At 69.6% G+C, this 56,397-nt stretch carries 53 protein-coding genes (2 of these 53 cut by a window edge); 12 read left to right on the top strand and 41 right to left on the bottom strand.

Annotated elements, in window-relative coordinates; all coding sequences use genetic code 11:
• The 5 genes from ESP57_RS11255 to ESP57_RS11235 all read right to left on the bottom strand — a co-directional run.
• Positions 1–1,153: the 5' portion of a DUF2252 domain-containing protein gene (locus ESP57_RS11255; RefSeq protein ID WP_129231587.1), read on the bottom strand. The gene continues 323 nt to the left of window position 1, outside the view; only the first 1,153 of its 1,476 coding nucleotides appear in the window; its start codon is at positions 1,151–1,153; its stop codon lies off the left edge, out of view.
• Between the two features lie 32 nt (positions 1,154–1,185).
• Entirely contained in the window at positions 1,186–2,808 is a 1,623-nt protein-coding gene (locus tag ESP57_RS11250) for an MFS transporter (RefSeq protein WP_129231586.1), read from the bottom strand.
• Positions 2,809–2,912: 104 nt separating this feature from the next.
• A complete protein-coding gene (locus tag ESP57_RS11245; protein WP_056007317.1) occupies positions 2,913–3,761 on the bottom strand; it encodes a class II glutamine amidotransferase in 849 nt (282 codons plus the stop codon).
• Between the two features lie 115 nt (positions 3,762–3,876).
• On the bottom strand, positions 3,877–5,196 hold the full coding sequence (locus ESP57_RS11240) for a serine hydrolase domain-containing protein (protein ID WP_115959629.1): 1,320 nt from the start codon (positions 5,194–5,196) through the stop codon (positions 3,877–3,879).
• A 150-nt stretch (positions 5,197–5,346) separates the two neighbouring features.
• Complete coding sequence (locus tag ESP57_RS11235) at positions 5,347–6,654, bottom strand: ATP-dependent DNA helicase (RefSeq protein ID WP_056007311.1); 1,308 nt, start codon at positions 6,652–6,654, stop codon at positions 5,347–5,349.
• Positions 6,655–6,807: 153 nt separating this feature from the next.
• Here ESP57_RS11235 and ESP57_RS11230 point away from each other — a divergent pair, with 153 nt between their 5' ends.
• Complete coding sequence (locus tag ESP57_RS11230; RefSeq protein WP_147305657.1) at positions 6,808–7,854, top strand: hypothetical protein; 1,047 nt, start codon at positions 6,808–6,810, stop codon at positions 7,852–7,854.
• A 58-nt stretch (positions 7,855–7,912) separates the two neighbouring features.
• On the opposite strand, the gene ESP57_RS11225 is transcribed toward ESP57_RS11230, so the two are convergent.
• From ESP57_RS11225 to ESP57_RS11195, 7 genes are all read right to left on the bottom strand, one after another.
• Positions 7,913–9,883, bottom strand: coding sequence for a bifunctional copper resistance protein CopD/cytochrome c oxidase assembly protein (locus ESP57_RS11225; protein WP_207904531.1), 1,971 nt, complete (start codon positions 9,881–9,883; stop codon positions 7,913–7,915).
• A gap of 123 nt (positions 9,884–10,006) precedes the next feature.
• Complete coding sequence (locus ESP57_RS11220) at positions 10,007–10,294, bottom strand: HU family DNA-binding protein (protein WP_056007305.1); 288 nt, start codon at positions 10,292–10,294, stop codon at positions 10,007–10,009.
• 209 nt (positions 10,295–10,503) lie between these two features.
• A complete protein-coding gene (locus tag ESP57_RS11215; protein WP_165877447.1) occupies positions 10,504–13,014 on the bottom strand; it encodes a carboxypeptidase regulatory-like domain-containing protein in 2,511 nt (836 codons plus the stop codon).
• A gap of 151 nt (positions 13,015–13,165) precedes the next feature.
• A complete protein-coding gene (gene rpsN / locus ESP57_RS11210; RefSeq protein ID WP_056007299.1) occupies positions 13,166–13,471 on the bottom strand; it encodes a 30S ribosomal protein S14 in 306 nt (101 codons plus the stop codon).
• 3 nt (positions 13,472–13,474) lie between these two features.
• Entirely contained in the window at positions 13,475–13,642 is a 168-nt protein-coding gene (rpmG, locus tag ESP57_RS11205; RefSeq protein WP_022892462.1) for a 50S ribosomal protein L33, read from the bottom strand.
• The gene (gene rpmB / locus ESP57_RS11200) at positions 13,642–13,878 is read right to left on the bottom strand and encodes a 50S ribosomal protein L28 (RefSeq protein ID WP_056007296.1); all 237 of its coding nucleotides are present in this window, start codon (positions 13,876–13,878) and stop codon (positions 13,642–13,644) included. Before rpmB ends, rpmG begins: the two co-directional genes overlap by 1 nt.
• A gap of 233 nt (positions 13,879–14,111) precedes the next feature.
• Positions 14,112–14,816: a hypothetical protein gene (locus tag ESP57_RS11195; RefSeq protein ID WP_243648484.1), complete on the bottom strand. Its 705-nt coding sequence runs from the start codon at positions 14,814–14,816 to the stop codon at positions 14,112–14,114.
• Positions 14,817–15,074: 258 nt separating this feature from the next.
• Here ESP57_RS11195 and gad point away from each other — a divergent pair, with 258 nt between their 5' ends.
• Positions 15,075–16,529 carry a glutamate decarboxylase gene (gene gad, locus ESP57_RS11190; RefSeq protein WP_129231584.1) on the top strand — a complete coding sequence of 485 codons (1,455 nt, stop codon included), beginning with the start codon at positions 15,075–15,077 and terminating at the stop codon, positions 16,527–16,529.
• A 9-nt stretch (positions 16,530–16,538) separates the two neighbouring features.
• The gene (gadC, locus tag ESP57_RS11185) at positions 16,539–18,185 is read left to right on the top strand and encodes a glutamate/gamma-aminobutyrate antiporter GadC (RefSeq protein WP_129231583.1); all 1,647 of its coding nucleotides are present in this window, start codon (positions 16,539–16,541) and stop codon (positions 18,183–18,185) included.
• A gap of 99 nt (positions 18,186–18,284) precedes the next feature.
• Here the strand turns inward: gadC and ESP57_RS11180 are convergent, their stop codons facing one another.
• The 8 genes from ESP57_RS11180 to ESP57_RS11145 all read right to left on the bottom strand — a co-directional run bounded on the left by ESP57_RS11180 (position 18,285) and on the right by ESP57_RS11145 (position 26,103).
• Positions 18,285–19,181 (bottom strand): glycine betaine ABC transporter substrate-binding protein, encoded by an 897-nt coding sequence (locus tag ESP57_RS11180; RefSeq protein WP_129231582.1) that lies wholly within the window; start codon positions 19,179–19,181, stop codon positions 18,285–18,287.
• 112 nt (positions 19,182–19,293) lie between these two features.
• Positions 19,294–20,217: an ABC transporter permease gene (locus ESP57_RS11175; RefSeq protein ID WP_129231581.1), complete on the bottom strand. Its 924-nt coding sequence runs from the start codon at positions 20,215–20,217 to the stop codon at positions 19,294–19,296.
• On the bottom strand, positions 20,214–21,626 hold the full coding sequence (locus ESP57_RS11170; RefSeq protein WP_056007940.1) for a quaternary amine ABC transporter ATP-binding protein: 1,413 nt from the start codon (positions 21,624–21,626) through the stop codon (positions 20,214–20,216). The genes ESP57_RS11175 and ESP57_RS11170 overlap by 4 nt, the downstream gene beginning before the upstream one ends.
• A gap of 350 nt (positions 21,627–21,976) precedes the next feature.
• The gene (locus ESP57_RS11165) at positions 21,977–22,378 is read right to left on the bottom strand and encodes a Fur family transcriptional regulator (protein ID WP_056007279.1); all 402 of its coding nucleotides are present in this window, start codon (positions 22,376–22,378) and stop codon (positions 21,977–21,979) included.
• The gene (locus ESP57_RS11160) at positions 22,375–23,217 is read right to left on the bottom strand and encodes a metal ABC transporter permease (RefSeq protein WP_115959620.1); all 843 of its coding nucleotides are present in this window, start codon (positions 23,215–23,217) and stop codon (positions 22,375–22,377) included. The genes ESP57_RS11165 and ESP57_RS11160 overlap by 4 nt, the downstream gene beginning before the upstream one ends.
• Complete coding sequence (locus ESP57_RS11155; RefSeq protein WP_056007273.1) at positions 23,217–24,134, bottom strand: metal ABC transporter permease; 918 nt, start codon at positions 24,132–24,134, stop codon at positions 23,217–23,219. The genes ESP57_RS11160 and ESP57_RS11155 overlap by 1 nt, the downstream gene beginning before the upstream one ends.
• Positions 24,135–24,181: 47 nt before the next feature.
• Complete coding sequence (locus ESP57_RS11150) at positions 24,182–24,979, bottom strand: metal ABC transporter ATP-binding protein (RefSeq protein WP_129231580.1); 798 nt, start codon at positions 24,977–24,979, stop codon at positions 24,182–24,184.
• Between the two features lie 5 nt (positions 24,980–24,984).
• Complete coding sequence (locus ESP57_RS11145; protein WP_129231579.1) at positions 24,985–26,103, bottom strand: metal ABC transporter substrate-binding protein; 1,119 nt, start codon at positions 26,101–26,103, stop codon at positions 24,985–24,987.
• 155 nt (positions 26,104–26,258) lie between these two features.
• Here ESP57_RS11145 and ESP57_RS11140 point away from each other — a divergent pair, with 155 nt between their 5' ends.
• Positions 26,259–26,744 (top strand): GNAT family N-acetyltransferase, encoded by a 486-nt coding sequence (locus ESP57_RS11140; protein WP_162248731.1) that lies wholly within the window; start codon positions 26,259–26,261, stop codon positions 26,742–26,744.
• 95 nt (positions 26,745–26,839) lie between these two features.
• Here ESP57_RS11140 and ESP57_RS11135 read toward each other — a convergent pair whose 3' ends face one another.
• The 4 genes from ESP57_RS11135 to ESP57_RS11120 all read right to left on the bottom strand — a co-directional run bounded on the left by ESP57_RS11135 (position 26,840) and on the right by ESP57_RS11120 (position 31,719).
• Positions 26,840–28,288 (bottom strand): dihydrolipoamide acetyltransferase family protein, encoded by a 1,449-nt coding sequence (locus ESP57_RS11135; protein ID WP_056007260.1) that lies wholly within the window; start codon positions 28,286–28,288, stop codon positions 26,840–26,842.
• 65 nt (positions 28,289–28,353) lie between these two features.
• Complete coding sequence (locus ESP57_RS11130; protein ID WP_056007937.1) at positions 28,354–29,313, bottom strand: alpha-ketoacid dehydrogenase subunit beta; 960 nt, start codon at positions 29,311–29,313, stop codon at positions 28,354–28,356.
• Between the two features lie 122 nt (positions 29,314–29,435).
• On the bottom strand, positions 29,436–30,578 hold the full coding sequence (locus ESP57_RS11125; protein WP_129231576.1) for a thiamine pyrophosphate-dependent dehydrogenase E1 component subunit alpha: 1,143 nt from the start codon (positions 30,576–30,578) through the stop codon (positions 29,436–29,438).
• A 16-nt stretch (positions 30,579–30,594) separates the two neighbouring features.
• A complete protein-coding gene (locus tag ESP57_RS11120; protein ID WP_424219771.1) occupies positions 30,595–31,719 on the bottom strand; it encodes a histidinol-phosphate transaminase in 1,125 nt (374 codons plus the stop codon).
• A gap of 50 nt (positions 31,720–31,769) precedes the next feature.
• On the opposite strand from ESP57_RS11120, the gene ESP57_RS11115 reads away from it, so the two are divergent.
• Positions 31,770–32,156, top strand: a complete 387-nt coding sequence (locus ESP57_RS11115) for a phage holin family protein (RefSeq protein ID WP_056007254.1) — start codon at positions 31,770–31,772, stop codon at positions 32,154–32,156.
• Here ESP57_RS11115 and ESP57_RS11110 read toward each other — a convergent pair.
• The 3 genes from ESP57_RS11110 to ESP57_RS11100 form a co-directional block, all read right to left on the bottom strand.
• The gene (locus tag ESP57_RS11110; protein ID WP_165877446.1) at positions 32,119–33,651 is read right to left on the bottom strand and encodes an alpha/beta fold hydrolase; all 1,533 of its coding nucleotides are present in this window, start codon (positions 33,649–33,651) and stop codon (positions 32,119–32,121) included. The two genes, ESP57_RS11115 and ESP57_RS11110, sit on opposite strands and share 38 nt — an antisense overlap.
• Positions 33,636–34,001: a hypothetical protein gene (locus ESP57_RS11105; RefSeq protein WP_115959603.1), complete on the bottom strand. Its 366-nt coding sequence runs from the start codon at positions 33,999–34,001 to the stop codon at positions 33,636–33,638. The genes ESP57_RS11110 and ESP57_RS11105 overlap by 16 nt, the downstream gene beginning before the upstream one ends.
• Before the next feature lie 97 nt (positions 34,002–34,098).
• Positions 34,099–35,001, bottom strand: a complete 903-nt coding sequence (locus ESP57_RS11100; protein ID WP_165877445.1) for an aminoglycoside phosphotransferase family protein — start codon at positions 34,999–35,001, stop codon at positions 34,099–34,101.
• Between the two features lie 100 nt (positions 35,002–35,101).
• On the opposite strand from ESP57_RS11100, the gene ESP57_RS11095 reads away from it, so the two are divergent.
• Together ESP57_RS11095 and purB are read left to right on the top strand one after the other, a co-directional pair.
• A complete protein-coding gene (locus ESP57_RS11095; protein WP_165877444.1) occupies positions 35,102–35,629 on the top strand; it encodes a low molecular weight protein-tyrosine-phosphatase in 528 nt (175 codons plus the stop codon).
• Complete coding sequence (gene purB, locus ESP57_RS11090) at positions 35,626–37,008, top strand: adenylosuccinate lyase (protein ID WP_129231572.1); 1,383 nt, start codon at positions 35,626–35,628, stop codon at positions 37,006–37,008. Before ESP57_RS11095 ends, purB begins: the two co-directional genes overlap by 4 nt.
• 136 nt (positions 37,009–37,144) lie before the next feature.
• Here purB and ESP57_RS11085 read toward each other — a convergent pair whose 3' ends face one another.
• The 3 genes from ESP57_RS11085 to ESP57_RS11075 are packed head-to-tail and all read right to left on the bottom strand — an operon-like array spanning position 37,145 to position 39,040.
• Positions 37,145–37,426, bottom strand: a complete 282-nt coding sequence (locus ESP57_RS11085; RefSeq protein WP_129231571.1) for a hypothetical protein — start codon at positions 37,424–37,426, stop codon at positions 37,145–37,147.
• Positions 37,423–38,010: an HdeD family acid-resistance protein gene (locus tag ESP57_RS11080; RefSeq protein ID WP_115959589.1), complete on the bottom strand. Its 588-nt coding sequence runs from the start codon at positions 38,008–38,010 to the stop codon at positions 37,423–37,425. The genes ESP57_RS11085 and ESP57_RS11080 overlap by 4 nt, the downstream gene beginning before the upstream one ends.
• A 37-nt stretch (positions 38,011–38,047) precedes the next feature.
• Positions 38,048–39,040 carry a helix-turn-helix transcriptional regulator gene (locus ESP57_RS11075; protein ID WP_129231570.1) on the bottom strand — a complete coding sequence of 331 codons (993 nt, stop codon included), beginning with the start codon at positions 39,038–39,040 and terminating at the stop codon, positions 38,048–38,050.
• A gap of 93 nt (positions 39,041–39,133) precedes the next feature.
• Here ESP57_RS11075 and ESP57_RS11070 point away from each other — a divergent pair, with 93 nt between their 5' ends.
• Positions 39,134–39,523 (top strand): VOC family protein, encoded by a 390-nt coding sequence (locus ESP57_RS11070; RefSeq protein WP_129231569.1) that lies wholly within the window; start codon positions 39,134–39,136, stop codon positions 39,521–39,523.
• A gap of 44 nt (positions 39,524–39,567) precedes the next feature.
• On the opposite strand, the gene pntB is transcribed toward ESP57_RS11070, so the two are convergent.
• Positions 39,568–41,016 carry a Re/Si-specific NAD(P)(+) transhydrogenase subunit beta gene (gene pntB, locus ESP57_RS11065; RefSeq protein WP_129231568.1) on the bottom strand — a complete coding sequence of 483 codons (1,449 nt, stop codon included), beginning with the start codon at positions 41,014–41,016 and terminating at the stop codon, positions 39,568–39,570.
• Between the two features lie 4 nt (positions 41,017–41,020).
• Complete coding sequence (locus tag ESP57_RS11060) at positions 41,021–42,607, bottom strand: Re/Si-specific NAD(P)(+) transhydrogenase subunit alpha (protein ID WP_129231567.1); 1,587 nt, start codon at positions 42,605–42,607, stop codon at positions 41,021–41,023.
• A 226-nt stretch (positions 42,608–42,833) separates the two neighbouring features.
• Here ESP57_RS11060 and ESP57_RS11055 point away from each other — a divergent pair, with 226 nt between their 5' ends.
• Entirely contained in the window at positions 42,834–43,547 is a 714-nt protein-coding gene (locus ESP57_RS11055; RefSeq protein WP_115959583.1) for an IclR family transcriptional regulator, read from the top strand.
• Between the two features lie 18 nt (positions 43,548–43,565).
• Here the strand turns inward: ESP57_RS11055 and ESP57_RS11050 are convergent, their stop codons facing one another.
• From ESP57_RS11050 to ESP57_RS11035, 4 genes are all read right to left on the bottom strand, one after another.
• Positions 43,566–45,473 (bottom strand): FAD-dependent monooxygenase, encoded by a 1,908-nt coding sequence (locus ESP57_RS11050; protein WP_129231566.1) that lies wholly within the window; start codon positions 45,471–45,473, stop codon positions 43,566–43,568.
• A gap of 81 nt (positions 45,474–45,554) precedes the next feature.
• The gene (locus ESP57_RS11045; protein ID WP_129231565.1) at positions 45,555–46,472 is read right to left on the bottom strand and encodes a methyltransferase family protein; all 918 of its coding nucleotides are present in this window, start codon (positions 46,470–46,472) and stop codon (positions 45,555–45,557) included.
• Between the two features lie 77 nt (positions 46,473–46,549).
• Positions 46,550–48,097 (bottom strand): HAAS signaling domain-containing protein, encoded by a 1,548-nt coding sequence (locus ESP57_RS11040; RefSeq protein ID WP_129231564.1) that lies wholly within the window; start codon positions 48,095–48,097, stop codon positions 46,550–46,552.
• On the bottom strand, positions 48,094–48,483 hold the full coding sequence (locus ESP57_RS11035; RefSeq protein WP_056007206.1) for a PadR family transcriptional regulator: 390 nt from the start codon (positions 48,481–48,483) through the stop codon (positions 48,094–48,096). The genes ESP57_RS11040 and ESP57_RS11035 overlap by 4 nt, the downstream gene beginning before the upstream one ends.
• A gap of 134 nt (positions 48,484–48,617) precedes the next feature.
• Between ESP57_RS11035 and ESP57_RS11030 the strand changes: the two genes are divergently transcribed.
• Positions 48,618–49,067, top strand: coding sequence for a hypothetical protein (locus tag ESP57_RS11030; protein ID WP_129231563.1), 450 nt, complete (start codon positions 48,618–48,620; stop codon positions 49,065–49,067).
• Positions 49,068–49,086: 19 nt separating this feature from the next.
• On the opposite strand, the gene ESP57_RS11025 is transcribed toward ESP57_RS11030, so the two are convergent.
• From ESP57_RS11025 to ESP57_RS11010, 4 genes are all read right to left on the bottom strand, one after another.
• Positions 49,087–50,370 (bottom strand): Gfo/Idh/MocA family protein, encoded by a 1,284-nt coding sequence (locus tag ESP57_RS11025; RefSeq protein ID WP_129231562.1) that lies wholly within the window; start codon positions 50,368–50,370, stop codon positions 49,087–49,089.
• Positions 50,371–50,399: 29 nt separating this feature from the next.
• Entirely contained in the window at positions 50,400–51,218 is an 819-nt protein-coding gene (locus tag ESP57_RS11020) for a carbohydrate ABC transporter permease (RefSeq protein ID WP_056007197.1), read from the bottom strand.
• Complete coding sequence (locus ESP57_RS11015; protein ID WP_243648483.1) at positions 51,215–52,012, bottom strand: carbohydrate ABC transporter permease; 798 nt, start codon at positions 52,010–52,012, stop codon at positions 51,215–51,217. The genes ESP57_RS11020 and ESP57_RS11015 overlap by 4 nt, the downstream gene beginning before the upstream one ends.
• 235 nt (positions 52,013–52,247) lie before the next feature.
• A complete protein-coding gene (locus ESP57_RS11010) occupies positions 52,248–53,564 on the bottom strand; it encodes an ABC transporter substrate-binding protein (protein WP_129231560.1) in 1,317 nt (438 codons plus the stop codon).
• A 157-nt stretch (positions 53,565–53,721) separates the two neighbouring features.
• Here ESP57_RS11010 and ESP57_RS11005 point away from each other — a divergent pair, with 157 nt between their 5' ends.
• The gene (locus ESP57_RS11005; RefSeq protein ID WP_165877443.1) at positions 53,722–54,861 is read left to right on the top strand and encodes an ROK family transcriptional regulator; all 1,140 of its coding nucleotides are present in this window, start codon (positions 53,722–53,724) and stop codon (positions 54,859–54,861) included.
• 15 nt (positions 54,862–54,876) lie between these two features.
• Here ESP57_RS11005 and ESP57_RS11000 read toward each other — a convergent pair whose 3' ends face one another.
• Positions 54,877–55,854 carry a sugar-binding transcriptional regulator gene (locus ESP57_RS11000; protein WP_165877442.1) on the bottom strand — a complete coding sequence of 326 codons (978 nt, stop codon included), beginning with the start codon at positions 55,852–55,854 and terminating at the stop codon, positions 54,877–54,879.
• A 79-nt stretch (positions 55,855–55,933) separates the two neighbouring features.
• On the opposite strand from ESP57_RS11000, the gene xylB reads away from it, so the two are divergent.
• Positions 55,934–56,397, top strand: partial view of a xylulokinase gene (gene xylB, locus ESP57_RS10995; RefSeq protein ID WP_165877441.1) — the start only. 1,060 nt of this gene lie beyond the right edge of the window; the window shows 464 of its 1,524 coding nt (coding positions 1–464); its start codon is at positions 55,934–55,936; the stop codon falls past the right edge of the window.

Below are 56,397 nucleotides of genomic sequence, written 5' to 3'. Positions count from 1 at the left end.
CGAGGAACAGGTCGCTTGCCGCCTGCATCACCCGCTGGCCCCGCACGACGCGTTCGCCGTGGTGGTCGAACGCGCTCGGCCCGAGGAAGCGCTCGAGCACCGACGTCTGCGCCTCCTTCGCCTGGAGCAACAGCGGGTCCTCGTCGTCGCGGCCGCGCAGCAGCACGATCCACGCGCGGGTGCCGACGCTGCCGACGCCGACGACCTTGCGCGCCATGTGCAGGTAGGAGAACTCATCGAGCGGATGCCTCGCGAGCGGCAGCGTCGTGCGGTAGTCGCGCAGCAGCTCGCGCATGGCCTCCTCGTCATCGGCATGCGTACGGCCGACGGGCGCGAGGTCCTCGACCGGCACGATGAGGGGCGGGTCCGCGGCGATGCGCAGCTTCCCGTCGATGACCCGCACGAGCTTCGAGAAGGCCTTCATGCTGTCGCGGGTCTTCGCCTTCGCGATGATCGAATCGGTGCGCTTCACCTGCTCCTTCTCGGCGTGGCCCGCTTCGCGCTCCGCGCGCACCCATTCGGCGAGCGTGTCGGCGTCGAGTCGGTCGTACCAGGCATCGAGCACCCGGGACTCGGCGGCCCGATGCATCCGCTCGCGATAGCCGCGGACCGCCGCGACGGTCGTGTCGCGCCGCTCGGCCTCGCTGAAGCCACGCGACCGGCCGGCGATCTCGAAGCTCGCTGCGAGCCGCTTGAGGTCCCACTCCCACGGGCCCGGCAGCGTCTCGTCGAAGTCGTTGATGTCGAAGGCGAGCTTGCGCTCAGGCGTGCCGAAGACGCCGAAGTTCGAGAGGTGCGCGTCACCGCAGACCTGCACGGTGATGCCCGAGTCGGCCGTGTGCGCGAGGTCGGCGGCCATGATGAGGGCCGCACCCCGGTAGAACGTGAACGGCGAGACCATCATGCGCGCGTGGCGGATCGGGATCAGCTCGGGCACACGGGTCGCGGCCTGCTCCTCGAGCAGTGCCACCGGGTCGGGCCGGTCGGCCGCGGGCGCCCAGTCGGCATGCTCGGTGCGCGGTGAGCGCCGGCGCGCCGCCCGCCCCCACTCGGCCCTGGCCGCGAAGTCGGTGGGATCGGGGAGCGGTTCGGGCGGCGCGACGGCCCCATCGCGCGATCGGCCCGCTTCGGATGCCCCGTGGTGCGTCGTCATGGTGCTCCCCCGTTCCTCGTCTCCCCGCCCGGTCACGTCACCGGCGGGACATCCGCTTTCTCGCGCTTTCGGCCCATGACCTCGGTCGGGATCCCGCGCGAGAAGAAGAGGGCGAAGAACGCGATCACGATGAGCGCGAAGAACGCGGTGTGCAGCGACGAGATCTGGGAGTCGGTGTAGATGCGGGTGAGCTCGGCGCTCTCGGACTCGTCGAGGCCGGCCTCCTTCGCGATGTCGGCGACGTCGGCTGCGGGGAGGATCGCGACGCCGGCCTCGGTCTGCTCGGCGACGAGCGCTTTCGTCTCGGGCGAGAGTTCGCTCGAGGCGACGCCGAGCGCGAAGCTCGAGGCGAGCGCGCCGATCAGCACCGAGCCGATGAGCGCGGTGCCGAGCGAGGAGCCGAGGTTCTGGAAGACGCCCTGCAGTCCCCCGACCTCGCTCGTCTGCGACTCGGAGACGCTCGACATGTTGACGTTGCCGAGCTGCGAGGCGAGGAGGCCGAGCGCGGCGCCCGCGACGAACATGCCGAAGCCGAAGGCGAAGCTCTGCAGTTCGAGGTCGACCGAGGCGAGCAGCAGGATCGAGCTCAGCACGAGGGCGATCTGGCCGATGCGCACGATGCGCCGCGGCGACCAGAGCCGCGAGAGGCGTGTGCCGACGATCGAGAAGAGGATGAGCGAGATCGAGAGCGGGAAGATCTTCAGGCCCGTCTCGAGCGCGTCGAGGCCGAGGGTCATCTGCAGGTAGACCGGCACCATGAAGAAGAGGCCGGCCGTGATCGCGTACTGCGCGCCGAGCACCGAGAGGCCGCTGCGGAGCCGCGCGATCCTGAAGAGTTCGACGTCGACGAGCGGCTGGCGCCCCGTTGCTGAGAGGTGGCGCTGGCGACGCACGAAGAGCGCGAGCAGCCCCGCGCCGGCGACGATCAGCCACGCGCAGAGCGAGATGCCGAGCGGGGCGATCTCGACGCCGCCGATCTCGGGCGAGTTCAGCGGCGTGATCCAGCCCCACGTCTTGCTCTGCAGCATGCCGAGCACCACGAAGATGAGCCCGACGGCCGAGAGCAGCACGCTCCAGACGTCGATGTGCGCGGTCTGCCGAGCCGTGCGATCGGCGATGACCCTCGTGAAGAGCACGACGACGATCATGATGACCACTTCGCCGACGAACACGTAGCGCCAGCTCGCGTACGTCGTGAGGAACCCGCCGATCAGCGGGCCGGCCGCGACCGCAGCACCCGAGACGGCGCCGATGACCGCGAACGCGGTGATGCGGTCGGTGCCCTCGTAGTTGTCGGCGATGAGCGCGGCGACCGCCGGGATCACGAGCACGGCGCCGACGCCCTCGATGATCGACCAGCCGAGGAAGAGCACCTGCACGTTCGGGCTGAGCGCGGTCATGAGCGAGCCGAGCGCGTAGATGCACGAGCCGATGACGAACGCCCGGCGCCGCCCCCACACGTCACCGAGTTTCGCGCCGAGCAGCATGAGCGCCGCCATGGTGAGCGTGTAGAACGTGATCGCGGCCTGCATCGCCGTGACCGTGGTGTCGAGGTCGACGACGACGGTCGAGATCGACACGTTCATGACGGTGCCGTCGAGCACCATGACGAACTGCGCGGCCCCGAGGATCGCGACGACGGACCACTTCTTCATCTGATCCCCGTTTCCGACGCGCGATGTGGAGTCGAGGTCAGTATGGCACCGGATGCCCCGGCGGCGCCTCAGGCCGGCACGGCGAGATCAGGCCGGCACGGCGATCAGGCACGCACGGCGCTCGACATGAACGGCTCGTAGCTGTAGCCCTCGGAACCGAGGATCGCGACCGACGACTCGGGCACCTCGAGGAAGGCGCCGGGCAGGTTGTTGAGCGGTTCGGAGACCACGACGCGCGCCCGCTGGCCGAAGAGCTTCAGCCGCGGGACATCCGGGTACATCTCGTGCAGCGTGGGGATGTCGACGGAGTGGAAGAGCGTGCGCGACTTGCCCTCCGAGGAGTACCGGAAGGCCCAGATGGTCGCGCCGTCGGCGAGAGCGATCGTGCCCTGCATCGGGTAGTCGATGCCGTGCTTGCGGCCGGTCTCCTCGACGAACTGCACGGCCCTCGTCATGCCGCCGACCGGATCGCCCTGCAGGCCGAAGGTGAGCGCGAGGTGGAACAGCACCTCGGAGTCCGTCGTGCCCAGGATGTGCGGGTAGAGCTCGGGGTCGACCGCGAAGGTGAGGTCGCGCTTCATCTCGTGGAAGCCGTGGATCACCCCGTTGTGCATGAAGAGCCAGTTCAGGTACCGGTACGGATGGCAGTTGGTGCGCTGGATCGGCGGCCCGGCCGCCGCGCGGACGTGGCTGAAGAACAGCGGGCTCTCGACCGCGTCGGTGATCTCGCGCAGGTTCTCGTCGTTCCACGCAGGTTCGACGCTGTGGTAGATCGACGGGATGCTCCCCTCCGTCGAGCCGACGGGATACCAGCCGAACCCGAAGCCGTCGCCGTTCACGGTCTCAGCGCCGAGCGGCGAATCGAGCGCCTGGGCGACGAGCGAATGCTGCGCGTCGAGGATCACGAGCGATGGTTGGAGCGGTTCTCCCGCGTAGGCAAGCCAGCGGCACATGGGCTCAGCTCCTTCGTCCTGCATCGGAGCGCGTCCGGCATCGGAGCGCGGATGCGGTCAGCCTAGCGCCGCCGCGATGAATCCTCACCTCCTCGCGGGTGAACGGCTTGGCACTTCAGCCCGCGGGCGCCGCCTCCGGTGCCGGCTCGGCAGCGGCATCGGGCTTCGGGCACTTCGCCAGCTCGCGCATCTTGGTCGTCGCCTGTTCGAACGACCACGGCAGCTCGACGAGCGGCTTCTCGTGCTCAGGAGCGGGAGCGGCCTTCGACGCGAGCGAGGCGAGGGCGAATGCCGCTTCCCTCGCGAAGTCCCCGCCGGAGGTCGAGTTGTTCAGGGCGATGACCACCGTGAGCCCGCTCTCGGGATCGGTGAACGCGGCCGTCAGGGCACCGGTCGACTCGCCGGCGAGGCCGCGCATCGGGCCGAACTCGGCGCCCCCGAGTCCCCAGCTCTGCCAGGCCGGCGTATCGCCGCCGAGCGGGATCGGAGTCCACTGCTTTCGCGCCGTGCCCTCGTCGAGCAGGGCGCCGGTCGCGAACGCGGCGCTGAGCCGACGGGCGTCGTCGAGGCTCGAGACGGCTCCCGCCGCGGCACCGCCCATCGAACTCGACTGGCGGCTGTCGTCGCGGATGACGGCGCAGTCTGCGGTTCCGTCGGCGGCGAGCGCGGCCGAGTACGCGCCGAGGCCGTCCTCGAGCTCGGTGTCGTTCGGCGCGGGGAGCTTCGTGTCCTCGAGCCCCAGCGGGTCGAGGACGTACTGCTCGGCGAGATCGTTCCAGGCGCGGCCGGTGCGTCGCTCGAGCGCCATCGAGAGCAGCAGCACACCGGTGCGCGAGAGCGTCCACTGCTCGCCCGGAGCGCCGGTGCGCGGCAGCGCGAGGCCGCTCGAGAGCAGTTCGTTGGGCGGCCAGATGCGCTCGGGGTTCGCCACGAAGTGGCTCTTCAGCCCCGGGTAGTAGTCGGCGACGCCCGAGGTGTGCGCGCAGAGCTGGCCGAGCGTGATGCCGTCGAGGCCCGGCACCCAGTCGACGTAGTCGTCGACGTGGTCGTCGAGCGCCACTCTGCCCTCGTCGACGAGGCGCAGCAGCACCGTGCACGTCACCTCGCTCGTGAGCGTGCCGAGGCGGAACTCGGTGTCGGTGGTGACGGGCTCGGATTTCTCGGCGAAGTCGACGGTGCCCGAGGCGCCGGTCCACTCCCCCGACCACGGCGACCAGGCTCCTGCGACGCCGCCGCTCGATCCGCTGAGCGCGACGGCTTCGTCGAGCACGGCCTGCAACTGCCCGGCGAGGTCGTCGCCGAATGCGGCTCCGACGGGGTCGAGTTCGGCCATCGGGTCCACTGAACCGCCGGTGCACCCGGAGAGTCCGAGCACGCCGACGAGGAAGACGGCGATGACGGCCCGCCTCCGTGCGACCTTGATCTGGCCAGCCACCTAGCTCCCCTCAGCCGTGTGTCCGGTGAAATTGTAACCCGGCGAGGGGGCGAAGCCCGTCCCCTCGCGCTTTCGGGGCGGGTCGTGGTACTCCGCGGCGGGTCGTGACGGCGGCCAGCGATCGGCGCGCCGCCACGGCGCGGCCTCGGCTCAGGGTCGCAGCGCCGTGATCTCGCGATCGGCCCCCGACATGAAGCGCTCCACGTTGCGGTCGACGATGATGTCGCTCGGCCGCAGCGGTCGCTCGAGGTAGAGCCCGTCGAGGGAGGTGAGCCGGCTCAGGGCGACATAGGTCTGCCCGGGGCTGAAGACGCGCTGCCCGAGGTCGACGATCGCCGTGTCGTAACTCGCACCCTGCGACTTGTGGATCGTAACCGCCCACGCCAGTTTCAGCGGGAACTGCGTGAACTCGGCGACGATCTGCTTCTCGAGCTTCTTGCGGATCGGGTCCCACGTGTACTTGTACTTCTCCCACGTGACCTGCTCGACCTCGTGCTCCTCACCGCCCACGTCGACGCGCACGACGCGGTCGAGCGAGGTCACCGTGCCGATCGTGCCGTTCACCCAGCGCTGGCCCTCGGGGCCGATCGCGGTGTCGTTGCGGAGGAACATCACCTGAGCGCCGAGCTTCAGCTCGAGGTTCTCGTCAGCGGGGAACGCCCGGCCGCCGAAGTCGCCGTTCACCTCGGCCTCGTTGCCCTGCGACTGCCCCGGAAGGCGGTGCAGCTGCGTGCGGTTGATGCGATTGACGGTGTCGTTGCGCGTCGCGAGGGTGATCGCACCCTGCTCGGGCAGCGGTCGCCGCGCCCCGACGCTGTTGAGCACGCCCGCGATCTCGGCGGTCACCATGCCGTGCCGCACCGCGTTCAACATGTGCTTGAACTCGTCGTCGTGCTGGCGGTGGATCTCGCCGAGCTCGAAGATGCGCAGGTCGGTCTCGCGCCACACCTTGGCGTCGAAGAACCACATCGAGTCGTAGGTGTCGGCGAAGTAGGCGCGCTCGTCGGCGTCGCCCGGCACCGGTGCGAGTTGGTACGGGTCGCCGAACAACACGACCTGCGCACCCCCGAACGGCTCGAGCGGGCGCTGCCTCGCCTGGCGGAGCGATCGGTCCATCGCGTCGAGCAGGTCGGCGTTGACCATCGAGACCTCGTCGATGACGAGGGTGTCCATCGCGTTCAGGATCTTGCGGACGGTGTCGTTCTGCTCGATGTCGTGGTCGGCGATGACGCCGATCGGCAGCCGGAACAGCGAGTGGATCGTCTGGCCGCCGACGTTCAGTGCGGCCACGCCCGTCGGCGCGCAGATCACGATCTGCTTCTGCGTGTTCCAGTTCAGGTGGTTCAGCAGCGTCGACTTGCCGGTGCCGGCGCGACCCGTGACGAACACGTGCTCGCGCGTGCCCTCGATGGCCTGGAACACCGCGGCCTGTTCGCGGCTGAGGGTGACGTTCTGCACTGGGGCGCTTTCGACTCGGCGAGCGGATGCCGCGGGGCGGAGGTCGCGGCGATCCCACTGTAACCGGCTCGCGCGGGCGCCGAGGCGTGCCGGGGCCCCGCGTTCACAGCTCGGGGCCCGGTTCCGCGGCCCGGTCCCGGTACAGTGTTGCGGGTGGGGAGCTCCGGAGTGCGCGGCAGTCGAGTTTCGCCGTTGTCCGTCGCCGGGTGGCTCGGGCTCGCGGTGCTCCTCGCCGGCGCCTTCATCGCCGCCCTCGGCGCGCTGAACCAGACGATCTACGGCTCGTCGAGCTTCATCGAGCGCTACCTCACGGCCATCGCGAACGACGACATCGCCGAGGCATCCACGACCCCCGGCGTCGCCCTCGACGAGGCCGAGCTCGCGGAGCTCGGCCTGGCCCCCGACGTCTCGACCGCGATGCTGCGCACCGGTGTCATCGAGTCGGGTCCCGAAGACGTGAGCATCATGGGCGACGTCGCCCACCCCGACGGCACGCACACCGTGACCGCGAGCTACCGGCTCGCCGACGCGATCGTGCAGTCATCGTTCGACGTCCGCCCCATCGAGCCGCTCTACGGCGTGCTGAACCGCTGGGAGTTCGCGGTGAGTCCGCTCGCCGTGATCGACGTCACGGCCGCGCACAACCCGACGTTCACGGTCGGCTCCCTCACCCTCGACACGCGAGCGCTGAAGTCGGGCGAAGAGCTCGCGGCCTTCACCCAGGTCGCGCCGTACATCGCGATCGCCCCGGCCGTCTACGAGTTCTCGTACAGCTCGGAGCTGCTCGAGGCCGTGCCGGTCGCGGTCCAGGCCGATGCCTCGGAGCGGCCCGCCGTGACCGTCGACGCGCAGCCGACCGCCGCGTTCGTCGACCGCGTGCAGGTCACCCTCGACGAGTTCCTGGGCGAGTGCGCCGCGCAGCCCGTGCTGCAACCGGCCGAGTGCCCGTTCGGCATCGAGATCGACGACCGCGTCACCGGCGACCCGCAGTGGACGATCGTCGCGTCGCCCCAGGTCACCCTGACCCCGGGGGAATCGTCGTTCGACATGCCGCCCACCGAGGGCGTGGCGCACATCTCGGTCGAGGTGCAGTCGCTCTTCGACGGGCACCGCTTCACGCTTGAAGAGGACCGCCCGTTCACCGTCGCGCTCGGTGCGACCATTCAGCCCGACGAGAGCATCTCGATCCAGCTGAAGTAGCGCTGCGGGTTGAGCCTGCCGAGACCCCCGGCCTCCACGAACTCGACCCGCAGAACCGCTATCGCGGGCGGTCGTGCTCGGCGATGGCGGCGAGCTGCGCGTTGTACGCCTCGAGCTCGGCATCGCCGGTGCGGTCGGCGTGACGATCGCGGCGCTTCGACTCCTTCTCGTCGCTGCGCGCCCACTGCACGGCGACCGTGATCGCGAGCGCCACCGTCGGGATCTCGCCGATCGACCACGCGATGCCGCCGCCGAGCTGCTGGTCGACGAGGGCGTCGGTGCCCCACCCCATCGCGCCGTACCAGTCGGCGAGGAGCAGTCCGGTGCTCGACATGATCGTGAGGCCGAAGAACGCGTGGAACGCCATCGTGCCGAGCAGCAGCACCAGGCGGAACGGGTACGGCAGGCGGTACGGCACCGGGTCGATGCCGATGAGGGACTGCACGAACAGGTAGCCCGTGATGAGGAAGTGCACGATCATCCACTCGTGCCCGATGTGGTCGAGCATCGTCCAGCGGAAGAGCGGCGAGTAGTAGAAGATCCAGAGCGACCCGACGAAGAGCAGGGCGGCGACGATCGGGTTCGCGATGAATCCGGCGAACCGCGAGTGCACGGCGAGCAGGATCCACTCGCGGCCACCGCGACTGCCGTCCTTGCGGGCACGGATGGCGCGGGCCGCGAGCGTGACCGGCGCGCCGGGCACGAGCAGCACCGGCACGGCCATCGTGAGCACCATGTGCGCAAGCATGTGCGCCGAGAAGAGGTACTGCTCGTAGACGTTGACGCCGCCGTTGGTGATGTAGGCGAGCAGCAGGAGACCCGAGACCCAGAGCACCGTGCGGTAGATCGGCCAGCGGTCGCCGCGCTTGCGGAGTCGACGCACGCCCGCGATGTAGAAGAAGATGCCGAAGCCGCATGCGAGCAGCCAGATGAGATCGGGGTTCCACTCGGTGAAGAAGCGGGTCCACTCGGGCCACGGCGGCAACGGCTCGCCGGTGAGGATCTCCGCCGGCGTGCGCGCGAGCGAGCCCGCCTCCTCCTCGGAGACCGGGGTGGCCGTGCGGGCGAGTGCCGCGGCGGCGCCCGACGCGAGCCCCATGAAGGCGAGCTCGGCCACCACGAGCCACCAGAAGGAGCCCCGAGGACGGTCGCCACGCGACATCCGCCCGATCAGGAACCGGCGCTGCGCGGCGCCGAACAGGCCGAGCACGATGAAGGCGACGACCTTGACGACCACGAGCATGCCGTAGGGAGTGAGGAGCTGGTCCCAGTCGCCGATGCGGAGCGCGGCGCTCGCGTATCCCGAGAGCGCCACGACGATGAAGCTGATGAGCGCGACGGTCGAGTAGCGCGCGAGCACGACCGGCAGGCGCTTCTCGCCGAGCTCGCCCTTCAGCAGCACGATCGTGAGCAGCCCGCCGAGCCACACCGAGGCGAAGACGAGGTGCAGGCCGAGCCCGGTGACGGCCGCGGCATGGCCGGCGGCGCCCGCCGCATGGCCCTGCTGGGCGAGGGGCACGAGCGAGGCGACTGCGAGCACGGTCACGAAGACGAGGGCGGTGTGATTGCGCACCGCGAAGCACAGCACGGTGACGGCGGCGGCCACGAGCATCGTCGTGAGCCACGCCTGGCCGAGCGGGATGGTCGTCACGAACTGGCCGAGCTTCTGCCCGAACGCGTCGCTCAGGTCGAACGGCACGCCCGTGACGAGCAGGAAGGTGAAGAGGCCGGTCGCGCCGCTCGCGACCGTCAGCACGGCAGCGGATGCCGCAGCCACGTCGAGTGCCAGGTCGAACTCGCGTCGCTTCGGGCTGAGCGCCCAGACCGCGAGCACGAGCGCGCCGATCATGCCGGCGGCGCCGAGGTTCACGAAGAGCTTCGCGACGGGCACGCCGTAGCGGGCGACGGGGCCCGGGTCCTGGATCAGCTGTTCGGCCGCTCCCCCGCCGTAGGCGAGGCCGGCGAACGTCGCGGCGAGGGCGACGACGATGAGTGCGGCGGGGCCGAGCACTCGCACGGAGCGGGGCACCGAACCAGCCTAGACGTCAGATTCCGTGAACCAGCCCGGAGCGGGCTCGAGAACCGCAGGAACCAGCTCGGAACGGCGAAGGGGCGCACGGCTCGCGCCGTACGCCCCTTCGGGAAGTCGCAGTTACTTCGCAGCAGCCTTGAGCTTCGAACCAGCCGAGACCTTGACCGAGTAGCCGGCCGGAATCTGGATCTCGGCGCCCGTCTGCGGGTTGCGGCCGGTGCGCGCAGCGCGGTGCGTGCGCTCGACGGCGAGCCAGCCCGGGATGGAGACCTTCGTGCCCGAGCCGACGGACTCGGCGAGCGCCTCGAAGAGGCCGCCGAGAACGGCGTCGACGGTAGCCTGGCTCTGTCCGGTCGACGCTGCGACCTTCGCGACGAGCTCGGTCTTGTTGAGCGACTTGTCAGCCATTGAATGTCCTCCTCGGACGTTCGCTGTTCGGTACAGCAGTTGTGAGTTCTCGGGAACGATCGTTCAACCGCCCCCGTGGCCGATCAGGCCGCCTCGAATGTAACAGAGTTCCGCGGAATCCCGCGGATTTCCGGCCCTTTCGAGCACCTTCGCCTCGGCGTGTCGCGTCCGCTGGGAGCGAATTCGCACCAGCGGACGCGAAGAACGCCTCAGTCCTCGAGCGCCGACCAGCGCTTCAGGAACGTCGAGAGCTCTTCCCGCGACACGGTCGCCGCGGGCCGGAACACGCCGCTGACGGAGGTGATGCGCTCGGCGGCGAGCCACTCGATCGACCTGAAGTACGTCGACCCGACCGCGACGTCGCTGAACGTCGCGGTGGTGGGCGCCGTGAACGACGGCGCCGACGCGCGGAACAGGAACGCGGCGACCTGCTGGCGCGTCAGCACGTCGCCGGGGCCGAAGTTGCTCTTGACGGCGGTGATGCCGGCGCTCGCGAGGTACTCGACCGCGGTGAACGCGTCGTGATCGGCCGGAACGTCGGCGAACGTCGGCACTGCAGGTACCTCGAACTCGGGCGAGCCCAGGAGCCGGTACAGCGCGATCGCGGTCACGCCGCGCGTCGCGGGAGCCTTCGGATCGAACCGCACGATGCCGTCGTCGCCGCGGATCCCGCCGATGATGCCCTGGCTCCCGGCCCAGCGCGCATTGTCGGCGTGACCGCCGGTCGTGAGGTCGGCGAACCGGGGCATCAGGGCGGCCGTCGCCTCGGAGGTGGCCGCGACGGGCTCGGCTCCGGGGCGGGTTCCGGTGACGGTGACCGCGAGCGTGACGCCCTCGAGGGCATCGCCCGGCACCAGCTCGGTGCCCGTCGCCTCAGCGAGCGGCTCACCGTCCGCGAGCCACTGGTAGGCGAGGACGGCGCCGTCGCCCCAGTCCCCCGCGTCGACCGTGAACGCCTGGCCGACCTGCGCGACGCCGTTCACCGTCGGGATCGGCGCCGGCTCGGGCTCGGGAGCCGTGCGGGTCATGACGGCGTCGATGCCCGTGAACGAGCCGCCGTTCGGCGCCTCGAGCACGGTGGCCGCGTCGCGGGTCGCCGCGTTCTCCCAGTACTGAGTGGCATAGGGCACTGCGGCGTCGCTCCGGTCGGCGAACTCGACGACATAGTTGCCAGGCGGCAGTCCGCCCATGCGGAACGAGATGTCGTCGCCGGCACCGCTGATCTGCTCTGGCTGGGCCCACACACCCGGTGCACGCTCGTGCAGCAGGCGCAGGCTCGCCCCCGTCGCCGGACCGCCGTGCTCGTCGATGATGCTGCCCGAGATCTGCACGCCCGGCGCCGCCTCGACGTCGACGTCGGGGGTCACCGCCTGCGCCGTGACCGGGGCCACCGCCGCCTCGTCCTGATAGAAGGCACCGCCGTAGTAGGTCTTCGCCCAGTTCGCGCTCCAGGAGCCGTACGACATCACGGTGTACTCGCCGGGCGCCAGGCCCGACACCTCGTACGCCCCGGCGGCGTCCGCCCGTTCGAAGGCGACCGTCTCCCACGCGCCGCTCGAGTTCTTGCGGAGCACGTCGAAGTAGGCCTGTGCCGACGGCACGCTGCCCGCCTCGGCGCGCTCGGTGAGGGTGCCGGTGAGGGTGCCGCCGGCAGTGAGGTTCGCGTCGATGGTCTCGACGACATCGCCGGGGCTCAGCTCGAGGTGGGTCGACGATGCTCGATCGACCGCGCCCTGCCAGTACTGGTGCGCCCACTCGCCGTCGAAGTCCGAGAAGCCGACGACGTACTCGCCCGCTTGGAGGCCCGCCAGGCGGTAGGTTCCGTCGGCGGCCGTGACGGCCTTCACGGTCGCGATGTAGGCGTCGGAGGAGCCGGCGTACGAAGCTGCGACCTCGACGCCTTCGACCGGTGCGCCCCCGGCGGAGACGGTGCCCTCGATGACGGCGCCGGCGTTCAGCTCGAAGTCGGCCGCGAACGACTGGCCCGCCACGAGGTCGACGCGAGCCGCGGCATCCTCGTCGTAGACGTCCTGCCAGTACTCGTCGACGAGCTCGGACTCGCTCCCCCAGCCGGGCCCGGCCTTCAAGACGTACTCACCCGACGGCAGACCCGGGATCGAGTAGCTGCCGTCGGAGGCGACGGATGCCCCGCCCCGGGTCCCCGTCATGTCCGACGAGAGGTAGGCGTAGACGTACCCGCCGGAGACTGGCTGTCCGGCCTCGTCGACCACCCGGCCCGACACGGTCGCGCCGACCTCGAGGGTGGGCTCGATGGCCACCGTCGCTCCGGCGGTCACGGTGATGTCGGTCGCGGACTCGAAGTCGGCGGCGTCCTCCCAGTACTCGTACACGTACTGGGCAGTCTGCACCTGCGGGTTGATCGAGGCCCGATACGTGCCAGGGGTGAGGTTCTCGATCGAGAAGCTGCCGTCGGCCGCCGTGGCGCCTTCCGTGCCGTCGCCCCAGAGCAGGGTCCAGCAGTCGCGCTGCTCCAGCGGGTCGAAGTCCTCATCGCAGCGGAAGAGCTGCACGCGCACACCCTCGAGCGGTGCGCCGGCCTCGCCGGTCACGACTCCCGCGATGGAGCCGGTCTCGGTCTCTGCGGCGTATGCGGGCGACGCGACGCCGGCGAGGCCGACGAGCATGGCGAGCGCGCCGAGGATTCCGGCGAGCCGCCGCCGGCGCGAGACCGGTGGGGAGTCGGGAGTGAGCGAGGGCATCGGACGTCCTTCCGTGAGCGCCGGGAACGGCATGGTGCTCACGCTACGAAACGGAGGACGGTGTCCGCCATGGGCAGGACTCCCCGTCGATCCCCCGGGGACGACGAAAGGGGCGCCCCTTGCGGGACGCCCCTTTCGGTGAAGCTCGTGCTTACCAGCTCGACTTGGTGATGCCGGGCAGCTCGCCACGGTGCGCCATGTCACGGAAGCGGACGCGCGAGACGCCGAACTTCGTGAGGACACCGCGGGGGCGGCCGTCGATCGCGTCACGCGAACGCAGGCGAACCGGCGACGCGTTGCGGGGAAGCTTCTGCAGGCCCTTGCGAGCAGCCTCGCGGCTCTCGTCGGTGCCGTTCGGGTCGACGAGCGCCTTCTTCAGCTCGAGACGCTTCGCGGCGTACCGCTCGACGATGACCTTGCGCTGGTCGTTGCGTGCGATCTTGCTCTTCTTCGCCATGTCTTAGCGCTCCTCTCGGAAGTCGACGTGCTTGCGCACTACAGGGTCGTACTTCTTGAGCACGAGGCGGTCGGGGTTGTTGCGGCGGTTCTTGCGGGTCACGTAGGTGTACCCGGTGCCGGCGGTCGACCGAAGCTTGATGATCGGCCGGATGTCCTGTGCCTTTGCCATTAGAGCTTCACCCCACGTGCCTGCATGTCCTTGACCACTGCTTCAATGCCACGAGCGTCGATCACCTTGATGCCCTTGGCGGACACGTTGATGGTGATGTTCCGACGAAGCGACGGCACGAAATAGGTCTTCTTCTGCACGTTCGGGTCGAAGCGGCGCTTCGTCCGGCGGTGCGAGTGCGAGATGTTGTGCCCGAAGCCGGGAACGGCTCCAGTCACCTGGCACACTGCTGCCATTGTTTCCTCCAATACCGAGGGGCGGATGCCCCTCCCAAGGTCTCTTGTCTGCTGACCCTCCCCACGCTGAAGCCCGCGATTTCTCGCACGGTTTCGATGGGGATTGTCGCGGCATGGGCAGTGGAAGTGCCCAGCCAACGAGCCAGCTTACCAGACGTGCCACTGGCGACCGAACCGAACAGGTGCCGCGCTGCCGACCGACCTCCAGGGCCACCGAGCAGATGCCGCCTCCGTCAGCGATCGAAGACCGGCCCCACGACGCCTTCACGTCGCGCGCGTGGCCGGCGCGACAGCACCGCTGCGAAGAAGAAGCAGAGGGCACCGAGCAGCGTTCCGAAATTCGCCCAGAACTGACTCACGAAGTCGCCCGTGACCGGGGACACGTAGGCACCGACCGCCGACACCGCGAACGCCACCGAGCCGATCATGTTCAGCCAGGTGCCGTGCCAGGTGCGGGCGTGCGCATCCCAGAGCGCGAGTCGGTGCCGGGTCGCTACGACCGCGAGCGCACTCGACACGAGGAAGGCGATCGACCCGAACGCGTCGGGGCGCCAGCCCGCGCCGAGCACCTCGGGAGCGGCGATGGCGGCGGCGAGCGCGACGCCGGTGCTGACGTTGAAGCAGAGGGTTCCGGCGAACTGCACGGCCGCCGCCCACCAGTCGGCGCGATCGGCCAGGTTCGTGTGGCTCCGCGGCGGCCGACGTCCGCTGAGGCTCAGCTGGATGAAACCCGCCGCGGTGAAGAACAGCGAGCCGACGAAGAACGTGACGCCGACCAGCACGGCGCCGACCCAGTCGCCGTAGGCGGGGATCGCACCCGCCATGAAGCAGAGCGAACCGATGCCGAAGCCCCAAGCCTCGCGCCGCAGGCGAAGAGGACGACGGTCGACGGTCGCAGCGGGATCGTGCGATCCACGCCCATCGGTGTCGTGATTCATGCCGGTGCCCTCTCGCCGCGTGCGAAGCCCGCCCGTCAACCGTAGCCAGCCGGATCGGGCGTGGGAAGGTGCGCCGCGCCGCGTGCGAGCCGCCGCCGATGTCGCCCGAGACTTCACGCGATCTGGACTATTGACCGTGCGCCGACATGGGGCCACACTCGGGGTTTGGGCCGTCATTTCGGGGGGCGACGCCCTGCGCAGCCGTCTCCGACGCGCCCATGTTCATGCACGACGAAGCAGAACACGGGGGAATGCACCATGACCGACAACAAGCCTCGATCGCACTCCGGGGGCGGGAGCACCGCACCGATCACGCCCGACCACTCGAGCCACGCGTTCGCGGGGATCAGTGAGACCACCCAACTGAACCCGATCTTCGCGCGAGCCGGAGAGGCCACCGACTTCCCGGTGGACCGGCTCCCCGACGGTGAGTCCCTGCCCGAGACCGCGTACCAGATCGTGCACGACGAAGCCATGCTCGACGGCAATGCACGCCTCAACCTGGCGACGTTCGTCGGCACGTGGATGGATCCGTTCGCCTCCAAGCTGTACGCCGAGTCGGCCGACAAGAACATGATCGACAAGGACGAGTACCCGCAGACGGCGGCGATCGAGACGCGCTGCTGGAAGATGATCGCGAGCCTCTGGAACGCGCCGAGCGCCGAGGACGCCATCGGCACCTCGACCATCGGCTCGTCCGAGGCCTGCATGCTCGGCGGCCTCGCACTGAAGCGCCGTTGGCAGGTCGCACGTCGCGCCGAGGGCAAGTCCACGGAACGGCCGAACCTCATCCTCTCGAGCGCCGTGCAGGTGTGCTGGGAGAAATTCTGCAACTACTGGGACGTCGAGGCGCGCTACGTGCCGATCAGCGACGAGCACAAGGTGCTCGACGGCCACGACCTCGACAAGTACGTCGACGAGAACACGATCGGCGTCGTCGCGATCATGGGCGTCACGTACACCGGCATGTACGAGCCGGTGAAGGAGATCGCGGCAGCCCTCGACAAGATCCAGGCCGAGACCGGGCTCGACGTGAAGATCCACGTCGACGGGGCATCCGGCGGCATGATCGCGCCGTTCCTCCAGCCCGACCTCGAGTGGGACTTCCGGGTCGACCGGGTCGTCTCGATCAGCACGTCCGCCCACAAGTACGGCCTCGTGTACCCGGGCCTCGGCTGGGTCGTCTGGCGCACCGTCGGCGACCTGCCGAAGGACCTCGTCTTCGACGTCACCTACCTCGGCGGCCACATGCCGACGTTCGCACTGAACTTCTCGCGGCCGGGCGCGCAGGTGCTGCTGCAGTACTACCTGTTCCTCCGTCTCGGATGGGACGGCTACCGAAAGGTGCAGCAGGCGTCGCAGGATGTCGCGGTGTACCTGTCGGGCGAGATCGGGAAGATGGACGCCTTCGAACTCTGGAACGACGGCACCGACATCCCGGTCTTCGCGTGGCAGCTGAAGAAGGGGCACACCGACAAGTGGAACCTCTACCACCTGTCGGAGCGCCTGCGCCTGAAGGGCTGGCTCATCCCCGCGTATCCGATGCCCGACGACATCTCGGACCTCGTCGTGCAGCGCATCGTCGTGCGCAACGGACTCAGCCGGAACCTCGCCGAGTCGCTGCTGCTCGACATCCAGGAGGCCACCGAGTTCCTCGACGCCCTCGAGTCCCCGATGCCGATCGAGGGCCAAGTGTCCTCCTTCACGCACTAGGAGGCGATCATGACCGAGATCAAGGACTCGGCGCACGCCTCGCCGACGTCGTCGGCACCGAAGCGGGCCGACGGCACCATCGCTCCGTCGCCCGAGCATGTCAAGCCGCATCCGTTCGAGAAGGTGCCGCACAAGCCGGCGATCGGCGCGCCCGGCGTGACCTCGCAGAAGTTCATGTCGCTCATGCAGCTCGCGATCCTGACCGTGGTCGCGGTCGCATCGCTGCGGAGCCTCCCGGCCATGGCCGGGTACGGACTCGGCTCGATCACGCTGTTCATCATCCCCGCGATCTTCTTCTTGATCCCGACAGCGCTCGTCGCCGCCGAGCTCGCGACCGGTTGGAAGGGCGGCGTGTTCACGTGGGTGCGCGAGGCGTTCGGCGGCAAGTGGGGGTTCCAGGCGATCTGGCTGCAGTGGGTGCAGAACGTCGTCTGGTATCCGACGCAGATCGCGTTCATCGCAGCCTCGCTCGCGTTCGTCTTCCTCGATCCGAACCTCGCGAACTCCGGCCTCTACACGGCGATCGTGATCCTGGTGCTGTACTGGTTCTCGACCTTCATCACCCTGAAGGGCGGCAACCTCTTCGCGAAGGTGGGCTCCTGGAGCGGACTCGCGGGAACGATCTTCCCGGGCCTGCTGCTGATCATCTTCGGCATCATCTGGGTCTCGACGGGCCAGACGAGCCAGATCCCGCTCACTGCGGACTCGATCATCCCGCCCTTCACCGGGATCGCGTCGATCGTGCTCATCGTGTCGAACGTGCTCGCGTACGCCGGCATGGAGGTCAACGCGGTGCACGCGAACGACCTCAAGAGCCCGGGCAAGGAGTACCCGAAGACGGTGCTCATCGCGTCGATCCTGATCCTCGGCATCTTCATCGTGCCGACGATCGCGATCGGCCTGGTCGTGCCGTCCGACAAGCTGGGGCTGACGACCGGCATCAACCTCGCCTTCCAGGCCTACTTCGAGTCCTTCGGCGTGCCGTGGCTGACACCGGTGCTCTCGCTCCTCATCGCGCTCGGCGCCTTCGCGTCGGTCGTCACGTGGATCGCCGGTCCGTCGCGGGGCCTCCTCGCGGCGGCGCGGAGCGGCTACCTCCCGGTGTTCCTGCAGAAGCGCAACAAGGCGGGCGTGCAGGTGGGCATCCTCACCGTGCAGGGCATCGTCGTGACGCTGCTCGCCTCGCTGTTCATCTTCGTGCCGAACATCAACACGGCGTTCATCCTGCTCGTCGACATGGCGGCCGCGCTCTACCTCATCATGTACATGATGATGTTCGCCGCGGCCATGCGGCTGCGGGTGAAGCAGCCGCACGTCGTGCGCTCGTACCGGGTGCCCGCGATGTACGTGATCGCGACGGTCGGCTTCATCGCGTGCCTGGCGGCCTTCATCCTCGGCTTCATCCCGCCCGAGGGCTTCGGCGGCGGTGCACCGGGATGGCTCTATCCCGTGCTGGTCGGAGTGGTGGTGCTCGCGTTGGGCGTGCCGCCGCTCATCTTCTACGCGGTGCGGAAGCCGTCGTGGGACCAGCGCACAGCAGAGGAGAAGACCACCTTCGACGACGTGCTCGTGAATCCGCCTGCGGCGGGTGGTACGGCGGATGCCGCGGCCCCGCCGGGTGCCGCGGGTGGCGGGGCGTCCGGCCCCGCCAGCTAGGAACCGCCCGCCGAGACGGCGGACGCGGGCGAACGAAGAGGGGCGGATGCTGCGGCATCCGCCCCTCTTCTCATCTCTATTTCGCGTGGCGCCGTCGGGCTACTTCGTGAGCGAGTCGACGTACTCCCGGTTGTCGGCGATCCACTGCTCGACGACCGGTGCGTAGTCGTCGGCGTCGCCGTCGCCGTTGAACATGGCGTTCTCGAGCGAGAAGAGCAGCTCGGAGTCCATCGTGAAGCCCTTCAGCCAGCCGGCGAGGGTCGGGTAGTCCTGCTCGAAGCTCTTGCCGCCGAAGGAATGGATGCCCTCGGCGTCGCCGAGCGTGCCCTCGGGATCCTCGAGGTCCTTGAGCGGGAACGCGTCGTAGGCCCAGTGCGGGCGCCAGAGTGTGACGGCGACGTTCTCGCCGTTCTCGGTGGCCGCAGTCAGCTCGGCGAGCATCGCGGGCGTGGAGCTCGTCACGTACTCCATCTTCTCGAGGCCGTATGTCGGGATGACCTCGTCGGTCGTGACCCGGTTCAGGCCCGAGCCCGGCTCGATGCCGACGAGCTTGCCGCCGAAGAGGTCGGCACTCGCGGCGAGTTCCTCGAGGGAGTCGATCGGGGCGTCCTCGTTCACGGCGATCGTGAGCTTGGCGTCCTCGTTCCACGCGCCGAGGTCGACGAGGTCGTCGCCGTACTGCTCGATGTAGTCGGCGTGGGTGATCGGCAGCCAGGTGTCGAGGGTCACGTCGTAGTCGTCGGTCGTGAGGCCGGTGTAGACGGGCGCCGGGTCGGCGTACTCGAGCGTGACGTCGTAGCCCTGTTCGGTGAGCACGGCCTTCCAGAGCTCGCTCGCGGCGACTCCTTCGTCCCAGCCGTTGAACACGGCGATGGTGACGTCCTTCTGGTCGCCGTTCTCGAGGGTCTCGGCCTCGGCGCCGGCGGCGCAGCCGCTGAGTGCCAGGGCGGAGACCGCCCCGAGTGCGAGTGCTCCGGTGAGCATGCGCTTCTTCATGTGTTCCTTTCCTCCCGCGTGCTGTCGCGGGTGTTGGGGAGCGCCGCGCGATTCCGCGCGACGAGCGTTGCACCGCCGGTCGGGCGGTGGCAGGTCGGTCGGTGCGAGCGGGTCAGGCGGTGGCGGATGCCGCGGGCAGGCGTTCCGCCTCGGGGCCGAGCGGCTCCGAGGCATCCGTCGTCGGCGCCTGCTTGTCTCGACCGCGCGGCTTCCTCGGCGTGCCGAGCGCCCCGGTGACCCGGTCGAGGATGATCGCGAGGATCACGACCGAGAGACCGGCCTCGAAGCCGAGCCCGACGTCGATGCGGGTGAGCGACTGCACGACCTCGCCGCCGAGCCCGCCTGCGCCGACCATGCCGGCGATGACGACCATCGAGAGTGAGAGCATGATGACCTGGTTGACGCCGGCCATGATGCTCGGCATCGCGAGCGGCAACTGGATCTGGCGGAGGATGCGCCACGGCGATGAGCCGAAGGCCTGGCCGGCCTCGACGACCTCCTTGTCGACGCCGCGGATGCCGAGCTCGGTGAGCCTGACGCCGGGCGCCATCGCGAAGATGATCGTCGCGACGATGCCGGGGACGACGCCGACGCGGAAGAGGATGAGCGCCGGGATCAGGTAGACCATCGCCGGCATCGTCTGCATGAAGTCGAGGATCGGCCGGATGACCTTCGACGCCAAGTCGGAGCGGGCGGCGAGCACGCCGAGCGGCACCGAGATCGCCACGGCGATGAGCGAGGCGACGAGCACGAGGGCCAGCGTCGACATGGCGTTGTCCCATTGGTCGACGCCGACGATCACGAGGAGGCCGAGCGCCGTGCCCGTCGCGAGCTTCCAGCCCTTCGCGAACCAGGCGATCGCCGCGAGCGCGAGGATGACGACCCAGAACGGCGGGGTCTGCAGCACGACGTCGACGAGGTCGTAGAAGCCGGCGAAGACGCTCCGCACGACGGCGAAGAACCCGCCGAAGACGTCGGTGATGAAGTGGATGACGGCGTCGGCCCAGTCGCCGAGCGGGAGTCGGATGTCGTTCATGCCGGGCTCCTCTCCCCCGCTGCGTCACGGTGCATGGCTTCGGCCCTGATGTCGGCGGCTTCCGCGACCGCCGCGGCGACCGCACTGGCGTCGGCCGCGTCGGCGATCGCCGTGTCGGGCCGGGCCGTTCGGTGCAGCGTCGCGGTGATGACGTCGACCGGAATCGTCGCCGGCGTCTCGATGACGGCGTGCTCCCCCGTGTTCGACGAGACGTTGCCGAGTGCCGCGAGCAGGGTGACGCGCGGCACCGCCCCGAGGAGGCGTCCCTGGTCGTCGACGACGGCGAGCGGCAACTGGCTCTCGACGGCGCTCTCGAAGAGCTCGGAGAGGTGCTCGTCGGCGCCGACGACGGGATGGTCGTCGCTGATCGCCGGCTCGAGCGATCGTTCGCCGCGCTGCACGAGGCGCAGCACGTCGCGGTCGTGCACGACGCCGAGCAGGCGACGGCCGCCGCCGACGACGAAGACCATCGAGGTCTGCAGGTCGCGCATCGATCGCAGGGCCGCCCGAGGGCCGGCCGAGGCCGTGACGACCGCGCGCGGCGCCTCCATGACGTTGCCGGCTGTCAGCACGCGCGAGCGGTCGACGTCCTGCACGAACTGGGCGACGTAGTCGTCGGCGGGGTCCGTGAGGATCTCCTCCGCTGTGCCGAGCTGCACGATGCGCCCGTCGCGCATGACGGCGATGCGATCGCCGAGGAACATCGCCTCGTTGAGGTCGTGGGTGATGAAGACGATCGTCTTGCCGAGCTCCTGCTGCAGCTCGACGAGCTGCTCCTGCATCTCCTTGCGGATGAGCGGATCGAGCGCCGAGAACGCCTCGTCCATGAGCAGGATGTCGGTGTCCGACGCGAGTGCACGGGCGAGCCCGACGCGCTGCTGCATGCCGCCCGAGAGCTCCGAGGGCATCTTGTCCCCCCAGCCGCCGAGTCCCACCCGGTCGAGGATGTGCTCGGCGCGTCGGCGCCGTTCAGCCGCCGGGACGCCCTGGATCTCGAGACCGTATGCCGCGTTCTCGAGGACGCTGCGGTGGGGCAGCAGCGCGAAGTGCTGGAAGACCATCGAGATGTGGCGACGACGCACCTCGCGGAGCCGCTTGGGCGACATGCCCGTGATCGTCTCCCCCATCACCGTGACACTGCCGTCGGTCGGTTCGAGCAGTCCGTTGAGCGTGCGGATGAGCGTCGACTTGCCCGAACCCGACAGGCCCATGACGACGAAGATCTCGCCTCGCCGCACGTCGAAGTCGGCGTCGATCACCGCTGCGGTGCCGAGGGGCGCGAGTTCGGCACGGCCGGCACCGGCGCGAAGGCGATCGAGCGCCTCCTTCGGCTTCCGGCCGAAGAACTTGGTCAGGCGACGAACGGAGAGTGCTGGGCTCTCGGCCGCGGATACGGGTGTTTCGGACATGGACAGGCTCCCGGAGCGCACGCCGAACACCGCGCACGTTGACACGCGAGCGGTCGAGAATCGGGCAGGGCTGACTCGTGGGTCACGGCCGGGTTGACGGCGATGGGAGGTGTGGACTCAAGCCCTGTCTGAGGGCGAGAACACGACTTCCGCGCAAGCGGCCATCGGGGCCGGATGCCACGCCGCCGAACCATACGCCGCAGCATGCCGATTACGGAATGCAGCAGCGCGGACTGGGCGATTCGGTCTTGCAGGACCGTGTCCACCGTATCGAGGTCACCGGGGCAACCCAAATCGAGTAGTGATAAATATGCCCTGATCAGAGCTTTTCACTCGGCGCGAGTGGTGCGCTACTCCCCTGCCGTCTGCAGCTTCGTGCAGTTGGCGCACAGGCCGAAGACGTCGACCACGTGCGCAGCACCGGTGAACCCGTGCTCGGCCGCGACCGTCTTCGCCCATGCCTCGACCTCGTCGGCGGCGATCTCGACGGTCAGCCCGCAGTTGCGGCAGATGAGGTGATGGTGATGCCCCGTCGTGCTGCAGGCCCGGTAGATCGCCTCTCCGTCGGGTGATTGCAGCGAATCGGCCTCACCGCTCGAGGCGAGGTCGCCGAGCGCTCGGTAGACCGTGGCGAGGCCGATCGGCGAGCCGTTGGCGTGCAGCGTCGAGTGCAGCGCCTGCGCGCTGATGAAACCCTCGGTGTCGTCGAGGGCCTCGCGAACAGCCTCACGCTGCCAGGTGTTGCGCTTCATGCGATCCGTGCGTCCTCCGCGGTCTCCACCGGTATGGCGACTCGGTTCAACGGTAGTCCCCGAAGCTTGGAGATACCCAGTGCGAGAAGGAAGAAGGCGGTCGCCGCGAGCGCGATGGCCGGGCCTGCGGCGATCTCGAACAGTCGCGATGACGTGACGCCGAGCACGCCCGACGCTGCACCGATCAGCGGAGCCGCGAACAGCAGGCCGCGGAACGATCGCACCATGAGCCGCGCGGCGGCGGCGGGCGCCGCGATCAGGGCGATCGCGAGGATGGCGCCGACCGCGGGCAGCGAGCTCACGACCGACGCCGCCGTGAGGCCGAGCACGAGGAGTTCGATCGGCCACTCCCGGTACCCGGCGGCACGGAACCCGTGGGGATCGAACGTCGAGAACGCGATCTCCTTGCCGAAGAGCGAGATGCACACCACCGCGACGACGGCGACGGATGCCGCAAGCAGAATATCTCCGTCGCTCACCGTCAGGATCGAGCCCATGAGCAGGGATTCGGCGCGCACGGGCAGCCCTGGGATGAGTGCCTGGAGCAGTGCACCAGCCGCGAATCCGCCCGTGAGCACGATGCCCGCCGCAACTTGCGCGCCCTGCCGGCGCACGCGCGCGATGCCGGCCATGACGGCGACGAGCACGACGGATGCCACGGCCGCGCCCGCCGGCACGCTCACCCCGAGCGCGGCCGCCGCGACGGCGCCCGGATACGTGCCGTGCGTCAGTGCCTGCGCGAAGAACGTTCGCCGCCGCACGACGACCAGGGCGCCGACGAGCCCGGCACCCGCGCCGATGATGATCGCTGCGAGGAGCGCTCGCTCGAAGTACCCCATCAGCGCCCATCCCCCGCCACGACGGGATCGCGGTGTTCAGCGCGGTCGCGGCTGCCGTTGATGCGGGTTCTGGACCAGCGGATCGTGCTGCTCACGAGCAGCACGATCGCGTAGCCGACCACGAACACCGCGACGACCGTACTGCCGGCCGGCACGTCGACCCCGGCGCCCACCGAGACCGCGAATCCGAGCGCGAGACCGAGCCATGCGGCGATCGCGGCGAACCCGGCCGCCGCGGGGAAGAGCCACCACAGCCGCGCGGTCGTCAGCCGCGCAACGGCACCCGGAACGATGAGCAATGCGAGCACGAGCAGCGTGCCGATCGTGCTCGCCGCTGCGACCACGACGAGGGCGATCGCCGAGTTGAGCACGAGGTCGAGCACGAGGGCCGAGTCGCCGGCGGCGCGGCTGCCCTTCGCGTCGAAGGCACGGTACAACTGCTGCTTCAGCGTGACCAGCACCATGAGGAGCGCGGTGATGCTCACGACGATGAGCGGGAGCACCTCGTCGGGCGGGATCGTGAGCACCCGGCCGAACAGCAGCGCCTCGAGCTCGCCGGCGTAGTCGTCGCTGCGCGACACGACGATCACACCGACGCTGAAGGTCGCCGTCAATACGATCGCGATCGCCGCGTCGGAGGTGATGCCGGCTCGATCGAGCCAGGTGAGGGCGAGTGCGCCGGCGAGGGCGGCGATCGCAGCGCCGGGCAGCAGCCCGGCGCTGCCGCCGACCGCGAGCCCGATCGCCAGGCCGGGGAACACCGCGTGGGTCAGGCCGTCGCTGATGAACTCCAGGCCCCTGAGGTTCACGAGCACCCCGACGAAGCCGGCCACGACCGCGAGCACCAGCATGACGAGCAGCGCGCGACCCATGAACGGGATCGCGAATGCGCCGAAGAGCGCGTCGGTCAGCGGCATCCCTCACCGCCGGCACGGCTCGAGTCCGCATATGTCGCGTATGGCATTCAGTGGCCCTCGTGGCCCGGTACGACGAGCGTGTGCTCGTCGATCTCGACCTCCACGCCCTCGAAGCACTCCTGCACGTTGCTCAGCGTGAGCACGTCGTCGACCGGCCCGCTCGCGAGTTGCGTGCGGTTGACCAGCACGACGGAGTCGCAGACACGGCGGGCGAGATCGAGGTCGTGGGTCGACACGAGCACCGCGACGCCGCGGGTCTTGAGGGCGCGCACGGTGCCGACGAGCGCGTCGCGATTGGGCTGGTCGAGTCCGTTGAACGGCTCGTCGAGCAGCAGCAGGCCTGGGTCGGATGCGAGGGCCCTGGCGAGGAGCCCGCGCTGCCGCTGGCCGCCCGAGAGCTCCCCGAACGGCCGCTTCGCGAGCTCGGCGAGGCCGACGGTCTCGAGCGCCTCGCGCACCGCCGCCCGATCGGCGCGGCCAGGCCACCGGAGCAGGCCGAGACCGCGGTAGCGGCCCTGCATCACGACCTGCTCGACGCTGATGGGGAAGTCGGGGTCGAGGTCGGCCGACTGTGGAAGGAAACCGACCATGCCGTTCGGGGCATGCGACGCGAGAGTGGGGGAGCCTCCGGCGCCTGGGCGCTGGGAACCGAACTCGATCGTGCCTGCGGTGCGCGGCACGAGGCCGAGGATCCCCTTCAGGAGGGTCGACTTGCCGGCCCCGTTCGGTCCGATGAGTGCCACGGCCTCGCCGCGCGCGATGTCGAGGTCGAGGCCGCTGACTCCCGTGCCACCGGGGTGGGTGAATGCGGCGCCGCGGAGGCGCAGCACGGGGGAGTCGTCCATGGTTGTCATCCTTGCAGTGACGCGGGCACCGCGGTAGGCGTGACGCCCCACGACTCGAGGATCAGCCGAGCATTGTGCAACTGGCTGCCGAGGTAGGTGGCACCCTCGCTGCCCTCGACACCGAGGGAGTCGCCGTAGAGGGCGTCGGGGCCCGAGTAGACGGTCACGCCGGCTTCGGCGGCGATGGTCTCCGCGGCCTTCGGGGAGATGGATGCCTCCGAGAACACGGCGGCGACACCGGTGGACCGGATCCGGTCGACGAGCGCGTCGATCTCGGCGGCGCTCGGCTCGGCGTTGTCGTCGAAGCTCGGGATGACGCTGCCGACGAACGTGACGTCGTAGGCCTCGACGAAGTACGTGAAGGCGTCGTGGTTCGTCACGAGGAGCCGCTCGGCGACCGGCACGGACTCGACGTTCTCGGTGATCCACTCGTCGAGCGCGTCGAGCTTCGCGAGGTAGTCGGTCTCGTTCTGCGCGAGCGCATCGCCATCGACGCCGGGCAGCTCGGCGATGCCGTCGGCGATGTTCTCGACCATGTGCTCGGCGAGCTCGGGGTCGGTCCAGATGTGGGGGTTGCCCGAGCCGTGGTCGTGATCGTGTTCGGCGTCGCCCTCGGCGTGATCGTCGTGCGCTTCGTCATCGGCGTGCTCGTCGCTCTCGGCGTGATCGCCCGCGGCATCCGTCGCCTCGACCTCGTCGTGCGCCTCGGCCTCGTGATCGTGGTCGTCGGTGCCGTGGAGCTCGATGCCCGTGCTCGCGTCGATGAGCACGCCGTCGAACCCGGAGGCCTGCACCGCGTCGTCGAGCCAGCTCTCGAGGCCGCCGCCGTTGACGACGAGGGCATCGGCCTTCGACAACGCGAGCAATTGCGCAGCAGAGGGGTCGAAGCTGTGGGCGCTCTGGCCGGGGGAGAGCAGCTGCGTCACCGCGGCGCCGTCGCCGACGAGCTCGCGCGTGAAGTCGCCGACCTGGGTCGTCGTCGCGACGATCGCGGGGCCGTCGGCAGCTGCGCCGGATGCCGCGGGCGCCGAGCAACCCGCAAGGGTCAGGGCCGCCGCCGAGAGCACGGCACCGCCGACGAGGGCGGCGGGCAGTCGGCGGAAGGCGCTGGTTCGGTTGCTCATGACTCCACCGTACGTCTTATTGATAATGATTGTCAAAACCATGAAGCGACCGAATCGGTCACAGTGGGTGAACATCGATGCGCGTCCGCCGCATTCCCACGACATCCTGTGGACAGCTCTGGCGAGTGTCGCACTGACGTGCGAGAGTGAAGCACGTGGATACGACGACAGCTCCTCTCACGTTGCATCCGTTCACCGTCGCCGATGCCGAGCGCGTGCTCTCCGGCGAGGTCGACCCCCATGACGGCTGGGAGGGCGCGTACGCCTTCACCGACGAGCCCGAGCTGCTCGCCGAGTACCTCCGCATGGTGCAGCAGAACGGCGATCCGACGCCCTACGGCCCCTACCTCGTGCGACGAGGCGAAGACGGCCCGGCCATCGGGGGAGTGAACCTGTTCGGCCCGCCCGGCGATGACGGAGCCGTCGAGTTCGCGTTCGGCCTCGTGCCGGCGGTGCGAGGCCAGGGGCTCTCGACGCACACGGTCGCGGCCGTCGTCGAGCTCGCCCGCGCGGCAGGCGTCGTGATCCTCCGCGCCGAGGCCGAGGTGCCGAACCTGCCCGCCCGCCGGGCGCTCGAACGTGCCGGCTTCGCGCAGTCCTCGCGCACGACCGAGGCGATCATCTACGAGCTGCGGCTGTAACCGGCCTGGAAGGTTTCGACGGGCTCAGCCCGCAAGGGCGCAGGCGCAACCCGCATGGTCTTTGTCGCTCGAGCTCGTCGAGACCCGGCCACGAGCTACTCGAGCAGGAGCGCCGGCTCCTCGATGATCGACGCGACGTCGGCGAGGAAGCGCGAGGCCACATCGCCGTCGACGACGCGGTGGTCGAACGACGCACCGATCGTCGTGACGAAGCGCGGTCGCACCTCGCCGTCGACGACCCACGGCTTCTGCTTGATCGTGCCGAGCGCGACGATCGCGACCTCACCCGGGTTCAGGATCGGGGTGCCGGTATCCATGCCGAAGACGCCGATGTTCGTGATGGTGATGGTGCCGTTCTGCATCTCGGCCGGCTGCGTCTTGCCCTCGCGCGCCGTCAGCGTGAGCTGCTCGAGCGCCGTGGCGAGCTCGACCATGGTCATCGCCTGCGCCTCCTTGACGTTCGGCACGATGAGCCCGCGCGGGGTCGCCGCGGCGATGCCGAGGTTCACGTAGTTCTTGACCACGATCTCGGTGTCGGTCCACTGCGCATTGACCGTCGGGTTGCGGCGCACGGCCCAGATCATCGCCTTGGCCATGATCAGGAGCGGCGAGATGCGCACGCCGGCGTAGTCGGGGGAGGCCTTCAGCCGCTTCAGGTACTCCATCGTGCGGCTGGCGTCGACGTCGACGAAGACGCTCACGTGCGGCGCCTGGAAGGCGCTCTGCACCATCGCGTTCGCGATCGCCTTGCGCACGCCCTTGACGGGGATGCGCTCCTCACGGGCCTCGGGCCGCTCGGGGGTCTGGATGTTGCGGAACACGCTGGCCTGGCTCGCCTCGCGGATCACGTCGTCGCGCGTGATGTCGCCGATCGGCCCCGTGGGCGCGACGCGAGACAGGTCGACTCCGAGGTCTTTCGCGAGCTTGCGGATCGGCGGCTTCGCGATGACGGGAAGTCGAGGGGCGGGCCGCGATGGCGCGGCGACGGCAGCGGATGCCGCGGCGCCGGCCGTGCTCGCGGGCGCCGGGTTCACCGGGGCGGGCGGGGGAGTGACGGCGGGGGGCGCGAGGTGTCCGTGCGCGCCGTCGGGCGTGACGTGGCGTCGACGGCGCGTCGCCGCCGGACCGGAGCTGCCGTGGCCGACGAGCACGGCGCCGCTCTCCTCGGCGGCAGCGGCCGCCGGTACCTTGCCGTAGATCGGCAGTGACTCTGCGGCCGGTTCAGCACTACCGGCGGGCACCACGGAGTCGACCACCGGCGCCGCAGCCGGCGCGGCAGGGGCATCCGACGCGAGCCCCGCGGCATCCGTCTGGATGACCAGGATCGGCGTGCCGACGTCGACGGTGTTGCCCTCTTCGACGAGCAGTTCGGAGACGACGCCCTCGAACGCGCTCGGCAGCTCGACGAGCGATTTCGCGGTCTCGATCTCGACGAAGACCTGGTCGAGGCTGATGCGATCGCCGGGCGCGACGCGCCACTGCACGATCTCGGCCTCGGTGAGGCCCTCGCCGACGTCGGGGAGGGGGAATCGGATCTCGCTCATGTTCTTTACCCTCGCAGTCGGTCTATGCCGTCGTCGTCATGTCATGCCGCGCGCCGCGCGGCGCCTCAGTAGGCCAGGGCGCGGTCGACGGCTTCGAGCACCCGGTCGGGGCTCGGCAGGAACTCGGTCTCGAGTGCGGCCGGTGGGAACGGCGTGTCGAAGCCCGACACGCGCAGCACCGGCGCCTCGAGTGCGTAGAACGCCCGCTCGGCGACCGTCGCGGCGATCTCGGAGCCGACCGAGACGTTGCCGTACGCCTCTTGGGCGACCACGAGCCGGCCCGTGCGGTGCACCGACTCGAGCAGCGGGCCGTAGTCGATGGGGGAGAGCGACCGGAGGTCGACGACCTCGATGCTGCGCCCCTCGGTCTCGGCGATGTCGGCAGCCTGCAGCAGCGTCGCGATCATCGCGCCGTGGCCCACGACGGTGACGTCGGTGCCCTGGCGCATGACGCGGCTCGCGTGCAGCGGCAGGCCGGAGTGGTCGAGGTCGACCGGGCCCTTCGGCCAGTAGCGGCTCTTCGGCTCGAAGAACAGCACCGGGTCGTCGGAGCGGATCGCCTCCTGGATCATCCAGTAGGCGTCGTGCGGGTTCGACGGGCTCACCACACGCAAGCCCGGAGTGTGCGCGAAGTACGCCTCGGGGCTCTCCTGGTGGTGCTCGATCGAGCCGATGTGCCCGCCGTAGGGCACCCGGATCACGACGGGCATCGAGAGGGAGCCGTCGTGGCGCACCGTCTGGCGTGCGAGCTGCGTCGTGATCTGGTCGAACGCCGGGAAGATGAATCCGTCGAACTGGATCTCGATGACCGGCCGGTAGCCGCGCATCGCGAGGCCGATCGCGGTGCCGACGATGGCTGACTCGGCGAGCGGGGTGTCGAGGATGCGCTTGTCGCCGAACTCGGCCGAGAGTCCCTCGGTCACGCGGAAGACGCCGCCGAGCGGGCCGATGTCTTCACCCATGAGCAGCACCTTCTCGTCGGCGCGGAGCGCCTCGCGGAGGCCCGCGTTGATGGCCTTCGCCATCGAGAGGGTCTGCACGCCTCGCACGTCGCCTGCTCCCTGAGCCTGTTGAAGGGCGGTGGATGCCTCGGGCACTGCCTCGCTCGCGACATCCGTCACGTGGTTCTCCTCTTCGGTGCGGGCGCTCATGCCGTGCCCCCTGCCGGACCCTCGAACGAGGTCTCGAAGCTCTCGAGCCACGCGTACTGCTCGACCATGAGCGGATGCGGCTCGCTGTAGACGTGCTCGAAGATCGCCTCGCGCGTCGGCGCCTGCAGTTCGAGTGCGCGGCGGCGCAGGTCTGCGGCGATGTCGTTCGCCTCGGCCTCGACGTCGCTGAAGAACGAAGCGGATGCCCCGCGCCCCTCGAGCCACGTGCGGTACCGCGTGATCGGGTCGCGCGCCTCCCAGTACGCCACCTCGTCGTCGGTGCGGTACTTCGTGGGGTCGTCGGCGGTGGTGTGGGCGCCCATGCGGTAGGTCACGGCCTCGATGAGGCTGGGGCCGTCGCCGGCACGCGCCTCTTCGAGCGACTGGCGGGTGACCGCGTAGCTCGCGAGCACGTCGTTGCCGTCAACGCGCACGCCCGGCATGCCGAAGCCGCCGCCGCGAAGCGACAGCGGGCTGCGCGACTGCCTCGCGACGGGCACCGAGATCGCCCACTGGTTGTTCTGGATGAAGAAGACCTGCGGCGTCTGGTAGCTCGAGGCGAAGACGAGCGCTTCGTTGGCGTCGCCCTGCGAGGTCGAGCCGTCGCCGTAGTACACGAGCACCGCGGCATCCGTCTCGGGGTCGCCCGTCGCGGTCGCGCCGTCGAACTGGAGGCCCATCGCGTAGCCCGTGGCGTGCAACGTCTGCGAGGCGAGCACGAGCGTGTAGAGGTGGAAGTTGCCGTTCTCCTCGGGGTTCCACCCGCCGAGGGTTGCGCCGCGCAGCAGCGCGAAGATGCGCGAGAGGTCGAGCCCGCGGATCATGCCGACGATGTGCTCGCGGTACGACGGGAACAGGTGGTCCTGCGGGCGGGCCGCGTGCGCGGAGCCGACCTGCGCCGCCTCTTGGCCGTGACTCGGCACCCACAGGGCGAGCTGGCCCTGCCGCTGCAGGTTCGCCCCGGCCACGTCGATGCGGCGCGAGACCGCCATGTCGCGGTAGAAGCGCTGCAGCTCGGCGTCGCTCAACGCCTCGACGAGCGGGAGATAGGCCTCGGCCTCGGGGGAGGGACGAAGTTCGCCCTCATGGGTCAGGAGCTGGACCGTCGGCGCGGTGAACTCTCTTTCGCGGGCTGCCACCGTTCCACGCTACCCGCTACTGCGGGTGCCCTTCTTGTGAGCCCGGTACAAGCTCACCCAGAATCGTGAGGAGGATGTCCACAGATTCCTCTTCACCGATCGAGATGCGGATGCCGTCTGGCGCGAAGGCGCGCGTCACGATCCCGGCGTCGAAGAGACGCTCGGCCACCGTGGTCGTCGCCTCGCCGGCTGGCAGCCAGACGAAGTTGCTGCGCGAGGCCGGCACCGGCCACCCCTGCGCCGCGATGGCCGCGTGCACGCGGTCGCGCCGGTCGGCGATCACGCCGACCCGCTCGAGCAGCTCTGCCTCGGCCACCGGCTCGAGCGAGGCGATGGCAGCGGATGCCGCGGCAGCCGTGACCCCGAGGGGGATCGCGGTCGCACGCGCCGCGTCGAGCAGTTCGACGGGTCCGATGGCGTAGCCGACCCGAAGGCCGGCGAGGCCGTAGGCCTTCGAGAAGGTGCGGAGCAGCACGAGGTTCGGGTAGCGGCCGATGAGGGTCGCGCCGTCGACGGCGTCGTCGGCGCTGCCGTCGCCGCGCACGAACTCGGCGTAGGCCTCGTCGAGCAGGACGAGCCGATCGGCCGGCACCTTCGCCATGAACGCCTCGAACTCGGCCGCGGTCACGACCACGCCCGTGGGGTTGTTCGGCGAGCAGACGATGACGACGCGCGTGCGGTCGGTGATCGCCGCGGCCATCGCGTCGAGGTCGTGCCCGTGGTCGGGGCGGTTCGGCACCATCACGCTCACGGCGCCGGCTACCGTGGCGAGGCCGGGGTAGGCCTCGAACGAGCGCCAGGAGTAGACCACCTCGTCGCCGGGCGAGGCGGCCGCGAGGATGAACTGCGCGAGCAGCGCGACCGATCCCGCCCCGACGAGCACCTCGTCGGCCGTGACCCCGAACCGCTCTGCGAGCTTCTCGCGCAGCGCGAGCGCCGTGGCATCCGGATACCGGTTGATGTCGTGCGCGGCGGCCGCGACGACGTCGATGACCGACGGCAGGGGCGTGAACGGGTTCTCGTTGCTCGAGAGCTTGAAGCCGTCGGCGGGCGCGGGGCGCCCCTGTCGGTACGGCGGAAGGGCGGCGATCTCGGGGCGCAGGCGTACGCGCGCCCCCGTGGGCTCCGGTGCGGTCACGATTTCCACCGTACTCCTTCGCTCCTGGCAGGCCCGTCTGACAGAGTGGGGGCATGCGTTTCATCGTCAAGGTCATCGTCATCGCGCTCGCCCTCTGGCTCACGACGCTCATCGTCTCGGGCGTCAGCGTCGTGCCCTATGAGGACACCCAGCTCGCGACCGTGCTCACCTACCTGCTCGTCGCGCTCATCTTCGGTCTCGTGAACGCGATCATCGGCAACTTCATCAGGATCGTCGCGTTCCCGATCTACGTGCTGACCCTCGGCCTCATCTCCTTCATCGTCAACGGCCTCCTGCTGCTGCTCGTCGACTGGATCAGCGACCTCATGGGCTTCGGCCTCGTCGTCGAGAGCTTCTGGTGGGGCGTGCTGGGCGCCCTGGTGCTCGGCCTCATCAGCTGGCTCATCGGCCTCGTGCTGCGCCCGGTGTCGAAGGACTGAGCTCGCGCGTCGCGACCCATCGGGTCATCTCCCCGGCGCCGCCGCCCGTGAACGCCGCGACCCGCTCGCGGAACGCCACGAGCCGCTGCTCCTCCGAGGCGTCGATGAGCGCCGCGGTCTCCTGATAGCGCACGAGTGCGTGGGCGGCGAACGCGTCGTGCTCGATGCCGGGCTCGAGCACGCTCCGCGAGACGGTGAGCCGGTCGAGCGACGGATGCCCCGAGCCGCCGGTCGCGGGAACGAGGTCCTCCTCGTGCTCGACCGTGAGCACGGGCACTCCGCCCCGAACCTCCGCCGACGCGACCGGGCCGCCGACGCTCACCGCGGCGACGACGTTGAGTTCGGGGTCTGCGGCGAGCGTCGCCGCCACGATGCCGCCCCCGGAGTGACCGACCGGCAGGAGCGGGTCGCCCGGTCTCGCCCCGGCCTCGGCGAGCGCCATGCGGACCGCGCGTTCGACCGCCCCCGAGTCCGCGCCGGCCATGCGCAACGCATCGAGCGGCGAGTCGTCGGCGATGCCGTGCAGGTTGCTCGTCATGTCGTTGGTCTCCTCTCCGGCCGTCGTGGTGAAGTCAGCGGTGCCGCTGATGTACACGATCCACCTCGGGTCGCCGGCCGCCCCGTAGCGCTCGACCCGGATCTGCGCACCGTCGTCGGAGGTCGGGATGCGGTCGACGAGATCGGCGACCCCAGAGGGAGCGGTGACCGGCCCGTCGACCGGAGGCGCGTCGGCGCGAGTCGCGCGAGCGGCCGCGCTCTGATCGGCGGGCCCATCGGAGACCCGGCGGCTCACCCTCACCGGCGCCTCGACGAGGACCCGGCTGCCGATCGTGGCGCCGAACAACCCCGCGATGCCCAGCGCGAGCGACGCGGCCTCGGGCGCACGGATCTCTGCTCCGACGCCCACCGCGAGACCGGGCGGGACGAGGAGCGCACCGGCGACGAGTTCATCGACCGAGTCGACCGCATTCCGCACCGCGCGCACGAAACCCCGATCGGACAGCAGGTGCGTCTGGTCGGCGAGCCATGCGTCGAGCGGTGTCACCCACCCGAGTGCACGCGCGCCGAGCATGACCCCGAGTGCCACGCCGCCGCCGAGCAGGATCGATGGGAACGCCACCCGCACCATGCCGCCCGCGAGCGCGGCCAGCGGACCCGCGCCGATCCGCCAGAGCGCCTCCACGACGCGCTCGGAGGCACCGTACCGCTCGGCGCTCTCGATCAGCGCCTCGCGCAGATGCCCGGCGCAGTCCGTCGCCTCCTCCAGGCGCACCCGCGCGTTCGCGAGGCCCCACGTCGGCGACGACATGTCCCAGGAACCGGCGGCAGGCTCGCGGAGGTCGAGTTCGGCGAGGCCGCGGCTGATGACGCCGGCGCGTTCCCGCCAGTCCGAAACCACCGCCTCCGTATTTCCCAGACGGGCCGCGTCAGCGAACAGTTCGTCGGTCGCGACAGCGGTCGAGCCGCCCCCGCTGAGTGTCAGCGAGTCGTCCACGACGCATCGCTTCGAGTGATGGGCACCTGCATCTCGCCGAGTGATGCGCGTTGCACCTCAAGCTGCCGCTCCATGCGCCGGATGCGGTCGACGAGCGACGACTCCGCATCGACCAGTCCGTCACGTGCAGCGACGACGCGTGCCCTGAGGTCGTCGAGACCGCGCACGTACCCGTCAGCCGCGGCCGATCGCCAGGCGCCGGTCGACGGGGGAACGAGTCGATGCACGGACTGCTGCACCTCGGCGAGCAGCGACCTCAGCATCAGGAGATGCGCTCTGGCATCGTCGATGCGCGCCTGCGTGACGGCGGTGCCCTTCAGGGCGAGCGCATACGGATCCGAATCGAGCATGCTCGAGTGTTGCTGAGCGGCATGGCCGATCGGGCCGGTAGAGGGCATCCTGTGCGCGGGCAGCGCAACACGCGCCTGTGGAGGGCGAGTGACCGCCTCAGTCGGCGAGCACCGCGTCGAGTGCGTGCACACCGACCCGGCCCAGTCGCCCTCCGGCACCGATCGTGTCGACGATCGCGCTACCGAGCACGAACGCCCACGCTCGAGCACGGTCCCACATCGCGGCATCCGTCTCGCGAAGCCGGCCGAGTTCGGCGCGGAAGACGGCCCGCGCCGGAGCGTCGAAGGTGAGCCATGCCGTCGCGAGATCGCACGCCGGGTCACCGGCGCAGACATCGCCGAAGTCGACGACGGCCGCGAGATCTCCGGATGCCGCGAGCACGAGGTTCGCCGGATGCAGGTCGCCGTGCACCCACACCGGTCGGCCCTTCCATTCCGGCGCGGCGAGTCCACGGTTCCAGACGGCGCGGAGCGCCTCGATTTTTTCGGGGTGCATCCCGGCGAGTCCGCGATGAAGCCTGCCCTGCACGACACCGTCGCGCTCGGCGAGCGGTACGCCGCGGTAGGCGTTCACCGGCGCCGCCGCCGGAGCCGGCACCCCGATCTCCGCGAGGAAGTTCGCGAGCGACGACGCGGCGACCGCTCGCGCCTCGGGCGCGACGTCGGCCGCGCTCACCCCCTCGAACCAGGGAAGGATGCTCCACGGGAAGTCGAAGCCCAGCTCGGGGGCCGGACGGCCGATCCGCACCGGGGCGGGCACCGGAACCGATACGCGGTCGGCGATCGACGGCAGCCAGCGCTGCTCGTGCAGCACCAAGTCCGCGGCGACGGTTCGACGCGGCACCCGCACCAGATGATGCTCGCCGAGCCGGAACATCGCGTTGTCCCATCCGTTCGCGAGCAGCACGACGGGGCCGGCGAGGTCGGGGTGCTGCGCCGCCACGAGGTCCCGGGCGAGGCGTTCATCGACGAGGATGTCGGGCTCGGGGGCATCCGTCATGCGTCCACCTCCCGTCTGCCCGCTCGGTTCGACCGCCCAGCGTACCGCCGCCCCCGAATTGGTGCTGTGCGATCGACCGATGTCGTCCACAATGGAACCCATGACGCGAGCGGATTCCGCGGGGGACGACGCGCCTCCGTTTCGGGTGTCCTTCGTGTGCACGGGCAACATCTGCCGTTCGCCGATGGCCGAGGTCGTGTTGCGGGCGCACGCCGAGCGCGCCGGGCTCAGCGACCGGCTGGCGATCGAGTCGGCCGCGACCGGCGACTGGCACGTCGGCGAGCCGGCCGACCGGCGCACGATCGATGCGCTCGAGCGCGCCGGCTACGACGGGCACCACCACCGGGCTCGGCAGTTCGAGGCGGCCGACTTTCCACGGCTCGATCTCGTGGTGGCCTTCGACCGCGGCCAGGCGCGCATCCTGCGCAACTGGGCGCCGGGGCCCGCCGAGCAGGACAAGGTGCGGATGCTGCTCGAGTTCGGGCCGGAATCGGCCGACCTGCAGGACGTGCCTGACCCCTACTACTCCGACGAACCGATGTTCGATCGAGTCCTTGAGATGATTGAACGGTCGACGTCGGCGCTCTTCCGACAACTCGCACCAGCACTCAGACAAGGAATCCGATGACTTCGCTGCCTCCCCAGCCGCTCAGCCCCCTCGACGGTCGCTACCGCTCGGCGGTCGGAGAGCTCGGCGAGCACCTCTCAGAGGCCGGCCTCAACCGGGCGCGCGTGCACGTCGAGGTCGAGTGGCTCATCGCCCAGACCGACCGCGGCTTCTTCGGCTCGTCGCCGCTCAGCGACCACCAGAAGGCGAGCCTGCGCCAGGTCGTGGCCGACTTCGGCCAGCCCGACATCGACGAGCTGGCCGGCCTCGAGGCCACCACCCGCCACGACGTGAAGGCCGTCGAGTACTACGTGCGCCGCCGCCTCAGCGACCTCGGCCTCGACGCGATCGCCGAACTCACGCACTTCGCCTGCACGAGTGAAGACATCAACAACCTCTCCTACGCGGTCACGGTGCGCGACGCCGTGCGCGAGGTGTGGCTGCCGAAGTACCGCGCCGTCATCGAGACGATCGAGTCGCTCGCCCGCGAGCACCGCGACGCGTCGATGCTCTCGCGCACGCACGGGCAGCCGGCGACGCCGTCGACCATGGGCAAGGAGCTCGCGGTCTTCGCGTACCGCCTCCGCCGCATCGAGCGCCAGATCGAGGCGACCGAGTACCTCGGCAAGTTCTCGGGCGCGACCGGCACGTTCTCGGCGCACGTGGTGGCCGCACCGGATGTCTCGTGGCCCGAGGTCTCCCGCGAGTTCGTCGAGTCGCTCGGCCTCACCTGGAACCCGCTCACCACCCAGATCGAGTCGCACGACTGGCAGGCCGAGCTCTACGGCAAGGTCTCCCACGCCAACCGCGTGCTGCACAACCTTGCAACCGACATCTGGACCTACATCGCCCTCGGCATCTTCCGCCAGATCCCCGCGCCCGGCGCGACCGGCTCGTCGACGATGCCGCACAAGGTCAACCCGATCCGCTTCGAGAACGCCGAGGCGAACCTCGAGCTCTCGAGCGCCCTGCTCGACTCACTCGCCGCGACCCTCGTGACGAGCCGCATGCAGCGCGACCTCACCGACTCGAGCGCGCAGCGCAACATCGGCGTCGGTTTCGGGCACTCGATGCTCGCGCTCGACAACATCCAGCGCGGGCTCGGCGAGATCGACCTCGACCTCGTGGTGCTCGCCGCCGACCTCGACGGCAACTGGGAGGTGCTCGGCGAGGCGATCCAGACGGTGATCCGCGCCGAGGTCGTCGCCGGTCGCTCGACGATCGCCGACCCCTACGCCATGCTCAAGGAGCTCACGCGCGGCAAGCGCGTCGGTGCAGCCGAACTCGCCGAGTTCGTGAACGGGCTCGAGATCGGCGACGACGCGAAGCAGCGGCTGCTCGCGCTCACGCCCCAGTCGTACACGGGCATCGCCTCGGAACTCGTCGACCGCCTCGGCTGAGGCCGTGCCGCGGCATCCGCCTCGTGCAGGGTGCCGCGGTCGCTGAGTCGCAGGATGATCCTGGCGACTCGCGGCGGCCCAGCGGCGCACCGTGCGAATCGTCCTGCGACTCGGCGAACGCCGTCGTGCGAAGCGATCAGTGGCCGGGCGAGGCGGGCGGAGCCGCGGGCGGCTCGTCGCCGTCGATCTCGGCCGTCTCTTCTGCGTTGGGCTTGATCGCCATCGACAGCAGGGCCAGCGTCACGAGCACGACGATGAACGCAATGCCGGCGATGATCAGGGCCAACATGAGGTCGCGCGCCGTGATGAGCACGACGAGGCCCGTGAAGATCGCGGCGATCGCCGCCCCGCCGACGTACTCGATCGGGCGGAGCACGTCGCGACGGCTCGGCTTGTACTCACCGGGGGTGTTGCTCACGAGGTCGGCTCCGTTCCGGGTGCGTCGGGCGCGGCATCCGCTGGGCTGGTGGCCCACTTCAGCGAGAACCCGCCGATCAGCAGGTAGACGCCGAGGATGACGAGGTAGCCGCCGAGCAGGCCGACCGCGGTGACGGCGTCGAGCGGGATGAGGAGGAACACGAGCGCGAGGATCGCGGTGAATGCGCCGGCGGCGATCCAGTCACGGGCGGCGGGAGTGCGGCCGCGCGCACGGAGGCCGGCGAAGAGCTCGAGGATGCCGGTGACGGCGGCCCAGACGCTCACGAGGTAGAGCAGGAACGGCAGCCCGCCGGGCACCGTCAGCGCGAGCAGTCCGGCGGCGACGGTCACGACCGCGGCGATCACGAAGAACGAGCGGATGCCGCGGTCCTCGGTGAATCGCATCGACAGCGCGCCCGTGACGAGGCCCGACACGACGGCCCAGAGGCCGAAGACGAAGAGGCCGAAGACGGGGGAGTGGTTCTGCGAGAACGTGATGGCGGCGGCGGGCACGAGTGCCAGGATGCCGCGGACGACCGGGACGACCCAGTAGCGGGCGCCCTCGGGAGCGGCTGCGATGGCCACTTGACCTCTTTCACATCGGTTGGGGTACCGATCCATCCTACGTTGGCGGCGCGGGTGCCGAGTCCTGAGCCGGCGGCCGCCCCTCGCCAGGCGCGTTGCGGGCGACGAGGGCCGCGCCGAGCCGGTGCAGCTCGCGTCGGAGGGACTCGGGCTCGGCCACCTCGAGGTACTCGGCCCACCCCGCGAGGCCCCGCGCGATGATGGCCTCGGTCGGTGCCGTGAGGGTGACGCGGGAACGCGCGGGGTCGACCTCCACGGCACCGACGGCGCGCTGGCCGAACTGCGTGTGCAGCAGCGGCACGATGCCCGAATCGACGATGACGGTCGCGGTCGCTGCAGACCGCTGCTGATCGACCTCGGCGGTGACGCGCTCCCAGACCTCGGCGAGATCGAGGCCGTCGGGTCGCTCGGCGGCCTCCCCGGTGGGAGCGGCGTCGAGCATCCGGTCGACGCGGTACGTGCGCTCCGCACCGTCGACCCCGCCGAGGAGATACCAGCGACCGTGCTTCTGCACGAGCCCCCAGGGGTCGACCACGCGATCGGCCGGTTCCCGGTTCCACGCGGCGTAGCGGATGCGGAGACGTGCGCGGTCGACGATCGCCGCTTCGAGCACGGGCAGCAGCTCGGGGCGCTCGGTCGCCGGCCGGCCCCACTCGCCGGGATCGATGACGACCGCCTCGGCCGCGGCTTCGGCGTCGGTGCGGAACGTCTCGGGCAGGGCTCGCACGAGCTTGCGCAGTGCCGTCTTCGCTTCTGGGGCGACGGATGCCGCGGGGCCGACGAGCAGGAAGAGGGCACGCGCTTCCCCGGCCGACAGTCCGCTCAGGTCGGTGCGGGCTCCGCCGAGCAGCTGCCATCCGCCGCCGCGGCCGGCCTGCGGGTACACGGGGATGCCGGCGGCCGACAGTGCCTCGAGGTCGCGCCGCGCGGTGGCGATCGAGACCTCGAGCTCCTCGGCGAGCTGCGCGGCGGTCACTCGGCCCTTGGCCTGGAGGGTCAGGAGCACTGCCACGAGGCGGTCTGCGCGCATGACTCCATTCTCGGGAACAAAGTAGTCAGAAGGTGAGCACTTCTGCGTTCGAGACTGTACTCACGACTGAACGCCACTCGAAGGGAACCGCTCATGCTCAGGGGATTCGCCACCGTCAGCTACTACGCCGCCGACCTCGAGGCGGCCACCGCCTGGTACGGCGACGTGCTCGGCATCGAACCGTACTTCCGCCGGCCGGGCTACGTGGAGTACCGTGTCGGCGACTTCCAGCACGAGCTCGGCATCATCGACGCGCAGTACCGTCCGACGAGCGCGGATGTCCCGGCGGGCGAGATCATCTACTGGGCCGTCGACGACGTCACGGCCACGTACGAGCGTCTGCTCGAACTCGGCGCCGCGAGGTACCAGCCGCCCATGGAGCGGGGGCCCGGCTTCACCACAGCGTCGGTCGTCGACCCGTTCGGCAACATCCTCGGCGTCATGTTCAACCAGCACTACCTCGACGTGCTCGCCGAACGGTGAACCACGCTGCCGGGCGATGAGCGCAAGCTCACCGCCCAGCACGGTCACAGCGCCCGGAGGATGTCCTCCACGCGCGCCTTCGCGTCGCCGAACAGCATCTGCGCATTGTCGCGGTGGAAGAGCGGGTTCGCCACCCCGGCGTAGCCGGCCGACATCGAGCGCTTGAAGACGATCACGTTCGACGACTCCCACACCCGCAGCACCGGCATTCCGGCGATCGGGCTGCCCGGATCCTCGGCGGCCGACGGGTTGACGGTGTCGTTCGCCCCGATCACGAGCACCACCGACGTCTTCGCGAAGTCGTCGTTGATCTCGTCCATCTCCTCGACGATGTCGTAGGGCACCTTCGCCTCGGCGAGCAGCACGTTCATGTGCCCGGGTAGGCGACCGGCGACGGGGTGGATGCCGAAGCGCACGTCGACGCCCCGCTCGCGCAGCCGGCTCGTGAGCTCGGCCACGGGGTACTGCGCCTGTGCCACGGCCATGCCGTACCCGGGCGTGATGATGACCGACGTGGCGTCGCGCAGCAACTCCGCGGCATCCGCTGCCGTGACCTCGCGGATCTCGCCCGCCTCCTCGCCGTCGCCCGACGAGGTCGGCGCCGCGATGCCGAAGCCGCCCGCGATCACCGAGATGAACGAGCGGTTCATGGCCTTGCACATGATGTACGAGAGGTAGGCACCCGAGGAACCGACGAGCGCGCCGGTGACGATGAGCAGGTCGTTGTTCAGCAGGAAGCCCGCCGCGGCCGCCGCCCATCCCGAGTAACTGTTCAGCATCGAGATGACGACCGGCATGTCGCCGCCGCCGATGGAGGCCACGAGGTGCCAGCCGAGCGCGAGGGCGAGCGCGGTCACCACGACGAGGAGCCAGAGCTCGGGCGTGATGACGTACCAGACCGTCAGCGCCACGAAGGCGACGAGCGCCCCGAGGTTCAGCACGTTCTTGCCGGGCAGCATGAGCGGCGCCGACGACATGCGCGCCGAGAGCTTCAGGAACGCGACGATCGAGCCCGTGAAGGTGACGCCGCCGATGAAGACGCCGATGAAGACCTCGGCGTGGTGGATGTCGAGGAGTGCACCGCTCATGCCGGTGGCCTCGAGGGCGCCGTTCCAGCCGACGAGCACCGCGGCGAGGCCGACGAAGCTGTGCAGCAGGGCGATGAGCTCTGGCATGCCCGTCATCGCGACGACGCGGGCGCGCCAGAGACCGATCGCGCCGCCGACGAGCACGGCGACGACGAGCAGGATGAGGCCGGTCGTCGCCTGCGGCGAGCCCCAGGCGTCGGCGAACGTCGCGTACACCGTGGCGACGAGCGCGATGGTCATTCCCGCGATGCCGTAGCCGACACCGGCCTTGGCGGTGTCGTGCCGGCTGAGCCCCGCGAGGCTCATGATGAACAGCAGCGCCGCCACGATGTAGGCGGCACCGGCGATCGACGCCGGGGTCAGCAGGGTGGCCTCTGCGGTGTCGACGAGAGCAGTGGCGGTCATGAGATCAGCCACGGTCGGCTCCAGTCTTGGCGTTGTCGGCAGCTCCGCGCGCGAACATGGCGAGCATGCGTCGGGTGACGGCGAATCCGCCGAAGATGTTGATGCTGGCCAGCAGCACGGCGACGGTGGCGATGACCTGCACGGCGAGCACGTCGCTCGTGATCTGCACCATGGCGCCGACGATGATGATGCCCGAGATCGCGTTCGTCACGCTCATGAGCGGCGTGTGCAACGCGTGCGCCACCTTGCCGATCACGTAGAAGCCGACGACGACCGCCAGCACGAGCACCGTGAAGTGCTGCGGCAGCGGTGCCGGCGCGATCGCGTTCACGGCGAAGAGCGCCGCGATGCCGATCGCGACGAGCACGACCTTCTTCACGGGCGACATCGGCCGCTTGGGCTCCGGTGCGGGCGCGACATCCTTCGCGCCGCCTGCCGAAGCGGATGCCGCGGCTCCCGGTGCCGCTGAAACCTGCACGGGCGGTGGCGGCCAGGTGACGGCGCCGTCGCGCGCGACCGTCACCGATCGCTGCACGACGTCGTCGAAGTCGAGCACGAGCTCGCCGTCCTTCGCGGGCGTGAGGAGCTTCACGAGATTCACGACGTTCGTGCCGTAGAGCTGCGAGGCCTGCGTGGGCAGGCGTGAGGCGAGGTCGGTGTAGCCGAGGATCACGACGCCGTTCGGCGTGACGATGCGCTCGCCCGCGACGGAGCCCTCGACGTTGCCGCCCATGCCCGCCGCCATGTCGACGATGACGCTGCCCGACTTCATGCTCGCGACGTCGGCCGCCGTGATGAGCCGGGGCGCCGCGCGGCCCGGGATGAGCGCCGTCGTGATGATGATGTCGACGTCGGCCGCCTGCTCGGAGTAGATCTCGGCTGCGCGCCGGTCGTAGTCCTCGCTCGTCGCCTTGGCGTACCCGTCGGTCGACTGCTCGACCTCGACTTCGACCTTCAGGTACTCGCCGCCGATCGACTTGACCTGGTCGGCGACCTCGGGCCGCGGGTCGGTGGCCCGCACGATCGCGCCGAGGCTCGATGCAGCGCCGATCGCGGCGAGGCCGGCGACGCCGGCACCGGCGACGAGCACCTTGGCGGGCGGAACCTTGCCGGCCGCCGTGACCTGCCCGGTGAAGAAGCGACCGAACTCGTGCGCCGCCTCGACGACGGCGCGGTATCCGGCGATGTTCGCCATCGAACTCAGCACGTCCATCGACTGCGCGCGCGAGATGCGCGGCACGGCGTCCATCGCGAGCGCCGTGACGCCGCGGGCCGCGAGCGCCTGGAGCAGCTCGGGCTTGAACGCCGGGGCCAGCAGGGCGATGAGCGTGGCGCCCGACGCCAACTGCGCGATCTCGGCCTCGGTCGGTGCGTTGACCTTCAGCACCAGGTCGCTCGCGAACGCGGTGGCGCCGTCGACGAGCTGGGCTCCCGCCTCGACGTAGGCGTCGTCGGGGAACACCGACCGCGCGCCGGCGCCCGCCTCGACGACGACCTCGTAGCCGAGGGCGATCAACTGCTTCACGGTCGCCGGCGTTGCGGCGACGCGGGTCTCGGGTCTCTGTTCGGTGACGACCCCGATGCGCGTCATGCGGTACTCCTCATTCGTCTTCTCCATCGAAGCGGTGCAAGCCCGGTCGCTTGCGCTCGCTCAGCGTAGAACGCAGGCGACGATGATCGGGAGGATTTCACAGGAATCGGAAGCGAAGGAACCGCGGATCTTTCGCGCGGCGGAAATCTGCATGTCCGATGATCGAGCGAGGCGTTCTAGTATCGGACGGAGGCACGATCGTGTCGCGGTCAGGAGGGCGGGGCGAATGATCGCAGACGACGCCGCCCGGGCCGGATCGCAGACGCTGAGCCGCGGCATCCGGATTCTCGAGACCCTGGCCGACGCCGACCGCGCCCTCTCGATCGACGAGGTCGCCGCAGCCCTCGCCGTGCACCGCTCGGTCGCCTACCGGCTCGTGCGCACCCTCGAGCACCACGGGCTCGTCACCCGCGACGCCGCCGGGCGCCTCGCGCTCGGCACCGGACTCGCGGCCCTCGCCTCGGGCGTCGCCCGCGACCTGCAGAACATCGCGCTGCCCGAACTCAACGCCGTCGCGAACGAGCTCGGCATGACGTGCCTGCTCGCCGTGCTCGCCGATGCCGAAGAAGCCGTCACGCTCGTGAGCGCCTCACCCCGTCAGTCGGTCGCCGTGGTGTCGTACCGGCCGGGCCACCGGCATCCGATCACGCGAGGCGGGCCGGGCAAGGCGATCCTGCTGAGCCTCCCGCAGAGTGCGTGGCCGGTCGAGGTGCCCGACGGCCTGCGCGAGGAGATCGCCGAGAGCCGCCGACGCGGCTACGCCCTCAGCCACGACGAGGTCGTGCCGTCGCTCGCGTCGGTCGCGGTGCCGCTTGTGCTGCCCGGGCAGCCGCCGGCATCGATCGCCGTGATCCACGTCTCGTTCTCGCGGCCCGAGGCCGAGATCGCCGAGCGCCTCCGGCTCGCCGCCGAGGCGGTCACGCGCGCCTACGGCGCCTGACCGACCGTTCGCGAACGCCTACCGCGCGAGCATCTGCCCTGCGAAGAAGTCGCCGAGTTCGGCGGTCGCCGACAACGGCAGCACGTGCGCGACGTACCCGTCGGGTCGCACCACGACGACGGCGCCGCCGCGCGAGATGCCGCGCTCCTCGAAGATGTCGGTCGGGCACCAGTAGCTCGCTGCCGCGGCGAAGACCTTCTCCCAGTCCATGAGGCCGAGCGGTCCGCTCTTCGGCCGGAACACCTCGGGCGCGCGGGTGATGTCGATCGCCTCGTGCGGCTGCTGGTAGATCACCTTGACGTCGAACACCGCGTCGACGTCGGCGCCCTGCGGGGTGAAGCGCGCCGGCGGCGCATCGGGCGACGACATCCATTCAGCCCATTCGGTCAGGGCGGATGCCTCGCCGGCACCGGGCGCATCGGCGAAGGCGTACACGCGCCAGCGGCCGTCGGCCTTCGCGTGGTGGCCGAGGTGCACGACGTTGCCGTCGCAGACGAACGACACCTGCGAGGACTTGAAGCGCTTGCCGATCGGGAACCCGGTCGCCAGCCCCTGGTGCTCGGCGTCGCCCGTGATCATCGACGGCCCGTACTGCGTCATGAAGCCCGACGGGAACTCGGCGGTGCCGAGATAGAAGGTCGCGAGCTCCTGCGGGTCGGAGATCTCCTCGGGCTTGCGCGCCATGAGCGACGACCACTCGCGGTCGAAGTCGATGAGCTGCTGGGCGACGGGCTGCCGCTCGGCCGAGTAGGTCGAGAGGAGCGTCTCGGGCGCAAGGCCCGACACCACCGAGCCGAGCTTCCAGCCGAGGTTGAAGCCGTCCTGCATCGACACGTTCATGCCCTGACCGGCTTTCGCGCTGTGCGTGTGGCACGCGTCACCGGTGAGGAACACGCGCGGCGAGGCATCCGCATCATCGCTCGAACGATCGTCGAAGTGGTCGGTGACCCGGTGCCCGACCTCGTAGACGCTGAACCAGGCGACGTCGCGCACGTCGAGCGTGTACGGGTGCAGGATGTCGTTCGCCTTGGCGATGATCGCCTCGATGGGGGTCTTCCGCACCTCGTGGTTGTCGTCTCGAGCGACCTCGCCGAGGTCGATGTACATGCGGCTGAGGTACCCGCCCTCGCGGGGGATGTGCAGGATGTTGCCCGCGACCGAGTTGATCGCGCACTTGGTGCGCCAGTCCGGGAAGTCCGTGTTGACCACCACGTCCATCACGCCCCAGGCGTGCGCCGCGATGTCGCCGAGGTGCTTGCGCCCGATGGCCTCGCGCACGCCGCTGCGGGCGCCGTCGCACCCGGCGACGTACTTGGCGCGCACCGTGCGCTCCTCGCCGGCGCGCTCACCGGCGACGTAGCGGAGCCGCACCTCGACGGGGTGGTCGCCCGCCTCGGGCGTGCCGGCCTCGTGCACGGTGAGCCCGGTGAATTCGACGCCGTAGTCGGGTGCGATGCGCCCGGGACCGTGGACGGCGGCTTCGGCGAAGTAGTCGAGCACGCGCGCCTGGTTGACGATCAGGTGGGGGAACTCGCTGATCTTGTAGCCGTAGTCTTCAGTGCGCGACGTGCGGATGATGTTCTGCGGCGCCTCGGGGTCGGGCCCCCAGAAGTTCATGTAGCCGATGTTGTAGGCCTCGGCGGTGATGCGCTCGGCGAAGCCGAACAGCTGGAAGGTCTCGACGCTGCGCGGCTGGATGCCGTCGGCCTGCCCGAGCACGAGGCGGCCGTCACGACGCTCGACGATGCGCGTGACGACGCTGGGGTACTGCGAGAGCTGCGCCGCGAGCAGCATCCCGGCCGGGCCCGAGCCGACGATGAGCACGTCGATCTCGTCTGGCAGCTCCTCGGGGCGGTCGATGCCGACGCCGGCCGCGGGCTGCACCCGCGGGTCACCGGACACGTAGCCATGGTGGTGGAACTGCACAGCTTCTCCTCACTGCTCTGTGGGCATGCCTCGATGGCCGTCGGCCGACTCGGGCATGTTCGATAATCGAACGCTTCATTCTCATATCGCGCACTCAGCATAACCCCTGCGGCGAATCCGCGGCCACCAGCAGCGCACCGCTGCGCGATAGCGCCGGAACTCGTCCCCGAAGCGCGCCTCGAGGTCGGATTCCTCGTGCGGACGCACTGCGAAATTCCACACGAGCGATCCGAGGACCGCGTACACGACGACGAGCCAGGAGGAGAGGAGGAGCCCCACCGCGACGCCCTGGACGATTCCCGAGATCGCCATCGGATTGCGGACGTATCGATACGGGCCGGCGATCACGAGACGATTCGGCATCGCCGCAGGCAGCGGAGTGCCGTCGCCCTTGGTCGACATGGCCGCGGCCGACCAGATACCCAGCGCGCTCGCGAGCAACAGCACGACGGATCCGGCGATCCGGAGGAACGGCGGGAACCCGGCCGCGAGTCCCCAACGCTGCTCGAGCAGGTCGATGACGAGCGGGCCGACCACGAGGAACAGCCCCCAGAACACGACGATCTGGGCCGCGGTACGGGCGGCGTGCACCCGGGTGCCGGCCCGGGCATCGGCAGGCGCGAAGGCGAACGGTCCGACAAGGATCCACTCGGTCGGCACTCGCCCGAGGAGCAGGAGGCACAGGGCGAAGACGGATGCACCGGCAGCGGCGGTCATGAAGAGCACGCCCCAGCCCGCCTCCGACGTGAGGGTCGCGTACGCGGCCAACGCCACCGTGACGGCGATCGTCCATCCCGTGGCCACGACAGCAGCGAACCGGATCCCGAACGCGGCCGCCGCCGAAGCGCCGACGAAGAGCGGCACGTCGAGGGCAGCGACCATGACCGGGTCCAGTCCGCCGAGCGTCGCCTCGCGCACGACGGGCGACAGGAACACGGCGACCCACCACGCCGCACCGGCGACCGCCTGCACGGCGAAGTACCTCCGACCCCAGCGCATGGGCACACGGTAACACCGCTGCACCTGCTCCGGATGCCGGCGCCATCACCGTTGCACGACGGTCGCCATCATCCGCTTCAGAGCACGCCCGACGGGCGCTGCTCAAGAACTCCACCGCTGGCGGATCGTCGGGCGACGAGCAGGCGGATCGCGATCGCCACCTGCACCACCAAGCACACGAGCCCGAGGGTCAACGCCATCGACGCCGCATCGAACGGGACCTCCGCCGGGTATGAGGCATAGTGCCCGGTCACAGGCTGCCCACCCGGGCCGATCAGGAAGAGGAAGGAGAACGCCAGGAGCGCCGGCACCGGCACCGTGACGAGCCAGCGGTCCACTGCGGTCCAGCTCGCGGACCGCAACACCAGGACGACGCCGGTGAGCCACGCGCCGATGGCAGCGACGGCGAGTACCGCGGCGAACATGTTGCCGGTGCTCATCATGACGACGGCGGGCGGCACGACTGCTGACATGACCACCAGGCCGGCGATGGCGAACGAACCGTTGCGGCTCGTCGTGGCGGTGCCCGTTGGTCCGATGGAACCCGCCGCCCTGAAGCGAGCAGCGGTCCACCCCGCGGCGAACACCATCGGCAGCAGCACATACCGCGCGATCGGGTCGAGGAGCGCAGCAGCATCTGGCAGTGCCGGTGCGATGGTGCGGCATTGGTCGCCGGTGCAGACCTCGATCACTGAGACTGACGCACTCACGGCGGTCACGACCGGCGCCAGGGCTCCGGCCGTGGTTGCGATCGCTGCGAAGCCGACCGTCCGCTCGGCGGCGCTCCAGCCGCGGGAGGCCGAGAGGACGGCGATGCCGATGATGACAAGTGCCGCAGCGATCGACGCCGTCACCGGGAGCCAGGCCCAGCTTCGGGTCGCGAGCGCCGAGGCCACGACGACGAGGAGACCGACGGGTGCAGCGGCGATGACGACGGTCGCAGCGGGCCATCGGTCGAGTCGGCCGAGTACTCCATGCCGCGGCATCTCGTGGGCACCGGCCCGCGGCACCTGCAGGACGCGTGCAGCGCCGTCCTCCTTCCGGCGGCGGAGTCGAAGCAAGAGGAACAGAACGACGATGAGCGGTGTCGACATCGCGAACGACCAAGCGATCGGGCCGGACACGATGCTGAGGAACGGAAGGCCGAACACGAGCACGACCGGGCTCAGAACCGTCCCGACCAGCTTGTCGCCGATCGTCCATCGAGGCGAGCACCAGAGCAGAATTAGCCCAGAAAGCGACACGAGCGGCGACACCAGCATTCCGGTCAGCAGCATGAGCAGCGTCACGATGACGGCGACCGGGGAGCCGAAGATTCGCTCCATCGCCGGCTCGACGGCCGCGACCGATGCAGTGGTCGCGGAGCGCGTCTCGCTCGCAGGCGCCGGCGCGGACGCCGGACGCTCGACGGCGGCCGCGACCAGTGCTGGATCGCCCAGCTCTCGGAGCACCTGACGCACATCGAGTCGGGTTCCCGTGCGCTCGGCGTCGTCTGCGGCCTGGCGCACATGCTCGGCGAGTTCCGCCACGATTCCCTCGGCCTGCGTGGGGTCGATCGCCGCGACCGCGCGACGCACCTCGGTGAGGTAGGCGTCGACTCTCGGGTCGGTGTGCAGCTCGGTCATCGTGTCGTCCTCTCGTCGTCCGTCTTCGCGCCGCGGTCATCGTCGCCGTCATCGTCGCCCTGCGCCAGCGCGGCATCGACGGATGTCGCGAATCCCCGCCAGCTGGCCTCGAAGCCGACGACGGCGTCAGCTCCCGCCGCGGTGAGCCGGTAGTACCTGCGCGGCGGACCGACGGCCGACTCCTGCCAGTCGGTCTCCACCCAGCCCGACGCGCGCAGACGCGCGAGCAATGGGTACAGCGAGCCTTCACTCGCGAGCAGCCCCAGGTCGAAGAGGGTTTTGGCGAGATCGCGACCGTACACGTCGCCCCGGCGAACGATGGCGAGCGCGCACCATTCGAGCACTCCCTTGCGGAGATTCGTCTGGACGCGATCGGCCGGATACATGTGATGCACGGTACCAGTCGATGCATGGTAGCGGAAGGGTGGTCATCCGCCCGTTCACGAGGCCGAAGATCCTGACCGCGCGCCGGCCGCCGCCATCACCGTTGCACGACGGTCGCCGAAGCTAGGCTTCGAGCGTGACTCAGCCCAATGTGCGCCCGAAGATCGTCATCACCAGCATCGACTCGGCGCCGGACGACCTCCTGGAGCAATTGCCCGTGCACGCCGAGCTGGTGCGGATCCTGCCGGGGTCCGACCGACCCGACTACAGCCTGGCCGTCGCGAAGAAGCCGATCCACTTCCGCACTTCCCTGGCAGCCCTCGAGCAGGCCGGGGTCGACCCGGGTGCGGCCGACCCTCAGATGATCCGGGTGCACGACGACGGCTCGGTCGACCTCGTCATCTTCGGGCTGGTGATGTGCGCCCGGGTGGCGGGCGAGACGATCCACCTCGCCATGCAGGACTTCCCGGTGAACATCGCCTACGTCATCGACAACACGCAGCTGCGCGACGCCTCGGTGGACTTCTCCAAGTGTTACTTCGCGGCGATCGGCTTCGTCAGCATGGATGACGTGCGTCCTCGGTGACGTCGGCGCGACCCCGTGTTCACGGGGTCGCGAGCACGGCCTCGGTTGCCGTGCGGATCTCGACGACGGTGCCGCTTCGGCGGGCCGCTTCGGCGGCCCAGACGATCTCGTGTGAACGCAGGCTCTCCCGTCCGCCGGACTCGACGAGCGCGCGATCACCCGAACGCACCGCGGTGAGGAACGCATCGATGAGCGCCGTGTCTGCACCACCGTGGCCATCGGCCGCACTGGCGCCGCCATCGATCGCGGTTTCGATCGTCTCCTTCTTGTCGGTCTCGAAGTCGTGGATGACGAGGTTCCGGCCGTCACCGTCGATGCTTCCCCGGCTGCCGAAGATTCTCGTCTTGCGGAAGTCGAGTTCGGTGAATGCGGTGACGGTGAACGACGCGGTCGCCCCGTTCGCGTATTCGAGGTTCACCACCTGATGGTCGGCGACGTCGTTGTCTCCGTTGAACACACAGGCGCCGTACGGCCCGGTGCGGAGCGCCTCGCCGATCCGTTCGGGAGTGACCGGGTCGGCGAGTACCGCGAGAGGCCAACGCTCGCCGACCGGGTCCCCGAGGAACCGCTCGTAGATCCGCGGAGCGGAGTAGGCGCAGGTGCCCACGAGCGGGCAGTCGACACATCGTTCGGCAGCCGTTGCAGGCTTGTTCGCCGGGGTGAAGAAACTCAGGCTGCCGAATGAGGAGACTCGACGAACCGGCTCGCCGATGATGTGGCTGAGCCAGTCGAGGTCGTGGCTCGACTTCGCCATGAGCATCGAGCTGGACTCGGCCTCCCTCGCCCAGTTGCCGCGAACGTACGAGTGCGCGAAATGCCACCAGCCGATGGGCTCGAGATGCTCGACCGAGATGATCTCGCCGATTCGACCGGCGTCGAGCAGTTCCTTCAGGGCGCGACTGTACCCGCTGTACCGCATCACATGACACACCATGAGCAGTACATCGTTGCGTTCCGCTGCCTCGACGATCCGTTCGCTGTCCGCGGCGGTGGGCGCCATCGGCTTCTCGAGGAGGAGGTGATATCCGGCATCGGCGAAGGCGATGGCCGGGTCGGTGTGGAGGCGATCCGGGGTCGCGATCACCGCGGCATCCGCGAGCCTCGGCAGGGCTGCGAGGTCTCGCCAGTCGGCGAAGACGGATGTCTCGGGGAGCTCGTACTCCGCCGCGAATGAGGCGCGTCGTCGGGGGTCGGGGTCGACGACGGCGACGACTGCCCCGCGACCGGAAGCTGTCGCCAAGCGGGCGTAGTTGGTGCCGCGGGATCCGGCTCCGATGATGGCGAGACGCACGATGTCGGGCATTGATGGGACTTTCTGGTCGGTGCCGGCGCTCACTTGATCGCGCCTTGCAGCATGCCGCTGATGAACTGCCGCTGGAAGATGAAATAGAGGATGACGATCGGCGCGATGACGATGAGCGTGCCGGCGGCCAGCAGGGGGATGTTCTCGCCGTACTGCTGCACGAACGTACCGAGGCCCGACGGGGCGGTGCGCATGGAGGGATCCCTGAGCAGGATGAGGGCGAGGAGGAACTGGTTCCACGCCCACATGAAGTTGAGCAGTCCGAGGGTGACGAGGGCGGGGCGCGCGGTCGGCAGGAGCACCTGGGTGAGGACACGGAAGCTCGAAGCGCCGTCCAGCTCGGCGGCCTCGATGAGTTCGCGCGGAATCGCCTCGAAGTGCGACCGCATCCAGAAGATCCCGAACGGCATGAACGCACCGGCCAGTGGCAAGATCACCGCCCAGTAGGTGTCGATCAGCCCGATGCTTCGGAAGTCGAAGTACAGCGGGATCACGATCGCCTCATACGGCAGCGTCAGCCCGGCGATGAAGAACGCGAAGAGCGCACCCTTTCCACGCAACCGCATGGTTCCCATGGCGTAGCCGGCGAGGGTCGCGCAGATCAACGCGATCGGCACCACCACGAGCGCGATGATCGCGCTCGATCGGATCAGCGAGGCGAAGCCCGCTGCGGTCCATGCCTCGGCGAAGTTCGACCACTGCGGATCGCTCGGCCACTCGAGGCGCGGCGCCAGGGTGCTGCTCGGCTGCAGGGCTGCGCTCATGAGCGCGAGGAACGGGATGACCACCGATGCTGCCGCGATCAGGAGGAAGGCGTTCGAGAGAACGCGTGAGGCGACGCGGTTCATGATCGCTCCTTTCCGAGTCGACCGACGACGGCGACGATGGCGAGGATCAGCGCGCTGAGCACGGTCGCGAGGGCGCAGGCGACACCGACCCGGTTCGAGGTGAAGACGAGTTGGTAGATGAGCACGCCCGGCACGGTCGTCGTGCGACCGGGGCCCCCGCCAGTGGTGACGTAGACGACGTCGAAGCTCGCGAGTGCGGAGATGATGGTCACGGTGACGGCGATCACGATCTCGGGCCGCAGGCCCGGCAGGGTCACGTGGAAGAATTGGCGCACGGCGCCCGCACGGTCGATCCGCGCCGCCTCGTACAGGGACGGATCGATCTTCTGCATGCCCGCGAGGAGCAGCATGGTGCAGAGTCCGGTCGTCACCCAGGTCCCGACGAAGCCGACCGCGAAGTAGGCCCATTCGAAGTCGCCGAGCCATGCGCGGGTGAGGTCGCCCAGGCCGGCACCGGTGAGCACCTGGTTGATCGGGCCGTCAGTGCCGTAGAGATAGCGCCAGATCACGCCGACCGCGACGAGCGGGAGGATCTGCGGCAGGAAGAGGATCGTGCGCAGGATGCCCGCGCCACGACGCTGCCGAGCTGCGATGACGGCGGCGATGACGAGGCCCAGGCCGACGGGGAGCACCGTGTAGAAGACGATGAATCCGAGCCCGTTCAGGAGCGCCCTCTGCAGCAGTGGCTCCGTGAGCACCGCCACGTAGTTCTCGAGGCCCACCCAGGTTGACGGTCCGATTCCGTCCCAGTCGTAGAACGAGATCCAGATGCTGTGCAGCCAGGGTGCAGCCACGAACAATCCGTAGAAGACGAAGGCCGGCAATATGTAGAGCAGTGCAGTGCGCGCCTGTCGACGATGCGAGCGGCGAAGTGCCGGCCGATGACGTTCCGGCTTCGAGGTATCGACCTTCGAAGTACCGACCGCGGAGGGCGCGACCCGGTCGGCCTCGACCGCGCCGGCTGAGGCGGGGGCGGGAGCGCCGTTGATCGACGCCCCCGCATTCGCGCTGGCCGAGCGGTTCCGCAGGTCAGCCCTGACCATGCGTCTGGGCCCAATCGGCCTGAACCTGGGAGATGAAGTCCTCGGGCGAGATCTTCGCCGCGAGGAGTTCCTGGCTGGCAGCGGTGAGCGTGTCGTTCATCGTCGCCGTTGCGTTGTTGTTGAAGCCGACCAAGCCGTTCGACTCGACGACCTGGCTCCAGGCGTTCACGATGGCCTCCTTGACCGTGCCGGGCTCAGGCGTGGCCGCCGACGGGTCGACGGGCATGAAGCCCTGGGCGAACTGCTGCTCGGACGCCTCGGGAGAGTTGAGGAAGTCGAGGAACGCGGCAGCCGCGTTGGGATGCTCGCTCTTCGACGAGATCGCATAGGCGACCGAGGTGCCGATCGCGGTCACGTTCTCGCCGGGGAAGGGTGCGAACCCGGCATCCGCGCCGAGTCCGTCGCCGATCTTGGAGGCATCCCAGTTGCCGTCGACGAAGAAGAGGCCCTCGCCCTGCACGAAGTTGTCGACCGCACCCTGCAGGTCGACGCCGTTGGCGTCGGCGGGGATGTATCCCTTCGCAGCCCAGTCGGCGAGCTTGGTGGCAGCAACGGTGTTGCCGTCTGTGGCGAAGTCGCTGCCGGCAGCCCCGAAGACCCACTTCGCAGCCTCGGCCGCTCCATCGGCAGCCTGCCCCATCAGCTGCACGACGAAACTCGAGTGCCCCTGCGAGTTGCCGAGCTGCAGCGGCAGCACGCCCGCCGCCTGCGCCTTCGCGAGGTCTGCTTCGAATGCGTCGAGGCTCGTCGGCGCCTCGGTGATGCCGAGCTTCGCCGCGATCGCCTTGTTGTAATACAGACCGACGATCGAGAAGCCGGCTGGTGCGGCGTAGAGCGAGCCGCCGGGTCCCAATGTCGTGCCGTCTTCGGCGACCCGCCACTGGTCGAGCTGGTTGCTCGGGTAGACGTCCGCCCAGTCGTACAGCTCGGCGTACGGGTCGAGGTCGAGCACGAGGTCGTTCTTGACCGTGTTCGCGACGCTGTTGAGCAGGACGATGTCGGGGGACTCGTCCGAGCTGAGCGCGAGATTGACGCTCTTGTTGTAGTCCTCGTAGTTCGTCTGCGTGTAGTCGACGGTCACGTTCGGGAACTGCTCCTCGAACGCGGCGATCGTCGCCTTCGTGGACTCACCCGACTCCGGCGTCGAAACGAGGCTGAGCGTGATCTCCTCGGCACCGAGGTCCTTGCTCGCCTCTTCGCGAGGACCGCTCGAACTGCTCGATGCGCCGGGCGCGCACCCGGCAAGAAGGCCCGCGACGGCGAACGCGCCGAGAGCGGAGAGGACGAACTTGCTCCGTTGCATGATGCTCCTAGTTGACTGCTGTGTGGGCCCCTCGGGTATTTCACAAGGGCTTTTCGTTTTGGGACGTTACGCTCTCCGACTCGGGCTGTCAACACGCGCAGGACATTTTCACAAATGCCCTTCGTTTTGTAGACTTCGGTCACGACCCAGGAAGTTGGTGGCTGCTGTGACGCAGATGAGCGGGAGCGACGTTGCAACGCTGCGCTGGATCAACTCGCGCGCCGTACTCCGCGAACTCCATTTCAACGACGGCGATCCACGCTCCGTCACGGAACTCGCTGCACGGGTGGCACTCTCTCGGCCGACGGTCGAAGCAGCGTTGAACGACCTCACCGCCGAGGGATGGGTGGAGGAGATCTCCGCCGCCGCCGCGCCGCACAAGGCAGGGAGACCCGCGCGCCGCTATCGCTTCGCAGCCCTCGCCGGAGTCGTCGTCGGCATCGATGTCGGCCCACACAACGCCGCCGTGATCGTCGCCGACCTCCGCGGAAACCACCTTCACGCCGAACGGCGGAGCGCGCTGGACCTCGAGACGGGCGACGCCGCATGGAACGCGATCCACGACCTGGTCATGCACTCACTCGATGCTGCCGGGGTCGACGGGGCGCAGATCCGCGCGATCACGGTCGGGGTACCCGCGATCGTCGATGCCGATGGCGACATCGCTCTGACCACGGTGGTGCCCGACTGGCTCGAATCGCACCTTCCGCAACGACTCCGCAACGCCTTCCCGGCATCCAACGTGTCGTTCGACAACGACGCCAAACTGGCGACGCGTGCCGAGGCGGCATGGGGCCACGCGGTCGGCGCTGCAGACGCGATCTTCCTGCTCGCGGGCCATCGCATCGCGGCGGGCCTGATCGTCGACGGCCGGGTCATCCGTGGATACCACGGCGGTGCCGGTGAGATCGGCGCCAACGCCAGGATCGGTTGGAACGACGCCGTGGAACGGTTCCACCGACGCGCGGGTGACCGGAGCGTGGATTCACTCCTGACCGGAGCCGCGAGTGGCGAGGCGCACGCGGTCGCGGCGGTGAACGCGTTCGCCGAGGAGATCGCCGGTGGACTCGCGACGCTCATCCTCGCCATCGACCCGCAGATCGTCGTCGTCGGCGGCGGGTTCGCGCGGGCCGGCTTGCCGTTCGTGCGCGCGCTCGAGGCGGCGGTTTCGCCGTATTGCCTCTACGTTCCGCAGTTCAGCCTCTCGCCACTCGGCTCGGACGCCGTCGCACGAGGAGCGGTCGCCCGCTCGCTCGACTACGTCCGTACCGCGGAGATGGCGTTGACCGCCGCCTGAGCACGAGCACATCGCTCATGAGTCGGCGGCGGTGCGCCCGCCCAGCGCGAGCGCCGCACCAGCGAGGGCTGAGTCGACGACGAGTTCGGAGATGAGGCCGGATCGTGCGAGCGCGAGCACCGCCTCGGACTTGGCGGCACTCGCAGCGACGGCGATGACCCGCGGCGTCGCTCGGAGCCGGTCGGTGGTGACTCCGACGCAGCGATCGGCGAAGTCGGGTGCCATCTCGCGACCCAGGGTGTCGAGCATGGTGACGCCGATCTCCGCGACGGCGCCGCGGTCGACGAGGTCCTGGCGGACGTCCGGCGCAAGGACGTCGTAGAGCTGGGACGAGGGCGGGTTCCAGCTGCCGACCGCCATCACGGCGGTGGTCACCTGCTCGTGCCGTTCAAGGACGCGAGCGATGTCGGATTGTTTCCGGAACGCGCGGGCGGTGGCGACATCGTCGGCGACGAGCGGCGCGAACAACGGGAGGACATCGCCGCCCGAGCGAAGCCCGATGCGTCGCACGATCTCGACCGGAGAGAGATCCGGGGTCATCTCGGTCGCTCCGGTCAATTGCACGACGGAGATCCGCGGGAGATCGTCGATCGCTTCGGCGGTCGCGCCGAGGGTCCGCCCCCATCCCATCCCGAGCGTCTCGCCGTCCTGCAGCGTCTGGGTGAGGAGCGTGGCAGCCGCCCGCCCGACGGTGCGCCGAACGTCGTCCTCGTTCCCGGATGCTCCGACGACGACCACTCTCCGCAGTCCGAGTTGGTCGCGGAGCGCGGCCGACAGTGCTTCATCGACGACTCCGTCGTCGGCGATCGTGATGTTCACGATGCCCCATTCGCGGGCGCTTTCGAGGAGGCGGGCGACCTTGAACCGGGAGACGCCGAGCTCGTCGGCGATCTGGACCTTGCTCTGATCATCGAGATAGAAGCGCCGCGCCGCGTTCACGGCGAGCGCCCGGTCGAGGATCGGGTCGATGTCGTTGATCGAGCGCTTCGACACTGGGATTCCTCTCGATCGGGTTGCGCGGGTCGGCACTCCTCATTATCTTGGAAGACAAACGAGCACGCAAGGCGCTCAAATGAGCGACACCGACCAGCCGAACGGCTCTGACGTGGAAGAGGAGGACCGCATGCCGATCGTCGCCGGTGTGGATGCCTCCACTCAGTCGAGCACCGTCGAACTCCGCGACGCCGACAGCGGCGCGTTGCTCGGCACCGGGCGCGCGGCGCACCCCGAGACCTTTCCGCCGGTGAGCGAGCAGCATCCGTCCGCATGGTGGTCGGCCGTCGCATCGGCCTTCGCCGCCGCCGCGCAGGATGCCGGGGTGAGGTCGCAGGAGATCCGCGCGATCAGCGTCGGCGCGCAATGTCACGGACTCGTTCTCCTCGACCACGACGGTGTCCCGCTGCATCCGGCGAAGCTGTGGAACGACACCACCTCCGCACCGCAGGCGGCCAGGCTCCTCACCGAGTTCGGCGGGAAAGGATGGGCCGACGCCGTCGGCTCGGTCCCGACCGCGGCCTTCACGATCACGAAGCTCGC

This window comes from Agromyces fucosus, from assembly GCF_004134865.1.
GTDB classification, from domain to species: domain Bacteria; phylum Actinomycetota; class Actinomycetes; order Actinomycetales; family Microbacteriaceae; genus Agromyces; species Agromyces fucosus.
This window is presented reverse-complemented; position numbering and strand designations above follow the sequence as displayed.

What these genes read in the sequence shown, in the direction of transcription:
- gadC (WP_129231583.1), top strand. Translation starts at nt 16,539, where the DNA reads ATGACCGAGATCAAGGACTCGGCGCACGCCTCGCCGACGTCGTCGGCA.
- ESP57_RS11075 (WP_129231570.1), bottom strand. Translation starts at nt 39,040, where the DNA reads ATGCGCGCAGACCGCCTCGTGGCAGTGCTCCTGACCCTCCAGGCCAAG.
- ESP57_RS11045 (WP_129231565.1), bottom strand. Translation starts at nt 46,472, where the DNA reads ATGCGCTGGGGTCGGAGGTACTTCGCCGTGCAGGCGGTCGCCGGTGCG.
- ESP57_RS11025 (WP_129231562.1), bottom strand. Translation starts at nt 50,370, where the DNA reads ATGCCCGACATCGTGCGTCTCGCCATCATCGGAGCCGGATCCCGCGGC.
- ESP57_RS11055 (WP_115959583.1), top strand. Translation starts at nt 42,834, where the DNA reads ATGATCGCAGACGACGCCGCCCGGGCCGGATCGCAGACGCTGAGCCGC.
- ESP57_RS11195 (WP_243648484.1), bottom strand. Translation starts at nt 14,816, where the DNA reads ATGAATCACGACACCGATGGGCGTGGATCGCACGATCCCGCTGCGACC.
- ESP57_RS11250 (WP_129231586.1), bottom strand. Translation starts at nt 2,808, where the DNA reads ATGAAGAAGTGGTCCGTCGTCGCGATCCTCGGGGCCGCGCAGTTCGTC.
- ESP57_RS11165 (WP_056007279.1), bottom strand. Translation starts at nt 22,378, where the DNA reads ATGAAGCGCAACACCTGGCAGCGTGAGGCTGTTCGCGAGGCCCTCGAC.
- ESP57_RS11095 (WP_165877444.1), top strand. Translation starts at nt 35,102, where the DNA reads ATGACGCGAGCGGATTCCGCGGGGGACGACGCGCCTCCGTTTCGGGTG.
- ESP57_RS11035 (WP_056007206.1), bottom strand. Translation starts at nt 48,483, where the DNA reads ATGTATCCGGCCGATCGCGTCCAGACGAATCTCCGCAAGGGAGTGCTC.
- gad (WP_129231584.1), top strand. Translation starts at nt 15,075, where the DNA reads ATGACCGACAACAAGCCTCGATCGCACTCCGGGGGCGGGAGCACCGCA.
- ESP57_RS11105 (WP_115959603.1), bottom strand. Translation starts at nt 34,001, where the DNA reads ATGCTCGATTCGGATCCGTATGCGCTCGCCCTGAAGGGCACCGCCGTC.
- ESP57_RS11020 (WP_056007197.1), bottom strand. Translation starts at nt 51,218, where the DNA reads ATGAACCGCGTCGCCTCACGCGTTCTCTCGAACGCCTTCCTCCTGATC.
- ESP57_RS11180 (WP_129231582.1), bottom strand. Translation starts at nt 19,181, where the DNA reads ATGAAGAAGCGCATGCTCACCGGAGCACTCGCACTCGGGGCGGTCTCC.
- pntB (WP_129231568.1), bottom strand. Translation starts at nt 41,016, where the DNA reads ATGACCGCCACTGCTCTCGTCGACACCGCAGAGGCCACCCTGCTGACC.
- ESP57_RS11070 (WP_129231569.1), top strand. Translation starts at nt 39,134, where the DNA reads ATGCTCAGGGGATTCGCCACCGTCAGCTACTACGCCGCCGACCTCGAG.
- ESP57_RS11160 (WP_115959620.1), bottom strand. Translation starts at nt 23,217, where the DNA reads ATGGGGTACTTCGAGCGAGCGCTCCTCGCAGCGATCATCATCGGCGCG.
- ESP57_RS11130 (WP_056007937.1), bottom strand. Translation starts at nt 29,313, where the DNA reads ATGGCGAAGGCCATCAACGCGGGCCTCCGCGAGGCGCTCCGCGCCGAC.
- ESP57_RS11115 (WP_056007254.1), top strand. Translation starts at nt 31,770, where the DNA reads ATGCGTTTCATCGTCAAGGTCATCGTCATCGCGCTCGCCCTCTGGCTC.
- ESP57_RS11010 (WP_129231560.1), bottom strand. Translation starts at nt 53,564, where the DNA reads ATGCAACGGAGCAAGTTCGTCCTCTCCGCTCTCGGCGCGTTCGCCGTC.
- ESP57_RS11215 (WP_165877447.1), bottom strand. Translation starts at nt 13,014, where the DNA reads ATGCCCTCGCTCACTCCCGACTCCCCACCGGTCTCGCGCCGGCGGCGG.
- purB (WP_129231572.1), top strand. Translation starts at nt 35,626, where the DNA reads ATGACTTCGCTGCCTCCCCAGCCGCTCAGCCCCCTCGACGGTCGCTAC.
- ESP57_RS11135 (WP_056007260.1), bottom strand. Translation starts at nt 28,288, where the DNA reads ATGAGCGAGATCCGATTCCCCCTCCCCGACGTCGGCGAGGGCCTCACC.
- rpmB (WP_056007296.1), bottom strand. Translation starts at nt 13,878, where the DNA reads ATGGCAGCAGTGTGCCAGGTGACTGGAGCCGTTCCCGGCTTCGGGCAC.
- ESP57_RS11220 (WP_056007305.1), bottom strand. Translation starts at nt 10,294, where the DNA reads ATGGCTGACAAGTCGCTCAACAAGACCGAGCTCGTCGCGAAGGTCGCA.
- ESP57_RS11175 (WP_129231581.1), bottom strand. Translation starts at nt 20,217, where the DNA reads ATGAACGACATCCGACTCCCGCTCGGCGACTGGGCCGACGCCGTCATC.
- ESP57_RS11150 (WP_129231580.1), bottom strand. Translation starts at nt 24,979, where the DNA reads ATGGACGACTCCCCCGTGCTGCGCCTCCGCGGCGCCGCATTCACCCAC.
- ESP57_RS11155 (WP_056007273.1), bottom strand. Translation starts at nt 24,134, where the DNA reads ATGCCGCTGACCGACGCGCTCTTCGGCGCATTCGCGATCCCGTTCATG.
- ESP57_RS11245 (WP_056007317.1), bottom strand. Translation starts at nt 3,761, where the DNA reads ATGTGCCGCTGGCTTGCCTACGCGGGAGAACCGCTCCAACCATCGCTC.
- rpsN (WP_056007299.1), bottom strand. Translation starts at nt 13,471, where the DNA reads ATGGCGAAGAAGAGCAAGATCGCACGCAACGACCAGCGCAAGGTCATC.
- ESP57_RS11170 (WP_056007940.1), bottom strand. Translation starts at nt 21,626, where the DNA reads ATGTCCGAAACACCCGTATCCGCGGCCGAGAGCCCAGCACTCTCCGTT.
- ESP57_RS11100 (WP_165877445.1), bottom strand. Translation starts at nt 35,001, where the DNA reads ATGACGGATGCCCCCGAGCCCGACATCCTCGTCGATGAACGCCTCGCC.
- ESP57_RS11060 (WP_129231567.1), bottom strand. Translation starts at nt 42,607, where the DNA reads ATGACGCGCATCGGGGTCGTCACCGAACAGAGACCCGAGACCCGCGTC.
- rpmG (WP_022892462.1), bottom strand. Translation starts at nt 13,642, where the DNA reads ATGGCAAAGGCACAGGACATCCGGCCGATCATCAAGCTTCGGTCGACC.
- ESP57_RS11040 (WP_129231564.1), bottom strand. Translation starts at nt 48,097, where the DNA reads ATGACCGAGCTGCACACCGACCCGAGAGTCGACGCCTACCTCACCGAG.
- ESP57_RS11145 (WP_129231579.1), bottom strand. Translation starts at nt 26,103, where the DNA reads ATGAGCAACCGAACCAGCGCCTTCCGCCGACTGCCCGCCGCCCTCGTC.